The sequence below is a fragment of the Pseudomonas sp. SWRI77 genome (genome assembly GCF_014269105.1).
GTDB classification, from domain to species: Bacteria; Pseudomonadota; Gammaproteobacteria; order Pseudomonadales; family Pseudomonadaceae; genus Aquipseudomonas; species Aquipseudomonas capeferrum.
On the sequence record NZ_JABWRV010000010.1, the window covers coordinates 112067 to 168962 of the forward strand.

Annotated in this window: 51 protein-coding genes (2 of these 51 cut by a window edge); 21 read left to right on the top strand and 30 right to left on the bottom strand. The window is 62.8% G+C overall.

What is annotated here, in order from left to right:
* The 4 genes from HU766_RS12435 to HU766_RS12450 all read left to right on the top strand — a co-directional run.
* Positions 1–88: the final stretch of a FadR/GntR family transcriptional regulator gene (locus tag HU766_RS12435; protein ID WP_186657081.1), read on the top strand. Its footprint begins 563 nt before the window's first position; the window shows 88 of its 651 coding nt (coding positions 564–651); its start codon lies beyond the left edge, outside the window; it ends in the stop codon at positions 86–88.
* Between the two features lie 13 nt (positions 89–101).
* Positions 102–1382 carry a CynX/NimT family MFS transporter gene (locus HU766_RS12440; RefSeq protein ID WP_186657084.1) on the top strand — a complete coding sequence of 427 codons (1281 nt, stop codon included), beginning with the start codon at positions 102–104 and terminating at the stop codon, positions 1380–1382.
* A 103-nt stretch (positions 1383–1485) separates the two neighbouring features.
* A complete protein-coding gene (locus HU766_RS12445; RefSeq protein ID WP_186657087.1) occupies positions 1486–1974 on the top strand; it encodes a nuclear transport factor 2 family protein in 489 nt (162 codons plus the stop codon).
* A 17-nt stretch (positions 1975–1991) separates the two neighbouring features.
* Positions 1992–2273 (top strand): GIY-YIG nuclease family protein, encoded by a 282-nt coding sequence (locus HU766_RS12450; protein ID WP_095064052.1) that lies wholly within the window; start codon positions 1992–1994, stop codon positions 2271–2273.
* An 18-nt stretch (positions 2274–2291) separates the two neighbouring features.
* On the opposite strand, the gene yejK is transcribed toward HU766_RS12450, so the two are convergent.
* The gene (yejK, locus tag HU766_RS12455) at positions 2292–3299 is read right to left on the bottom strand and encodes a nucleoid-associated protein YejK (RefSeq protein ID WP_033701074.1); all 1008 of its coding nucleotides are present in this window, start codon (positions 3297–3299) and stop codon (positions 2292–2294) included.
* A 394-nt stretch (positions 3300–3693) separates the two neighbouring features.
* On the opposite strand from yejK, the gene HU766_RS12460 reads away from it, so the two are divergent.
* A complete protein-coding gene (locus tag HU766_RS12460; protein WP_003255106.1) occupies positions 3694–3975 on the top strand; it encodes an HU family DNA-binding protein in 282 nt (93 codons plus the stop codon).
* A gap of 52 nt (positions 3976–4027) precedes the next feature.
* On the opposite strand, the gene rlmF is transcribed toward HU766_RS12460, so the two are convergent.
* The 5 genes from rlmF to HU766_RS12485 all read right to left on the bottom strand — a co-directional run bounded on the left by rlmF (position 4028) and on the right by HU766_RS12485 (position 10477).
* Positions 4028–4978, bottom strand: a complete 951-nt coding sequence (rlmF, locus tag HU766_RS12465) for a 23S rRNA (adenine(1618)-N(6))-methyltransferase RlmF (protein WP_186657089.1) — start codon at positions 4976–4978, stop codon at positions 4028–4030.
* 163 nt (positions 4979–5141) lie between these two features.
* Positions 5142–7988: a valine--tRNA ligase gene (locus tag HU766_RS12470; protein WP_033701070.1), complete on the bottom strand. Its 2847-nt coding sequence runs from the start codon at positions 7986–7988 to the stop codon at positions 5142–5144.
* Positions 7989–8133: 145 nt separating this feature from the next.
* The gene (locus HU766_RS12475) at positions 8134–8499 is read right to left on the bottom strand and encodes a hypothetical protein (RefSeq protein ID WP_033701069.1); all 366 of its coding nucleotides are present in this window, start codon (positions 8497–8499) and stop codon (positions 8134–8136) included.
* A gap of 5 nt (positions 8500–8504) precedes the next feature.
* Positions 8505–8933 carry a DNA polymerase III subunit chi gene (locus HU766_RS12480; RefSeq protein WP_186657091.1) on the bottom strand — a complete coding sequence of 143 codons (429 nt, stop codon included), beginning with the start codon at positions 8931–8933 and terminating at the stop codon, positions 8505–8507.
* Positions 8934–8983: 50 nt separating this feature from the next.
* Positions 8984–10477: a leucyl aminopeptidase gene (locus HU766_RS12485; protein ID WP_186657094.1), complete on the bottom strand. Its 1494-nt coding sequence runs from the start codon at positions 10475–10477 to the stop codon at positions 8984–8986.
* 301 nt (positions 10478–10778) lie between these two features.
* Here HU766_RS12485 and lptF point away from each other — a divergent pair, with 301 nt between their 5' ends.
* Positions 10779–11894, top strand: coding sequence for an LPS export ABC transporter permease LptF (gene lptF, locus HU766_RS12490; protein WP_033701066.1), 1116 nt, complete (start codon positions 10779–10781; stop codon positions 11892–11894).
* Entirely contained in the window at positions 11887–12948 is a 1062-nt protein-coding gene (lptG, locus tag HU766_RS12495) for an LPS export ABC transporter permease LptG (protein ID WP_033701064.1), read from the top strand. Before lptF ends, lptG begins: the two co-directional genes overlap by 8 nt.
* Positions 12949–12991: 43 nt before the next feature.
* On the opposite strand, the gene HU766_RS12500 is transcribed toward lptG, so the two are convergent.
* The 12 genes from HU766_RS12500 to HU766_RS12555 all read right to left on the bottom strand — a co-directional run bounded on the left by HU766_RS12500 (position 12992) and on the right by HU766_RS12555 (position 26140).
* Positions 12992–13480: an RDD family protein gene (locus HU766_RS12500; RefSeq protein WP_033701063.1), complete on the bottom strand. Its 489-nt coding sequence runs from the start codon at positions 13478–13480 to the stop codon at positions 12992–12994.
* 96 nt (positions 13481–13576) lie between these two features.
* Complete coding sequence (locus tag HU766_RS12505) at positions 13577–13789, bottom strand: cold-shock protein (RefSeq protein ID WP_186657096.1); 213 nt, start codon at positions 13787–13789, stop codon at positions 13577–13579.
* 357 nt (positions 13790–14146) lie between these two features.
* Positions 14147–15268: a glycine cleavage system aminomethyltransferase GcvT gene (gcvT, locus tag HU766_RS12510; RefSeq protein ID WP_186657099.1), complete on the bottom strand. Its 1122-nt coding sequence runs from the start codon at positions 15266–15268 to the stop codon at positions 14147–14149.
* A gap of 27 nt (positions 15269–15295) precedes the next feature.
* On the bottom strand, positions 15296–16672 hold the full coding sequence (locus tag HU766_RS12515) for an L-serine ammonia-lyase (RefSeq protein WP_033701059.1): 1377 nt from the start codon (positions 16670–16672) through the stop codon (positions 15296–15298).
* Positions 16673–16734: 62 nt separating this feature from the next.
* On the bottom strand, positions 16735–19590 hold the full coding sequence (gene gcvP / locus HU766_RS12520) for an aminomethyl-transferring glycine dehydrogenase (RefSeq protein WP_186657102.1): 2856 nt from the start codon (positions 19588–19590) through the stop codon (positions 16735–16737).
* 11 nt (positions 19591–19601) lie between these two features.
* Positions 19602–19985, bottom strand: coding sequence for a glycine cleavage system protein GcvH (gcvH, locus tag HU766_RS12525; RefSeq protein ID WP_186657105.1), 384 nt, complete (start codon positions 19983–19985; stop codon positions 19602–19604).
* Between the two features lie 294 nt (positions 19986–20279).
* On the bottom strand, positions 20280–21473 hold the full coding sequence (locus HU766_RS12530; RefSeq protein WP_186657108.1) for a multidrug effflux MFS transporter: 1194 nt from the start codon (positions 21471–21473) through the stop codon (positions 20280–20282).
* A gap of 48 nt (positions 21474–21521) precedes the next feature.
* Positions 21522–22121 carry a thermostable hemolysin gene (locus HU766_RS12535; RefSeq protein WP_186657111.1) on the bottom strand — a complete coding sequence of 200 codons (600 nt, stop codon included), beginning with the start codon at positions 22119–22121 and terminating at the stop codon, positions 21522–21524.
* Positions 22122–22131: 10 nt separating this feature from the next.
* On the bottom strand, positions 22132–23613 hold the full coding sequence (locus HU766_RS12540; protein WP_095064055.1) for an AMP-binding protein: 1482 nt from the start codon (positions 23611–23613) through the stop codon (positions 22132–22134).
* Complete coding sequence (locus HU766_RS12545; RefSeq protein ID WP_186657114.1) at positions 23610–24542, bottom strand: TauD/TfdA family dioxygenase; 933 nt, start codon at positions 24540–24542, stop codon at positions 23610–23612. Before HU766_RS12545 ends, HU766_RS12540 begins: the two co-directional genes overlap by 4 nt.
* Before the next feature lie 127 nt (positions 24543–24669).
* The gene (locus tag HU766_RS12550) at positions 24670–25608 is read right to left on the bottom strand and encodes a LysR family transcriptional regulator (RefSeq protein ID WP_033701053.1); all 939 of its coding nucleotides are present in this window, start codon (positions 25606–25608) and stop codon (positions 24670–24672) included.
* Positions 25609–25633: 25 nt separating this feature from the next.
* On the bottom strand, positions 25634–26140 hold the full coding sequence (locus HU766_RS12555; RefSeq protein WP_186657118.1) for a MarR family transcriptional regulator: 507 nt from the start codon (positions 26138–26140) through the stop codon (positions 25634–25636).
* A gap of 122 nt (positions 26141–26262) precedes the next feature.
* On the opposite strand from HU766_RS12555, the gene HU766_RS12560 reads away from it, so the two are divergent.
* Positions 26263–27075 (top strand): alpha/beta hydrolase, encoded by an 813-nt coding sequence (locus HU766_RS12560; protein WP_186657121.1) that lies wholly within the window; start codon positions 26263–26265, stop codon positions 27073–27075.
* The gene (locus HU766_RS12565) at positions 27068–28240 is read left to right on the top strand and encodes an MFS transporter (RefSeq protein ID WP_186657125.1); all 1173 of its coding nucleotides are present in this window, start codon (positions 27068–27070) and stop codon (positions 28238–28240) included. The genes HU766_RS12560 and HU766_RS12565 overlap by 8 nt, the downstream gene beginning before the upstream one ends.
* An 85-nt stretch (positions 28241–28325) precedes the next feature.
* Here HU766_RS12565 and HU766_RS12570 read toward each other — a convergent pair whose 3' ends face one another.
* From HU766_RS12570 to arcD (HU766_RS12595), 6 genes are all read right to left on the bottom strand, one after another.
* Positions 28326–29834: a sigma-54-dependent transcriptional regulator gene (locus tag HU766_RS12570; RefSeq protein ID WP_186657176.1), complete on the bottom strand. Its 1509-nt coding sequence runs from the start codon at positions 29832–29834 to the stop codon at positions 28326–28328.
* A 99-nt stretch (positions 29835–29933) separates the two neighbouring features.
* Positions 29934–30302 carry a DUF5064 family protein gene (locus tag HU766_RS12575; protein ID WP_033701048.1) on the bottom strand — a complete coding sequence of 123 codons (369 nt, stop codon included), beginning with the start codon at positions 30300–30302 and terminating at the stop codon, positions 29934–29936.
* Between the two features lie 56 nt (positions 30303–30358).
* The gene (arcC, locus tag HU766_RS12580) at positions 30359–31288 is read right to left on the bottom strand and encodes a carbamate kinase (RefSeq protein WP_033701047.1); all 930 of its coding nucleotides are present in this window, start codon (positions 31286–31288) and stop codon (positions 30359–30361) included.
* A gap of 90 nt (positions 31289–31378) precedes the next feature.
* The gene (locus HU766_RS12585; RefSeq protein WP_016485079.1) at positions 31379–32389 is read right to left on the bottom strand and encodes an ornithine carbamoyltransferase; all 1011 of its coding nucleotides are present in this window, start codon (positions 32387–32389) and stop codon (positions 31379–31381) included.
* Positions 32390–32459: 70 nt separating this feature from the next.
* Positions 32460–33713, bottom strand: a complete 1254-nt coding sequence (arcA, locus tag HU766_RS12590) for an arginine deiminase (protein ID WP_033701046.1) — start codon at positions 33711–33713, stop codon at positions 32460–32462.
* A 32-nt stretch (positions 33714–33745) separates the two neighbouring features.
* Positions 33746–35173 (bottom strand): arginine-ornithine antiporter, encoded by a 1428-nt coding sequence (gene arcD / locus HU766_RS12595; protein WP_186657128.1) that lies wholly within the window; start codon positions 35171–35173, stop codon positions 33746–33748.
* A gap of 435 nt (positions 35174–35608) precedes the next feature.
* Between arcD (HU766_RS12595) and arcD (HU766_RS12600) the strand changes: the two genes are divergently transcribed.
* Positions 35609–37036, top strand: a complete 1428-nt coding sequence (gene arcD / locus HU766_RS12600) for an arginine-ornithine antiporter (protein ID WP_033701042.1) — start codon at positions 35609–35611, stop codon at positions 37034–37036.
* On the opposite strand, the gene HU766_RS12605 is transcribed toward arcD (HU766_RS12600), so the two are convergent.
* The 6 genes from HU766_RS12605 to gap form a co-directional block, all read right to left on the bottom strand.
* On the bottom strand, positions 37016–37429 hold the full coding sequence (locus HU766_RS12605; protein WP_186657130.1) for a YbaN family protein: 414 nt from the start codon (positions 37427–37429) through the stop codon (positions 37016–37018). The genes arcD (HU766_RS12600) and HU766_RS12605 overlap by 21 nt on opposite strands.
* A 54-nt stretch (positions 37430–37483) precedes the next feature.
* Positions 37484–38077, bottom strand: a complete 594-nt coding sequence (locus HU766_RS12610) for a biliverdin-producing heme oxygenase (protein WP_186657132.1) — start codon at positions 38075–38077, stop codon at positions 37484–37486.
* A 150-nt stretch (positions 38078–38227) separates the two neighbouring features.
* Positions 38228–40816: a TonB-dependent receptor gene (locus HU766_RS12615; protein WP_186657135.1), complete on the bottom strand. Its 2589-nt coding sequence runs from the start codon at positions 40814–40816 to the stop codon at positions 38228–38230.
* Positions 40817–40966: 150 nt separating this feature from the next.
* Complete coding sequence (locus HU766_RS12620; protein WP_186657137.1) at positions 40967–41941, bottom strand: FecR domain-containing protein; 975 nt, start codon at positions 41939–41941, stop codon at positions 40967–40969.
* A gap of 91 nt (positions 41942–42032) precedes the next feature.
* Complete coding sequence (locus HU766_RS12625) at positions 42033–42545, bottom strand: sigma-70 family RNA polymerase sigma factor (RefSeq protein ID WP_186657139.1); 513 nt, start codon at positions 42543–42545, stop codon at positions 42033–42035.
* A gap of 136 nt (positions 42546–42681) precedes the next feature.
* Positions 42682–43683, bottom strand: a complete 1002-nt coding sequence (gene gap, locus HU766_RS12630; protein WP_186657145.1) for a type I glyceraldehyde-3-phosphate dehydrogenase — start codon at positions 43681–43683, stop codon at positions 42682–42684.
* Between the two features lie 263 nt (positions 43684–43946).
* On the opposite strand from gap, the gene edd reads away from it, so the two are divergent.
* From edd to HU766_RS12685, 11 genes are all read left to right on the top strand, one after another.
* Positions 43947–45773: a phosphogluconate dehydratase gene (gene edd / locus HU766_RS12635; protein ID WP_186657149.1), complete on the top strand. Its 1827-nt coding sequence runs from the start codon at positions 43947–43949 to the stop codon at positions 45771–45773.
* A complete protein-coding gene (locus HU766_RS12640) occupies positions 45770–46729 on the top strand; it encodes a glucokinase (RefSeq protein WP_186657151.1) in 960 nt (319 codons plus the stop codon). The genes edd and HU766_RS12640 overlap by 4 nt, the downstream gene beginning before the upstream one ends.
* Before the next feature lie 64 nt (positions 46730–46793).
* Entirely contained in the window at positions 46794–47519 is a 726-nt protein-coding gene (gene gltR, locus HU766_RS12645; protein ID WP_186657153.1) for a two-component system response regulator GltR, read from the top strand.
* Positions 47500–48954, top strand: coding sequence for an ATP-binding protein (locus HU766_RS12650; RefSeq protein ID WP_186657155.1), 1455 nt, complete (start codon positions 47500–47502; stop codon positions 48952–48954). Before gltR ends, HU766_RS12650 begins: the two co-directional genes overlap by 20 nt.
* A gap of 103 nt (positions 48955–49057) precedes the next feature.
* Complete coding sequence (locus tag HU766_RS12655; protein ID WP_186657157.1) at positions 49058–50284, top strand: AGE family epimerase/isomerase; 1227 nt, start codon at positions 49058–49060, stop codon at positions 50282–50284.
* A gap of 104 nt (positions 50285–50388) precedes the next feature.
* A complete protein-coding gene (locus HU766_RS12660; RefSeq protein ID WP_186657160.1) occupies positions 50389–51675 on the top strand; it encodes an ABC transporter substrate-binding protein in 1287 nt (428 codons plus the stop codon).
* 71 nt (positions 51676–51746) lie between these two features.
* Positions 51747–52655 carry a sugar ABC transporter permease gene (locus tag HU766_RS12665; protein WP_033701027.1) on the top strand — a complete coding sequence of 303 codons (909 nt, stop codon included), beginning with the start codon at positions 51747–51749 and terminating at the stop codon, positions 52653–52655.
* On the top strand, positions 52648–53493 hold the full coding sequence (locus tag HU766_RS12670; protein WP_033701025.1) for a carbohydrate ABC transporter permease: 846 nt from the start codon (positions 52648–52650) through the stop codon (positions 53491–53493). Before HU766_RS12665 ends, HU766_RS12670 begins: the two co-directional genes overlap by 8 nt.
* Before the next feature lie 3 nt (positions 53494–53496).
* Positions 53497–54651 carry a sn-glycerol-3-phosphate ABC transporter ATP-binding protein UgpC gene (gene ugpC, locus HU766_RS12675; protein WP_033701023.1) on the top strand — a complete coding sequence of 385 codons (1155 nt, stop codon included), beginning with the start codon at positions 53497–53499 and terminating at the stop codon, positions 54649–54651.
* 92 nt (positions 54652–54743) lie between these two features.
* A complete protein-coding gene (locus HU766_RS12680; RefSeq protein ID WP_238338609.1) occupies positions 54744–56036 on the top strand; it encodes a carbohydrate porin in 1293 nt (430 codons plus the stop codon).
* A 117-nt stretch (positions 56037–56153) separates the two neighbouring features.
* Positions 56154–56896: the 5' portion of a D-hexose-6-phosphate mutarotase gene (locus HU766_RS12685; RefSeq protein ID WP_186657165.1), read on the top strand. Its footprint extends 112 nt past the window's final position; 743 of the gene's 855 nt are visible here — the first part of the coding sequence; its start codon is at positions 56154–56156; the stop codon falls past the right edge of the window.

Here is a 56896-nt window from a genome sequence, read left to right on the forward strand (position 1 = left end):
CGATCTGCACGGGGAAATCCTCAATGCCATCGAGCAACGTGATGCGGAGCGGGCCAAGCGCCTGAGCCGCACCCTCATCGAATCTTGACCCAGAGAAGGCCATGGCTGAATCCATCACCCGTAGCACCCCCACCGGCGAGCGGGAACTCGACGAACTGTTGATCGACGCCGAAGCCGATGACGAGCAGGTTCAGCAGCAGCCTGTGCTACTGCGCAGGCCCTGGCTGTTGTTGCTGGGCCTGGTGCTGGTGGCGCTGAACCTGCGCCCGGCGTTGTCGAGCATGGCCCCGGTACTCGGCCTGGTTTCCGAGGGCTTGGGCCTGAGCGCGTCGCAGGCGGGCCTGCTGACCACCTTGCCGGTGCTGTGTCTGGGCTTGTTTGCGCCGCTGGCGCCGGTCCTGGCGCGGCGTTTTGGCAGTGAGCGGGTGATTTTCGGCATTCTCCTCACCTTGGCCTTGGGCATTGTGGTGCGCAGCGCGTTTGGGACGGCCGGGGTATTCCTGGGCAGCCTCATGGCCGGCGCCAGTATTGGCATCATCGGCGTGCTGTTGCCGGGCATCGTCAAGCGCGATTTCCCGCAGCACGCCGGGACGTTGACCGGCGTGTACACCATGGCCCTGTGCCTGGGCGCAGCCATGGCAGCCGGCGCCACGGTGCCCCTGGCTCAACGCTACGAGGGCAGTTGGGCGCTGGGGCTAGGCTTCTGGGCGGTGCCGGCACTGCTGGCCATGCTCGTCTGGATACCGCAGGCGCGCCAGGGGCACGGCCTGCACAAGGTTGCTTATCGGGTGCGTGGCCTTTGGCGCGACCCCTTGGCCTGGCAGGTGACTTTGTACATGGGCCTTCAGTCATCGCTGGCCTATATCGTCTTCGGCTGGTTGCCGTCGATTCTGATTGGCCGCGGCCTGAGCCCGACCGAGGCGGGGCTGGTGTTGTCGGGGTCGGTAATCGTGCAATTGGTCAGCTCGCTCAGTGCGCCTTGGCTGGCAACGCGCGGCAAGGATCAGCGCCTGGCTATCGTGATCGTCATGCTGGTTACCTTGGCCGGCCTGTTCGGTTGCCTGTATGCGCCTATTTCAGGGCTTTGGGGCTGGGCTGTACTGCTGGGCCTGGGGCAGGGCGGCACCTTTGCCCTGGCGCTGACGTTGATCGTGCTGCGTTCGAAGGATGCGCATGTGGCGGCGAACCTGTCGAGCATGGCCCAGGGGGTAGGGTACACCTTGGCGTCGATGGGGCCGTTTGCAGTGGGCCTGGTGCACGATATGACCGGTGGCTGGGCGGCAGTGGGGTGGATTTTTGCCGTGCTGGGCATAGGTGCTATTGGTTTCGGGCTTGGCGCAGGGCGCGCGTTGCATGTGCAGGTGACCAGCGAAAAAGTCTGATGCTGATTCTGTCCATGCTTGCCCCGCGAAAGGGCCAGCACTGGCGCAAGCGCAGCGGGCAGATTATCTTGCATCCTTCTATTCCCAGGATGGACCTGCCCTCATGAGCGATGCCAACCGCGACCTGATCACCCGCTTCTACCAGGCCTTCCAGCGCCTGGACGCCGAGGCTATGGTGGCCTGCTACAGCGACGACATCGTGTTCAGCGACCCGGTCTTCGGCACCCTGCGCGGTCAGGATGCCGGCGACATGTGGCGGATGCTGACCACGCGCGCCAAGGGCTTCAGCCTGAAGTTCGACAACGTTCGCGCGGATGCGCACAGTGGTAGCGCGCACTGGGTCGCGAGCTACCTGTTCAGCCAGACCGGCCGCAGCGTGGTCAACGATATCCAGGCGCGGTTTGTCATCCGTGACGGGTTGATCTGTCAGCATGACGACAGTTTCGACCTCTGGCGCTGGTCGCGTCAGGCACTGGGCGCGCCAGGTGTGCTGCTCGGCTGGACGCCGCTGTTGCAGAACAAGGTACGCCAGCAGGCGTTCAAGGGGCTGCGGGCCTACCAGCACCAGCAGGGCAACGTACCCACTCCGTGACGCAAAGAGCAGCTGTCGTGAGCGAAGAAGTACCGAATCAGGCCGTCAAACCCTGGTATGTCTACCTGGTGCGTGCGGCCAATGGGTCGCTGTACTGCGGGATCAGTGACGACCCGCAGCGGCGCTTTCTGGCGCATCAGAAGGGGCAGGGCGCGCGTTACTTCAAGACCAGCCCGGCGCAGGCGCTGGTGTATGTCGAGCAGTGGCCGGACAAAGGCGAAGCGTTGCGCCAGGAGCGCCTGGTGAAGCGGCTGCGCAAGTCGGCCAAGGAGGCGCTGGTGGCGTCTTATCAGGTTTAGAGTGCGCCCCCGGCGATATCAATCTTTACGCCGCTTCAACTGGTCCACCAACTGCGTCGGCAGCCCCTTGATGATCAAGGTGCCCGCCACTTCGTCATACTCCACCTTGTCCCCCAGCAAATGCGCCTCGAAGCTGATCGACAGCCCTTCGGCACGCCCGGTGAAGCGGCGGAACTGGTTAAGGGTGCGTTTATCCGCAGGGATTTCCGGCGACAGGCCGTAGTCCTTGTTGCGAATGTGATCGTAGAACGCCTTGGGGCGGTCCTCATCGATCAGGCTGGACAGCTCGTCCAGGGCAACCGGCTCGCCCAGCTTGGTCTGGCTGGTGGCGTAGTCGACCAGGGTCTGGGTCTTCTCGCGGGCCGACGCTTCGGGCAGGTCCTCGCTCTCGACAAAGTCGCTGAACGCCTTGAGCAGGGTGCGGGTTTCGCCGGGGCCGTCGACGCCTTCCTGGCAGCCGATGAAGTCACGGAAGTAGTCGGAGACTTTCTTGCCGTTCTTGCCCTTGATGAACGAGATGTACTGCTTGGAATTCTGGTTGTTCTTCCACTCGGACAGGTTGATGCGCGCTGCCAGGTGCAACTGGCCGAGGTCCAGGTGGCGCGAGGGCGTCACATCGAGTTCGGCGTTCACTGCCACGCCTTCGCTGTGATGCAGCAGGGCGATGGCCAGGTAGTCGGTCATGCCTTGCTGATAATGGGCAAACAGGATGTGCCCACCGGTGGAGAGGTTGGACTCTTCCATCAGCTTTTGCAGGTGTTCGACGGCAACACGGCTGAACGCGGCGAAGTCTTTTTCCGCATCCAGGTACTGCTTCAGCCAGCCACTGAGTGGGTAGGCGCCCGACTCACTGTGGAAGAAGCCCCACGCTTTGCCTTGCTTGGCGTTGTAACTGTCGTTGAGGTCGGCCAGCAGGTTTTCGATGGCATCGGAGGCGCCAAGCTCGGTGTCGCGTGCATGCAGCACGGCGGGGCTGCCATCGGGCTTCTTGTCGATCAGGTGAACGATGCAATGACGAATTGGCATGAAGTCCTCGGCGAGTCTGGGGCGGTGCACGGCCGCGCTGCAAAAGTCGTCCAGTTTACCCCAGAGACAAGGCGATGCAGTGGCCGGATGTTGGCAGAAATGCCGGTTGTTCGTTTTTTGTTCAGTTTTTTGCGTTTTAAGCCAAAACCCCTGAAAAACCTGCATTAAATCGATGTGCGCAGCGGATATTTATCTATTCCTGTGGTAGCTTTGCGCGGTCTTGCGCCCCTCGTGTGGCGCATTGCTGGCAGCACGCTAGCGTCGTGTCGAACCAAACGCCGATTTACGTATCTACATACCCGAATTGGCGCGGCCCTCCAGAATTCAGGGGCTGGCCCGATCACGTCGTAGCTCGCTGCATAACTACTGAATTTGATAGGGAAGGAACATCACCATGGCATTGACCAAAGACCAACTGATTGCCGACATCGCCGAGTCGATCGCCGCGCCAAAAGCCACCGCCAAGAACGCACTGGAGCAACTGGGCCAGATCGTTGCTGACCAACTGGAAAACGGCGCTGAAATCACCCTGCCAGGCATCGGCAAGCTGAAAGTCTCCGAGCGTCCTGCCCGTACCGGCCGCAACCCTTCGACTGGCGCTGCCATCGAAATCGCTGCCAAGAAAGTCGTCAAGTTCGTCCCAGCCAAAGTGCTGACCGATGCCATCAACAAGTAATTGTTGAAGCGTTGACCAAACCGCGTCCGGCTTGCCCGAACGCGGTTTTTTTTCACCCTTGCGTTTTGCGTCGCGCGTGCCAGGCCTGGCGAGCGTTGTCGTCCTGGAAGCTCCAGGCGACCATGCGGCTCTGCTTTTGCCCTTGGCCCATATCGACAATGCGCACAGCCTTGGCGCCGGCCTTTTTCAGCGCCGCTTCGATGCCTGGCAGGTTGCTGGCCTTGGACACCAGGCTGGTGAACCACAGCACGCTTGCGCCGTACTGCGCGCTTTCCCCGACCAATTGGGTCACGAAGCGGATCTCGCCGCCCTCGCACCACAGTTCGTTGTTCTGGCCGCCGAAATTGAGCACGGGCAGTTTGCGCTTGGGGTCCTGCTTGCCCAGGTTCTTCCACTTGCGCTGGCTGCCGCGGGTGGCCTCCTCGCGTGAAGCATGGAAGGGCGGGTTGCACAGGGTCAGGTCGAAGCGCTCGTCGTCCTGCAGCAAGCCGCTGAGGATGTGCGTGCGGTTGGCCTGTTGGCGCAAGCTGATGGCTTTGTTCAGGCCGTTGGCCTGGACGATGGCCTTGGCCGAAGCCAATGCCACGGGGTCGATGTCCGAGCCCAGGAAGCGCCAGCGGTAGTCGCTGTGGCCGATCAGCGGGTAGATGCAGTTGGCCCCCACGCCGATATCCAATACGCGTATCTGGGCGCCTTTGGGGATCTCGCCGGCGTTGTCATCGCCCAGCAGGTCGGCGAGCACGTGGATGTAGTCGGCGCGCCCGGGGATGGGTGGGCACAGGTAGTCGGCGGGGATGTCCCAGTGCTGGATGCCGTATTGGGCCTTGAGCAGAGCGCGGTTGAACACCCGTACCGCTTCGGGGTTGGCAAAGTCGATGCTGGGCTTGCCGTGCGGGTTGGTGATGGTGAAGCGGGCCAGGTCGGGGTGGGCCTTGATCAGGCTGGGGAAGTCGTAGCGACCCTGGTGGCGGTTGCGCGGGTGCAGGGTGGGTTTTTCGGTCATGGTCGGATCCGGTGTTGCAGGCCGTGGGGCTGCTTTACAGCCCTTTCGCGACACAAGGCCGCTCCTACAGGATAGCGGCGCCCTTCAAACCGGCGCCGTCCCTGTAGGAGCGGCCTTGTGTCGCGAAAGGGCCGCAAAGCGGCCCCAGCGGTCTATCAGATTGTTACAGCGCAGCAATACGCGCATGCTGCTCGGTGAAGTTGGCCAGGGCCTGTTCGGACTCGGCCAGCTTGGCGCGTTCCTTTTCGATCACCGCAGGCGGTGCCTTGTCGACGAACGCCGCGTTGGACAGCTTGCCGCCGACGCGCTGGACTTCACCCTGCAGACGCTGGATCTCCTTGTTCAGGCGAGCCAGTTCGGCGTCCTTGTCGATCAGGCCGGCCATGGGCACCAGCACCTGCAGATCGCCCACCAGCGCGGTGGCCGACAGTGGCGCTTCGTCGGCATCGCCGAGCACGGTGAACGACTCGACCTTGGCCAGTTTCTTCAGCAGGGCTTCGTTTTCCTGCAGACGACGCTGGTCATCGGCATTGGCGTTCTTCAGGAACAGTGGCAGCGGCTTGCCCGGGCCGATGTTCATTTCGGCGCGGATGTTGCGCAGGCCGACCATCAGTTCCTTGAGCCACTCGATGTCGCCTTCGGCGGCAGCATCGATGCGGCTTTCGTTGGCCACCGGCCACGGCTGCAGCATGATGGTCTTGCCCTGGACGCCGGCCAGCGGCGCGATGCGCTGCCAGATTTCTTCGGTGATGAACGGCATGAACGGGTGTGCCAGGCGCAGTGCCACTTCCAGCACACGCACCAGGGTGCGACGGGTGCCGCGGGCGCGCTCGACGGGGGCGTTCTCGTCCCACAGCACCGGCTTGGACAGCTCCAGGTACCAGTCGCAGTACTGGTTCCAGATGAATTCGTACAGGGCCTGGCTGGCCAGGTCGAAGCGGAACTGCTCGAGCTGGCGGGTCACTTCGGCTTCGGTACGCTGCAACTGCGAGATGATCCAGCGGTCGGCCAGCGAAAGCTCGCAGGCTTCGCCGTTCTGGCCGCAGTCCTCGCCCTTGTCCAGCACGTAGCGGGCGGCGTTCCAGATCTTGTTGCAGAAGTTGCGGTAGCCTTCGACGCGGCCCATGTCGAACTTGATGTCACGGCCGGTGGAGGCCAGCGAGCAGAAGGTGAAGCGCAGGGCGTCGGTACCGTAGCTGGCGATGCCTTCAGGGAACTCGGCCTTGGTCTGCTTGGCGATCTTCTCGGCAAGCTTGGGCTGCATCATGCCGCTGGTGCGTTTTTCCAGCAGGGCGTCGAGGGTGATACCGTCGACGATGTCCAGCGGGTCAAGGACGTTGCCCTTGGACTTGGACATCTTCTGGCCCTGGCCGTCCCGCACCAGGCCGTGTACGTACACGGTCTTGAACGGAACCTGCGGGGTGCCGTCCTCGTTCTTGATCAGGTGCATGGTCAGCATGATCATGCGCGCAACCCAGAAGAAGATGATGTCGAAGCCGGTCACCAGCACATCGGTGGAGTGGAACTTCTTGAGGAACTCGGTCTGTTCCGGCCAGCCCAGCGTGGAGAAGGTCCACAGGCCCGAGCTGAACCAGGTGTCCAGCACGTCATCGTCCTGACGCAGGGCAACGTCGGCGCCCAGGTTGTGCTTGGCACGTACTTCAGCCTCGTCGCGGCCGACATAGACCTGGCCGGCCTCGTCGTACCAGGCAGGGATGCGGTGGCCCCACCACAGCTGGCGGCTGATGCACCAGTCCTGGATGTCGCGCATCCAGGAGAAGTACATGTTTTCGTACTGTTTGGGTACGAACTGGATGCGGCCATCTTCCACGGCAGCGATGGCAGGCTCTGCCAGCGGCTTGGTGGAGACGTACCACTGGTCGGTCAGCCACGGTTCGATGACGGTGCCCGAACGGTCGCCTTTCGGCACTTTCAGGGCGTGGTCGTCGATGCTGACCAACAGGCCCTGGGCGTCCAGGTCGGCGACGATCTGCTTGCGCGCGACAAAGCGGTCGAGGGTGGCGTACTGGGCGGGCAGGGTGGTGTCGACCTGCTCGTTGACGCTGCCGTCGAGGTTGAAGGCCTGGGCACTGGCCAGGACCATCGCGTTCTTGTCGAAGATATTCAGCAGCGGCAGGTTGTGGCGCTTGCCGACTTCGTAGTCGTTGAAGTCGTGAGCCGGGGTGATTTTCACACAGCCGGTGCCGAATTCAGGGTCGCAATAATCGTCGGCGATGATCGGGATGCGGCGGCCGACCAGCGGCAGCTCGACGAACTTGCCGATCAGGGCCTGGTAGCGTTCGTCGGTCGGGTTGACCGCGACAGCCGCATCACCCAGCAGGGTTTCCGGACGCGTGGTGGCAACCACCAGGTAGTCCTTGCCCTCGGCGGTCTTGGCGCCGTCGGCCAGCGGGTAGCGCAGGTTCCACAGGTGGCCCTTCTCGTCGTGGTTTTCCACTTCGAGGTCGGAGATTGCCGTGTGCAGCTTGGTGTCCCAGTTGACCAGGCGCTTGCCGCGGTAGATCAGGCCGTCTTCGTGCAGGCGCACGAAGGCTTCCTTGACCGCTTCGGACAGGCCATCGTCCATGGTGAAGCGCTCACGGCTCCAATCGACCGACGAGCCCAGGCGGCGGATCTGACGGCTGATGTTGCCGCCGGACTGATCCTTCCATTCCCAGACTTTTTCCAGGAACTGTTCGCGGCCCAGGTCATGACGGCTCTGGCCTTTGGCTTCGAGCTGACGCTCGACCAGCATCTGCGTGGCGATACCGGCGTGGTCGGTACCCGGCTGCCACAGGGTGTCGCGACCCTGCATGCGGCGGAATCGGATCAGGGCGTCCATGATCGCGTTGTTGAACCCATGGCCCATGTGCAGGCTGCCGGTCACGTTCGGCGGTGGGATCATGATGGTGTAGGACTCGCCTGCACCTTGTGGAGCGAAATAGTTCTCGGACTCCCAGGTGTTGTACCAGGAAGTTTCGATGGCGTGCGGCTGGTAGGTCTTATCCATGCGCGGCGGGACCCTGTGCATTTATTCGGGAAAGCCGGGAAGTATAACCAAGGTGGGGGCCGCAGGCGACACGCGGCTGTCATCTGCAGGCGGGCGGTGGTTACTTCGCGGTAAAACCGCGAAGAGGGGCGTGCGCGGGGCCGGTTTACTCGGAGCGCTTGATCAATCGTTCGATGCGCGCATCCAGCCGACGCTTGATCTCGTTCTCGATGTGCGGGGTGAAGTCATTGATCACGTCTTGCATGATCGCCTGCGCTGCCGCGCGCAACTCGCTTTCCAGGTGCAACAGGGTATCCTGGCGGCGGGTTTGCGAATCTTCCTCAGGTTCAGCGACGGCAGGCGCGACGGCAGGTGCGGCATTGCCGCCAGGCTCGTCGAGCAACAACGGGATTTGTTCTACCGTCTCGGTCAGCAGCGGCGGTTGCAGGTCAGCGTCGCCCAGCAGTTGGCGGATCGACTCGAGGTCATCGAGCAGGTGGGCGGAGTCGGGCAAAGGGGAGGGCTTGTCCATCGTCGTCAAAGTCGCTGTAAGCGGTGGTCTTGCAGAGCATAGCCCTGTTCACGGTAGAAACGGAACCGCTCACGGGCCGATTGGCGGATGCTCGGTTCCTCGACGACGATTTCGGCAACCCGTTCGAACTGCCCTACGAACGCGGGTACGCCATCACCCAGGTTGATCAGCAGGTCGCGGTGTTGCCCGGCATCCTCGCCAAGCCCTAAGGCCACGGTGGCATCAGCGTGCAGCTCCGCCAGGTCGTGGGGCACGAAAGCCTCACCTTTGAAGTGCCATAGACGTTGGTCCAGTTCGCTGCGCTGCTCGGCGTCCTGGCAACGCAAGTAGACCCGGTGGCCGAGGCGCCAGGCTTTGTCGCACAACTTGCAGGCGAAATCGAGCCGCGCCGACAAGGAATCGGTGGGCAGGATGTAGAAATCGACTTTGCTCATGGTGGGGGCTGCCGGCCGGTGGCGCGCATGGCGCCACCGGTCTCACGGCATCAGGCGCCAGCGCGATCGAGCAGGTACTGGGTCAGCAGCGGGACCGGGCGGCCAGTGGCGCCCTTGTCCTTGCCACCGCTGATCCAGGCGGTGCCGGCGATGTCCATGTGCGCCCAGTTGTAGGCCTTGGCGAAGCGCGACAGGAAGCAGCCCGCCGTGATGGTGCCGGCCTTCGGCCCACCGATGTTGCCCATGTCGGCGAACGGGCTGTCCAGTTGCTCCTGGTACTCGTCGAACAGCGGCAGTTGCCAGGCGCGGTCGTCGGCGCGCTTGCCGGCATCGAGCAACTGGCCGACCAGGTCGTCGTTGTTGCCCATCAGGCCCGAGGTGTGGCTGCCCAGGGCAACGATGCAGGCGCCGGTCAGGGTGGCGATGTCGATCACCGCCTGGGGCTTGAAGCGTTCGGCGTAGGTCAGGGTATCGCACAGCACCAGACGGCCTTCGGCATCGGTGTTGAGGATTTCGACGGTCTGGCCGCTCATGGTGGTGACGATGTCACCTGGGCGGGTAGCACCGCCGCTCGGCATGTTTTCGGCGCAGGCCAGCAGGCACACCAGGTTGATCGGCAGTTGCAGTTCGAGTACCGCACGCAGGGTGCCGAACACACTGGCGGCGCCGCACATGTCGTACTTCATCTCGTCCATGCCGGCGCCTGGCTTGAGGCTGATGCCGCCGGTGTCGAAGGTGATGCCCTTGCCCACCAGCACGAACGGCTTGTCAGCCTTCTTGGCGCCCTGGTAGTTGAGCACGATCAGGCGTGGCGGCTGGTCGCTGCCCTGGCCCACGGCGTAGAACGCGCCCATGCCCAGGTCCTTGATCTTCTTCTCGTCGAGCACTTCGACCTTGAGGCCTTTGTGCGCCTTGCCCAGTTCCTTGGCCTGCTCGGCGAGGAAGCTTGGGTGGCACAGGTTGGGCGGCAGGTTGCCCAGGTCGCGGGTGAAGGCCATGCCGGTGGCGATGGCAGTGGCGTGCTTGACGGCGCGCTCGACCTCGGCCAGGCCCGCCTTGTCGGCTAGCAGGGTGACCTTTTTCAGGGCACGTGGCTCGGCCTTCTGGCTTTTGAAACGGTCGAACACGTACTCGCCGTCGAGCAGGGTCTCGGCCAGCAGGCGGTATTTGCCGTAGTGGGCGTCGCGGTTGCTGACGGCGACATCGTCCAGGGCAAGTACGGCGTCACCACCGTTCAGGCCTTTGAGCACGCCGGCGACACTGCCGACCAGCTTGCGCCAGGCGCGATCGCCCATGGCTTCGTCCTTGCCGCTGCCAACCAGCAGCACACGCTCGGCCTTCAGGCCCGGCAGGCTCTGCAGCAGCAGGGTCTGGCCCGGCTTGCCGGCCAGGTCGCCACGCTTGAGCACGGCGCTGATGGCACCTTCGCAGGCTTGGTCGACGGCCTTGGCAACAGCGCCGAGCTTGCGGCCTTCACCAACCGGTACGACCAGAGTGGCGGTTTTTACCGATGCAGCAGCTACGCTTTTTACAACCAGTTCCATGTCAGGGTCCCCGAATGATCGATACAGTTGGCGCTTTGTGTTCCAGCGCTCTGGGCGGGCCAGGCCGCGTGGTCGCGTACCCGTGGAAAAGCTGCCAGTTTGAGCCTGCGGCAAGGCTGCTGACAACCCTGTTTTGCGGCTTCATGCGCGGCCAAGTGACAGGGGCGGTCAATCACAGGATAATGCGCGCACTTTACATGGAGGTTCGCCTATGGCGAACCGGCATTGGTCTTGGCTGTACTAAGTCATTGTTTGGCGCCATTGTTTGGCAGTCCGCCCTGACAACCCAGGAGTGTCTGGTTTGATCGTCTTTCGTTATCTCTCCCGCGAGGTCCTGGTGACCTTGAGCGCCGTCAGCGCAGTGCTGCTGGTGATCATCATGAGCGGGCGCTTCATCAAGTACCTGGCCCAGGCCGCCCAGGGCGTGCTCGACCCGAGCGTGCTGTTCCTGATCATGGGCTTCCGCCTGCCGGGCTTCTTGCAGCTGATCCTGCCGTTGGGGCTGTTTCTCGGCATCCTCCTGGCGTATGGCCGCTTGTACCTGGAAAGCGAAATGACCGTGCTTTCGGCCACGGGCATGAGCCAGCAGCGCCTGCTTGGCATGACCATGGCGCCGGCTGCCCTGGTCGCCTTGCTGGTCGCCTGGCTGAGCCTGAGCCTGGCGCCGCTGGGCGTTGCCCAGGTGCAGCAGATCATCAGCCAGCAGGATGCCCTGACCGAGTTCGATACCCTGGTGCCGGGGCGCTTCCAGACCCTGCGCGATGGCTCGCGGGTGACCTACACCGAAGAGCTGTCGGACGATCGCGTCAACCTGGCCGGGGTGTTCATCTCCGAAAAGCGCTTCAACCAGGACAAGACCAAGGACCGGGCGCCGTCCGTGCTGGTTGCCGAAAAAGGCCACCAGGAAATCCAGGCCGACGGCAACCGCTACCTGATTCTCGAAAACGGCTACCGCTACGACGGCAACCCGGGCCAGGCCGATTACCGTGCGATCAAGTACGACACCTACGGTGTACTGCTGCCCAAGCCTGAAGTCAGCGAAGAAGTGACCGAGCGTGAGGCCATCCCCACTTCGCAGCTGATCGGCCAGAAGGGCTTGCGCGAACGTGCCGAGCTGCAATGGCGGCTGTCGTTGCCGATTCTGGTCTTCGTCGTGACCCTGCTGGCGGTGCCGCTGTCGCGGGTCAACCCGCGCCAGGGCCGCTTCCTCAAATTGCTGCCGGCGATTCTTCTGTACATGGCCTACCTGACAATGCTGATTTCCGTACGCGGCGCCCTCGAGAAGGGCAAACTGCCGATCGCCCTTGGCATGTGGTGGGTGCACGGGCTGTTCCTGCTGATCGGCCTTGGGCTGATGTACTGGGAGCCGCTGCGCCTGAAGCGCGCCGCACGTCGTGCGGAGGTGGCCCATGGGTAAGCTGGATCGTTACATCGGCCAAAGCGTGCTGATGGCCATTCTGGCCGTGCTGGGGATCATCCTCGGCCTGGCCTCGCTGTTCGCCTTCATCGATGAGATGAGCGACCTGAGCGACACCTACACGGTCATGGAAGCGGGCAATTTCGTGCTGCTGACCGCACCCCGGCGCTTGTATGAAATGCTGCCGATGGCGGCGCTGATCGGTTGCCTGATCGGCCTGGGCAGCCTGGCCAGCAGCAGCGAACTGACCATCATGCGTGCGGCGGGGGTTTCCATCGGCCGCATCGTCTGGGCGGTGATGAAGCCGATGCTGGTGCTGATGCTGGTGGGTGTGCTGATTGGCGAGTACGTGGCGCCGGTTACCGAAAACAAGGCCCAGGCAGACCGTTCGCTGGCTCAGGGCGGTGGTGAAGCGCAGAGCTCCAAGCGGGGTATGTGGCACCGCCAGGGCGAGGAGTTCGTGCACATCAACGCCGTGCAACCCAATGGCCTGTTGCTGGGCGTGACCCGCTACCGCTTCGACGACGAGCGCAAGATCGTCACTTCCAGCTTTGCCCGTCGGGCGCAGTACAACGACGACCACTGGCTGCTCAGCGATGTGCGCACCACGTATTTCCGTGGCGACCACACCGAAGTGGTGACGACGCCGCAAGAGCGCTGGGACGTTTCGGTCACGCCACAATTGCTCAACACCGTGATCCTGGCCCCGGAGTCGCTGTCGATCACCGGGCTTTGGGATTACATCCACTACCTGTCGGACCAGGGCTTGAACAACGCCCGCTACTGGCTGGCGTTCTGGACCAAGGTGCTGCAGCCTGCGGTAACCGCAGCGCTGGTGTTGATGGCGATTTCCTTCATCTTCGGCCCACTGCGTTCTGTAACCTTGGGCCAGCGGGTGTTCACCGGCGTGCTGGTGGGCTTCGTGTTCCGCATCGCCCAGGACTTGCTTGGCCCTTCAAGCCAGGTGTTCGGCTTCCCGCCGCTGCTGGCAGTGGTGATACCGGCCGCGGTGTGTGCACTGGCAGGGGTGTGGTTACTACGCCGAGCGGGTTGATGACCTGAACGATGCACAAAAGCCGACCTCAGGGTCGGCTTTTTCATTTCTTCTGCTTGGGTACCCGCACCAGCTGGGTCTCGGAATAGATGTCATGCCAGCCGCGTTTGCGCTTGTCGATCAACGCCCAGAAAAACCCCAGGCCCAGGCACAGCCACGAAGCGATCGAGACCACGAAGCGCAACAGCGCCTGCCACAGGCTGATGGCACTGCCATCGGCGTTCTGCACGCGCACGCCCCATACCTGCATGCCCAGTGTCTGCCCGCCATGGGTCCAGAACTTGGCAAAGAAACCGAATAGCGCGAACAGCAGGATCGTCGACAACAGCGGGTCGCCATCCAGCGCACCGGCGTCGGTCAGCGCACGCATGCGGGCCTCACCGATGATTGCCATCTGGATCATCTTGTACGCGCCCGCCGTCACGATCAGCAGGGCAGTGCACAGCAGGAAGTCATAGAACATCGCCGCCAGGCGGCGGCCTAGCCCGGCAGGTGGAAAGTTACCCTGAGGCATGAGGGGGGGCTTGGACATTGCGCAGCAGCTCCAGAAGGCAAAGGCTCATTCTAGGGAACTGCAGGCAAAAAAAAGCCCCTGCGCGTCAACGCAAGGGCTCTTTTTTATGGATTATCAGGCTTCTGGCTGGACTTCGTCAGCCTGCATGCCTTTTTGGCCTTGAACGGCTACGAAGGTAACCTTCTGGCCTTCTTTCAGGCTTTTGAAGCCGTTGCCCTGAATGGCACGGAAGTGCACGAACAGATCCGGACCGCTCTCTGGGGTGATGAAACCGTAACCTTTCTCGTCATTGAACCACTTGACGGTACCGCTCTGACGCTGTGCCATTTTCTTATTTCCTATGAATCTATTAATTTTATAACAGTGACTTTCATGTCGTATTGGCATGAAAGCTTACTGGGCTGGGTTGCTGGAAAGTAAGAGACGTCGAACGGGTTGTAGCAGATCGCGGCTACTGGCCCAGGTCACGAACTGTTGCGACCCATGCAAACACAGTGCAGTGACTCTACGCCAACTCCCGAGAAAAAAACAAGCCCTTGCTCGTCTGCAAAAACGGGCGTTCGCCGATAGCCGAACGATTTGTCGGAAACGGCATGGCGCCTGGGCTGGCGCCATGTTCATTCGTTATTGAACAGGTTCGCAATCGAATATGACAAACCTGTTCAAACACTTCACGTCTTGCTTTCAGCCGCGGTAGTAACGTTGTGCCACGAAAGGCATTTTGCTGACTTTCAAGGCCACCTTCTTGCCGCGTACAAGTGCAAACAGTGGTGTGTCTAGTGCGGTATGTTCGCTGTCGATATAGCCCATTGCGACAGGGGCGCCGAGTGTTGGGCCAAAGCCACCGCTGCATACTTCGCCCACTGGCTGGTCGGCTGCATCGACGATCGGTGCACCTTCACGTACCGGCGTGCGTTCCTGCGGCAGCAGGCCGACGCGCTTGCGTGCCACGCCCTGTTGCTGTTGCGCGAAGATCGCCTCGGCACCCGGGAAACCACCGGCGCGGGCACCGTCGGCGCGGCGCACTTTCGAGATGGCCCACAGCAGGCTGGCCTCGATCGGCGTGGTTGCGGTGTTCATGTCGTGGCCGTACAGGCACAGGCCGGCTTCCAGGCGCAGCGAGTCACGCGCCCCCAGGCCGATCGGTTGCACCTCTGGCTCGGCCAGCAGGCGTCTGGCCAGCGCATCGGCGGCATTGGCCGGCACCGAGATCTCGTAACCGTCCTCACCGGTATAGCCCGAGCGGCTGACGTAGCAGGCTTCACCCAGCAAGGTCACCGGGCGGAACTGCATGAAAGTCATGCCGGCCACTTCCGGGGCCAGGCGCTCCAGCACCTTGACCGCAGCCGGCCCTTGCAGGGCCAGCAGGGCGCGGGCCTCGAACAGCGGCTCAATCTCGCAGCGACTGCCGATGTGTTTTTGCAGGTGGGCCAGGTCCTGGTCCTTGCAGGCGGCATTGACCACCAGGAACAGCACGTCGTCACCGAGGTTGGCGACCATCAGGTCGTCGAGGATGCCGCCTTGCTCGTTGATGAACATGGCATAGCGCTGCGTGCCCACTGGCAGGTCGACGATATCCACCGGCACCAGGCTTTCCAGTGCCTGGGCCGCATCGCTGCCACGCAGGATGATCTGGCCCATGTGCGAGACGTCGAACAGGCCGGCCTGCTCACGGGTGTGCAGGTGCTCTTTGAGCACGCCCAGCGGGTACTGCACCGGCATGTCATAGCCGGCAAACGGCACCATGCGCGCACCCAGCTCCAGGTGCAGGGCGTGCAGCGGGGTCTTGAGCAGTGTTTCGGACATCGGTGACTCCTTGGTGTTGTTATCGGGTCAACATTCGATGATGTTGACGGCCAGACCGCCGCGGGCGGTCTCCTTGTATTTGCTTTTCATGTCGGCGCCGGTCTGGCGCATGGTGCGGATGACCTTGTCGAGCGACACGAAGTGCTGCCCGTCGCCGCGCAAGGCCATGCGCACGGCGTTGATCGCCTTCACCGAGCCCATCGCGTTGCGCTCGATGCAGGGCACCTGGACCAGCCCGCCGATTGGGTCGCAGGTCAGGCCCAGGTTGTGTTCCATGCCGATCTCGGCGGCGTTCTCCACCTGTTGCACGGTACCGCCCATGACTTCGCACAGGGCCCCGGCAGCCATCGAGCAGGCCACGCCGACCTCGCCCTGGCAGCCGACTTCGGCACCCGAGATGGAGGCGTTTTCCTTGTAGAGGATGCCGATTGCCGCCGCCGTGAGCAGAAAGCGCACCACGCCGTCTTCGCTGGCGCCTGGGACGAAGCGCATGTAGTAGTGCAGTACCGCCGGGACGATGCCCGCTGCACCGTTGGTGGGCGCAGTGACCACGCGCCCGCCGTAGGCATTTTCCTCGTTGACCGCCAGGGCATAGAGGTTCACCCAGTCCAGCACCGACAGGGCATCGCGCAGGCTGGCTTCCGGGTGTTGGCTGAGCTGGCGGTACAACGCCGGGGCCCGGCGCTTGACCTTGAGCCCGCCTGGCAGAATGCCCTCATGCCGGTAACCGGCCTCGACGCAATCCTGCATCACCTGCCAGATCCGCAGCAGGCCGGCGCGGGTTTCGGCCTCGGGGCGCCAGGCCGCCTCATTGGCCAGCATCACCTGGCTCACCGACAGATGGTGTGCAGTGCAGTGCCCGAGCAATTGCTTGGCGGTTGTGAACGGGTAGGTGAGTACCGTGCTGTCCTCGACGATGCGGTCGTGCCCCGCAGCCTCTTCGTCGACCACGAAACCGCCGCCCACCGAGTAGTACTCGCGGCTGCGAATTTGCAAACCGGCACTGTCCAAGGCGCGGAAGATCATGCCGTTGGGGTGATAGGCCAGTGGCTTGCGGATCATCGCCAGGTGCTGTTTTTCGATGAAGTCGATTTCGTGCTCGCCGAGCAGGCGCAGGCGGCCGCTGTCACGGATCGCCTGCAGGCGGGCGGGGATGGATTCGGTGTCGACGGTATCGGGGTGCTCGCCTTCCAGGCCAAGCAATACCGCCTTGTCGCTGCCGTGGCCCTTGCCGGTGGCGCCGAGTGAGCCATACAGCTCGGCCTTGACGCTGACCGTGTCGGCCAGCAGGCCGTCGCGGCGCAGGCCTTCGGCGAAGCGTGCAGCGGCGCGCATGGGGCCGACCGTGTGGGAGCTGGAGGGGCCGATGCCGATCTTGAACAGGTCGAAGACGCTCAGTGACATGGTGGTGCCTCCTTTTGAACTTTTTGGGGCCGCGCGGCGGCCCCAAAGTTCTACAGACCGCCTCAGGCGTCCTGATAGCTCTCGATCGACGGGCAGGCGCAGACCAGGTTACGGTCGCCGAACACGTTGTCGACCCGGCCGACCGGTGGCCAGTACTTGCTTTGCACCAGGCTCGGCAGCGGGTACACAGCCTGCTCGCGGCTGTAGCCATGGGCCCAATCGCCAACCAGTTCCGCTGCGGTGTGCGGGGCGTTTTTCAGCGGGTTGTCGTCCTTGTCCAGGCTGCCGTTTTCCACGGCGCGAATTTCTTCGCGGATCTGGATCATCGCGTCGCAGAAGCGGTCCAGCTCTTCCTTGGCCTCGCTTTCGGTCGGCTCGATCATCAGCGTGCCGGCTACCGGGAAGGACATGGTCGGGGCGTGGAAGCCAAAGTCGATCAGGCGCTTGGCCACGTCGTCGACGCTGATGCCGCTGGTGTCCTTGAGCGGGCGCAGGTCGAGGATGCATTCGTGGGCGACCAAGCCATTACCACCGGTGTACAGCACAGGATAGTGCTCTTCCAGGCGGCGGGCGATGTAATTGGCGTTGAGGATCGCCATTTGCGAGGCGCGCTTGAGGCCGGCACCGCCCATCATGCGGATGTACATCCAGGTGATCGGCAGGATGCTGGCGCTGCCGAACGGCGCGGCGCACACCGCGCCCTGCGGGTTCTCCAGCTGCGCATGGCCCGGCAGGAAGGGCGCCAGGTGCGACTTGACGCCGATCGGGCCGACGCCCGGGCCGCCACCGCCGTGGGGGATGCAGAAGGTCTTGTGCAGGTTCAGGTGCGAAACGTCGCCGCCGAACTTGCCCGGGGCGCACAGGCCGACCATGGCGTTCATGTTGGCGCCGTCGATGTAAACCTGGCCGCCGTTGTCGTGGATGATCGCGCAGATTTCGCCAATCGCTTCCTCGAACACGCCGTGGGTCGACGGGTAGGTGATCATGATAGCGGCCAGGCGCTCGCGGTGTTCGATGGCCTTGGCCCGCAGGTCCTCGACATCGACGTTGCCACGGGCATCACAGGCGGTGACTACCACACGCATGCCCGCCATGTTGGCGGTCGCCGGGTTGGTGCCGTGGGCCGAGGACGGGATCAGGCAGATGTCGCGATGGGCCTCGCCGCGGCTGCGGTGGTAGGCGCGGATGGCCAGCAGGCCTGCGTACTCGCCCTGGGAGCCGGCGTTGGGTTGCAGCGACACCGCGTCGTAGCCGGTGGCGGCGCACAGCATGGCTTCCAGCTCGGTGGTCATCTGCAGGTAACCCTGGCTCTGTTCGGCCGGGGCGAACGGGTGCAGGTTGCCGAACTCGGCCCAGGTGACCGGGATCATTTCACTGGCAGCGTTGAGCTTCATGGTGCACGAGCCCAGGGGGATCATGCTGCGGTCCAGCGCCAGGTCCTTGTCGGCCAGGCGGCGCAGGTAACGCATCAGCTCGGTTTCGCTGTGGTAGCGGTTGAACACCGGGTGTTCGAGGATCGCCGACTGGCGCAGCAGGCCGGCAGGCAGCAGCGAGCCGGTGCTGGCGGCGAGGGTGGCGAAATCGGGTTGCGGCTGGTCGCCGGCCAGCAGTTGCCACAGCGCTTCAACGTCCGCCTGGGCGGTGGTTTCGTCGAGCGACAGGCCGACATGGCCCGCATCGACCTGGCGCAGGTTGATGCGCTGGGCACGGGCCTTCGCGTGCAGGCTGGCGGTGGCTTCGCCGGTTGCCAGGGTCAGGGTATCGAACGCGCTCTGGCCGACGACCTGGATGCCCATGGCCTTGAGGCCGGCGGCGAGGATGGCGGTCAGTGCGTGGGTGCGTTGGGCGATGCGCTTGAGGCCGTCCGGGCCGTGGTACACGGCGAACATGCTGGCGATGTTGGCCAGCAGCACCTGGGCGGTGCAGATGTTGCTGGTGGCCTTTTCGCGGCGGATGTGCTGCTCGCGGGTTTGCATGGCCAGGCGCAGGGCGGTCTTGCCGAAGCGGTCGATCGACACGCCTACCAGGCGGCCCGGCATGTCGCGCTTGAAGGCATCACGGGTGGCGAAGTAGGCCGCGTGCGGGCCACCGAAGCCCAGGGGCACGCCGAAGCGCTGGGCGCTGCCGATGGCCACGTCGGCCTCGAACTCGCCCGGCGGGGTCAGCAGGGTCAGGGCTAGCAGGTCGGCCGCCACGGCCACCAGGGCGTTGGCCGCGTGCAGGCGCTGGACCAGTTCGCGGTAGTCGAACACTTCACCGTTGCTGGCCGGGTACTGCAGCAGTGCGCCGAAGAAGGCGCTGACATCGGTCAGCTCGCGTTCGTCGCCGACCACCACGTCGATGCCCAGCGGCTCGGCACGGGTGCGCAGCACGTCAAGGGTTTGCGGGTGGCAGTGCACCGACGCAAAGAAGGCATGGCTGCCCTTGTTCTTCGACAGGCGTTTGCAGAAGGTCATGGCCTCGGCAGCGGCGGTGGCTTCGTCGAGCAGCGAGGCGTTGGCGATCGGCAGGCCGGTCAGGTCGCTGATCAGGGTCTGGAAGTTCAGCAGCGCTTCCAGGCGGCCTTGGGAAATCTCGGGCTGGTAAGGGGTGTATGCGGTGTACCAGGCGGGGTTTTCCAGCAGGTTGCGCAGGATCGGTGCCGGGGTGTGGGTGTTGTAGTAACCCTGGCCGATGTAGCTCTTGAACAGCTGGTTGGTGCCGGCGATGGCTTTCAGCGCCGCGAGGGCGTCGGCTTCGCTCTGGCCATCTTCTGCGCCGAGTACGCTGGTGCCCTTGATGCTGTCGGGGATGACCGCAGCGGTCATGGCGTCCAGCGAGTCGAAGCCCAGGGTGGCGAGCATGGCCTGTTCGTCAGCGGCGCGTGGGCCGATGTGGCGGGCGATGAATTCGTTGGCGGTGCCGAGGTTGATGGTCATGGTGTGGTTCCTCAGGCGTCGTCGTTGGCTTTGATCAGGCGGTCGTAGGCGTCCTGGTCGAGCAGGGCGGTCACTTCGCTCATGTCGGCCGGGATGAAGCGGAAGAACCAGCCTTCGCCCATCGGGTCTTCGTTGACCTGCTCAGGGCTGTCCTCGAGCCCTTGGTTGACGGCGACTACTTCACCGGTCAGTGGCATGTACACGCCGCTGGCGGCCTTGACCGATTCGACGGTGGAGGCTTCGGTAGCTTTTTCGTAATGCTGCAGCTCCGGCAGTTGCACGAAAACCACATCGCCGAGGGCGTTCTGGGCGAAGGCGGTGATGCCCACGGTGACGCTGCCGTCGGCTTCAACGCGCAGCCATTCGTGATCTTCGGTGAAACGCAACTCGCTCATGGGAAATCCTCGAAAGCAGGGCGGTAGGCGTGGTTAGCCACGCACTTGTTGGATTTCCTGTAGCAAAAATGTGGCCAATAAAATAAAACGCTTATAAATCAATGGCTTGATAAATATTCGAAAGCCTGTTGAAAAAAAAGGTGGAATGAAATCGATACAGAACATCCACGGCCCAAATCGCTAGTCGTGGCAAACCCTTGCAGATACACAACGGAGTAGGGGTGTATTGATTTCAATACGATGTATTGAAATCAATACGGTCACATCATCCAAGCCTGTCGGGCTACACCAGGCTCAGGCTGGCGACGCTTGACGCTGTTGCAGGCGCACCGTCAGCATCCCCGACAGCGAGATCAGCCAGAGCACCGCGAACACGCCCGCGATCGCCAGGTTCGACGCCAAGGGCAGTGCACTGACGATGCCCGAAGCCAGCGACCCGAATACCAGCATCAGGCAGCCCTGCAGGCTGGCCGCCACCCCTGCGCGGTCGGGGAAGAGGGACATGGAGCGGGCCATGGCGTTGGAGAAGATAAAGCCCTGGCCGAACGCGACAAGCATGATGCCACCCAGGATGCTGACCAGGTTCAACCCAGCAGGCATGGCGGCGATGCTCAACACGCCGAGCAGGAACAGCAGCATGCCCGTCCACATCAACGTGGCCGCCTGGACCCTGCGGATCAACGCGCGATTGACCAGCGTCCCAACCAGATAGCAACTGCCCACCGCCAGTGCCGTAGTGCCGAAGTATTGTGCGTCGTGGCCCAGCCGCTCCTGGACGATATGCGGGCCGATCACGTTCCACAGCAAAAACGCCGAGAAACTCGCGCCCAGTACAATTACCGACGAGCGAAAGCGCCCGTCAGCCAGGATGCACCGGTAGCCAACCAGGGTTTGCATGGCACTGCGACGGGCAGTGGCGGGCAGCGATTCCTTGAGCCCGGCCAAAACGAACGCCATCACGATCACGGCATAGACCGCATACAGGACGAAATTGTAGCGCCAGCCCAGGTAGACCTCGATCATGCCGCCCACATACGGTGCGATGACGGGCCCGAGGCCGAACGCCAGGCTCAGATAGATAATGGCCACATAGAAGCGCGGGCCCTTGACGATATCGACCAGCAAGGCACGGGCAACCACTTGGCATGCACCAATCGCAAAACCTTGCAGTGCGCGGGCCACCAAGAGCATTTCGATGGAGGTCGAGAAGGTGGCCAGCAGGCTGCCGCTGAGGAACAGCGCCAGGCCCAGGATTACCGCCGGCCGGCGCCCGCGTGCATCGGTCATGATGCCGAAAAACAGCTGGCCGATGGCGTAGAACAGCAAGGTGATGGTGATGGTGTTCTGCATGAGCGACGGGCTGGCGCCCAGCTCATGGCCGATTGACGGCATGCTGGGCGCATACAGATCGATGGCGATCCCCCCGACGCTATTGATCAGGGGAGCAAGGAACACGATGAAATTCTCGTAACGCTTGTTTGCGTTCATGGTTACCTCCAGTGCTCCGGGCACGGCCATGCCCGGAGCCAGATGTGGTCAGGCGGATGCCTGGCAGGTGAAATGCGGCTGGCTCAGCGCCAGGGCGGGGGCATTGCCCCAGGTACTCGGCGCAGACAGGCGCGAAGCCACCACCCGTGGTCCGTGTTCGTAGTAGTTGCCCCAATTGACGCCAGGGTCCCTGAGCCTGTTGCGGTCGGCACCGCCCAGGTCCTCGAGGGTGTCTACGAGGGGGATCAGCAACTGCCGCACCTGCTCGGTGGCGGTCAGCACCACCAAGCCGAAATTTCGCAGGGCCAGTGTCTTGATCACGTTGTTGAGCAGGTACTTCCCGGCCCCGCTACCGCTATGAAACGAGGCGAACGCGCCAACTTCGGCAATGCGTGCCCGATCGATGTGGTAGCGCTCATCCAGGCTCTGGTCCAGGTAGTACTCGCTGAACAGCTTGCCGGAATCGCCGTAGCTGATCCCCGCACAGGCATAACCTGGGGCCCCACCGTTGGCGCCGGTCAGGCAGACGAACAGATCGGGCTGTGGCTCTGGCGTCGCGCCATAGTGCTTGAGGTAGTGGGCACGTACCGCTTCCTGCAGGCATCGGTAGCCAGGTCGGCCTTTGTAGAAATTACGCACGATGTACATGGTGGCTTCCTCAGGCGTACATCTGGTCGATGAACCGGGCTTCGATCTCGGCCCTGCGTGGCCGCCCCGTGACCGTGTAGAACTGATCACGGAAGGTGGCGATGTCAGCGATGACGCGAATCTGCCTGACCCTGGCAAAGTCGGCGAGCCGGTGCTCCAGGCGCGCCATTTCCTGGCGGACCGAGTCTGCGCAGGCGCTGCTCAAGACAATGGCGCAGGGCTCGTCCTTGCCTTCACCCATGACGATCATGTCGTCTACCAGGGCGCTCTCCTTGTAGACGTTCTCGACCCACTCGGGCGAGATGTTGCGTGCGGTAGACAGGATGATCACGTGCTTCTTGCGGCCGGTGATGTACAGAAAGCCGTCGCGAAATTCGGCGATATCGCCGGTATGCAGATAACCGTCGGACAGGTCGCAGGCTGTATCGTCGGCGTTGTAGTAACCGGCACAGAGGGTCGGCGTGCGGACCAGCAGTTCACCGTCGACCAGCTTGGGTTCGATACCATCGAGCAAGGTGCCTGCCGACCCGATACGCCGTTGCGCCGGTGAGTTGAGCGAAATGATCGAGGAGTTCTCGCTCAGGCCATAGGCTTCGAACACCTGTACGCCGTGCGCCTCCAGGGCTTCCAGGACCGTGACCGGAATTTTCGCGCCGCCGGTGATGATGTGCGGGCGTTGTGGCCCGAACAGTTCCTCGACCGAGCAGTGCTCGAGCAGCAGGTTGGCCTCTTCCAGCAGCTTGGGCGGCAGGTACAGGAAGTTCGGCTGGTTGGGCGCAATCAGCTGCAGGTACTGCCGTGCGTTGCCGCTGGCTGCGCCGTATTCGGTCATGCCTTCGGGCATGAGGGTCAACGTGCCGCCCGAAAGAATCGGGATGAACACCCCCAGCACCTGCTCGATCAGCAAACTCATGGGGACGATCGAGAAGTAGTGCAGCGGCTGTTGCGGCAGACGCTTCATCACGTTATCGACCAGCAGCCCGACTGCCTCGTCGCGGATCATCACCCCTTTGGGTTTGGAGGTGGTGCCCGACGTGTGGATGATCGAAACAATCCCGTCCGGGATGAGCTCGTCCTCCTGGCGCCACTCGTCACCGATGGTGTCGTGCATGAGTTGCGCGGGGATGAAGCACGCCTTGTCCGGCAGAATAGCGTGCAGGCGGCCGGCGGTTTGCTCATCGCTGACGAACACTGCCGCCGCTTTGCCCAGTAGGCTGCCGATCTGGTCGTCGGAAAACTCGATGGGCACCGGCAGCAACACACCGCCTACTTTTTGGATCGCCAACAAGGTGTACACCCACTCGTAGCAAGAGCGCATGGCGATGCCAAACACTTTGCGTTCGCAGCGGCCAACCCGCCCCTCCAGTGCACTGGCCAGTCGCATCACGTCACGGCGCAACTCGTGCAAGGTGTAGGCGCGACCGTTCATTTCCTTGATCACTACGCGGTCTGGGGTGGCGGCCAGGTAGTCCTGCATTTTTTGGCTGATCATTGGCCGATACCTCCAATGCGATAGCTTTGCGCGCCGAATATGCGCCGAGAGGGGTCATCCAGGCGCCGGCGCCCGTGCATCACGCGCGTGTTGTCGATTACCACCAGGTCGCCCTTCTGCCAGAAGTGGCTATACGTATTGCGGGCGGTCACTTCTTTGATCTCGTCCCATATATCCAGGGCGATATCCTCGCCATCGGCCCAGGTGATAAGCGGCGGTTCATAGTTGACGCTGGGGCCGAGCATTGAATTGCAAAACGCTTGCTTGCCGCTGAAGCAACTGGTCTCAACCGCCGAGATAATCAGTTCGGACGCAATCAGGTTCTGATCGATGCGGCGATAGGTTTGGCCACTGACCTGTTGATTGACTTGGTGCAAGTGCTCGTCGGTGATGTCATCGATGGGCAGTTGCAGTTCAATGCTCAGAAAACGTTTTACATTGTTCCAGGGGATGCGCCGGCTGTAACGAATCTCGCGGTTCTCAAAACACTTTCGGGTTTTCGCAGACAAGTCGAACAGTACGCGTTGGCCGTCGCACAAGGTCGTTTCAGAGCCCACTGCTGCAGGCTCCAGGCAGTAGAACCACTGCAGGTCGGGGTTGAATGGCAAGTTACCGTTCTCACGGTGCAGCCCCATTTCATTCACACCGGCCTCGATTTCTGCCGTGTTGGCCGTAGCGGCTTTGCGGGCAGGGTCGAATGTCACGCGAGCGGAATGCGCGCTGACGAAATCGTTGAAGTCCGGCAGTGTATCGGCAAAGTCGCGGTAGATAATGGCGCCACTGTGGGCGAGGTCTTCGTAGAGTGTCGCACTGTTGATCGAATCGCCTACCCGCAGGGCGCGGTCGACGGCATAGATACATTCGAAACCGTAGCACGGTGTCGGTTGTCGATAGAACGGAAACACCGTGGATTGTACGTGCGCCAGCATGACTTATTCCTCCTTGAACTGTGGGTCAGGTAGAACATCGCTACCCGATAACCTCACAGTAAGTGAAAAGAACAAGCTGCTGGTTTTAAGAAATTTAAACGCCCTGGGAAAATTTAATAAAGCGGGGTCATCGTTCCGTCAACAGCGTTTGCGCCACCGCTTCGACCAGTGCGCGCAGGCTGGAAATATCCTTGCTGTCGCTGCGATCGCGCGACCAGATCATGTCGAGGGTGAAACTGGGGAAGCCCAGCGGCGGTGTGCAGACCTTCAGCCCAGGTGCGATGCGCAGGTGCGGCAACAGGCGTGCGGGCAGTGCCACCGTGGCTGGCACGGCGGCCACAATATTCACGCAGGCCTGGTAACCATTGGCGCGCACCAGCACGTTGCGTGATCGGCCAACCTTGTCCAGCCAGCTGTCGACCATGTTCTTTTCCGATATCCACGGTGTCGGGAACACATGGGGCGAAGCACAGAACTCGTCCAGGCTCATGGCCTCTTCACTGGCCAGCATGCCTTGGCTGGTCACGCACACGAAATCATCACTGAGCACCGGTTGCCATTGCAGCTCGGGGTGCATCTGGTGATAGCCCGGGCCGAAGCCGATGGCAATGTCGATGTCGCCTGAAATCAGCCGGTCCACCGGCAGGTCACGGCTTAAGCGATCGAGGTGCAGCGAGGTATTGCCGTGTGTACGTGACAGTACTGCCAGCGCCTGCGGCAAGAAGGAAAGTTCGAAATACTCGGGCGCGCAGATGCGCCAGATCTTGCGCTGTGCTTGTGGCGAGGCGCTGCTGTCGTCCTCGGCGCAGCGGTTTACGGACTCGACCACCACGCGAAGGTACGGCGCAATCTTTTCCGCTTTGGTGGTGGGTTTCAGCACCCCTTGCGAAGACGAGAACAGGGTGTCGTCGAAGCACCCGCGCAGGCGCTTCAGGCAATAACTGACGGTGGGCTGGCTGATATTCATCAATTCGGCAGTCCGCTTGGCGCTGCGCAGTTCGAGCAGGTTGATGAACACCACGATGTCCTGCAGATCCAATTGCTTCAGGTAATTGCTGTGAAGCATGAAAATTCCTCCTGAATTTTCCAGTTCATTGCCTGGGCGCACCCTCACCTGGCAGATGAGCGAGCATTTGCTTCAACACCTGCGCGAATAGTTCACGCTGCTCGGCGCTCAGGGGGGCCAGTACCAGCTCCTGGATCTCAGTATGGGTAAGGACTGCCTTATCAATCAATGCCTTGCCCTGTGCTGTGAGGGCCACTTGGGAGCTGCGCTTGTCTTGATTGTCGGCAATGCGCTCGACCATCCCGGCGCTTTCCAGTCTCGTCAAGCGGTTGGTCATCGCGCCGGACGTTATCAGCAACGAGCGATACAGTTCGGTTGGCGTCAGGCGGTAGGGTGCCCCTGCACGGCGCAAGGTTGCCAGGACGTCGAATTCGCCCTCTTTGAAGCCATACTGCGCCAGGGCTTCTGCACGCATGCGCTCCAGGTGCTTGCTGATACGCGCCATTCGGCCAAAAATTTCCATGGAGGAAACATCCACGGAAGGCATCGCCTGCGCCCACTGCGCGACGACGAAATCGACATGATCGTTCATTGCTGCACTCATCGTTGAACCTGGAAATGTTTAACCAACGCACCTTCTGAACCCCCGCGCCTTTTAACAATCTTAACGTTAAGTTATCTTGGCGCGATGAAGCTCAAGGATCAGGAGGCAGCATGGCTTTTTTCATACATGGACAGCACCGTCACTATTATCATGACACCGGCTCCGGCAGCCCTGTACTCCTGCTGCATGGCTTTGCCAACAGCGGCAGGGCGTGGATGCCGCAGCTCAGCGCGCTGCTTGGCCTCGGGCACCGTGTCATCGTACCCGACCTGCTAGGGCACGGTGCATCCAGTGATGCCCCCGAAGGCATCACCGCCCATGCCCAAGCCTTGGAAATACTGGCGCTGCTGGACCACCTCGGGCTCGACAGCGTCCAGCTGGTCGGCTTGTCCCTGGGGGGCATGGTGGCCCTTGAGATGGCCTGTCATGCCCCGCACGCAGTAGAGAAACTGATCGTTGCCGGCACGTTCGCCAGCATGAACACTGCACATCGCAAGGGACTGCTCAGCGAGTGGGCGGCCGCCTTGGGCAAGCAGGATGGTTGCCTTAAACACTTCAAGTCGAGCTGGCCCGCATTGGTCGGTGCGGACTTCGCCGCCTCGCCCCGTGGTCAGCGGCTTTACCAGGCGTGGCACGCCCAGGCCGCGCAGTTAAGGGCGCACAACCAGATCCGCTGGTGCGAGGGCATGAAGCAGTACGACCTGACTGGCGATTTGCAACGCATTCAGGCCGCCACACTGGTACTCGCCGCAGAATTTGACCCGATCAGCCCGAGCGCCGAAGCCGAAGCCATCTGCAACAACATCGGTCACGCTCGCCTGGCCACCCTCGCGGGCGAGGGGCACGTATTCAACGTACCGCTCGCACAGGCATTCAACCAGGCAACCGCTGCGTTCCTGCAGGAGCCCCTCCATCATGACTGATACCCCCAACAAAGCCTGCGTCGGGTTGCTGGCGATACTGATCGGCTTGAACCTGCGCCCGGTCATGGCTGCCATCGGCCCGCTGCTGCAATTGCTGCAGCACGACCTGGGGCTGAGCAACACCCAAGCCGGCCTGCTGACGACCTTGCCGGTGATGATGATGGGCGTGTTCGCGTTGTCCGGCCCCTGGCTGCTGCGTCTGGTCGGTGAGACCAAGGGCGTGGCTGCAGGCATTGTGCTGATTGCGCTGAGCTGCGCTGCACGCGCCTACGTCAGCACTGCCGAAGCGCTCATCGCCACAGCGGCACTGGGTGGTATCGGCATTGCGATCATTCAGGCGCTGATGCCGGCGTTCCTCAAGGGCAGCCATCCGCAAAGTGCTGGCATGCTGATGGGCTTGTTCACCACCGGTATCATGGCGGGCGCCGCGTTGGCCGCCGCCACGGCAGCACCTGGCGCCGGCCTTTTCGGCTGGCAACTGTCGTTGGGCTACGCTGCCGTCCCGGCATTGGTCGCCCTGATCGTCTGGCTGCTGCTAGCGCGTGGGACCCCTGGCAGACAGGTGTCGGCCACATTGCCCTACCGTAGCCCGCGGGCCTGGTTGCTGTTGCTGTTCTTCGGCATTGGCACAGGTGCCTACACCTTGGTGCTGGCCTGGTTGCCGCCGTTCTACATCGAGTTGGGGTGGACAGCAGCCGAGGCGGGTTACCTGCTGGGGGCATTGACCGTCACCGAAGTGCTCGCCGGCTTGCTCGTGTCATCCTTGATCCAGCGCTTTGCGGATCGCAGATACCCCTTGGTGTGGGTCATTTTGCTATTGATAGCAGGGTTGGCCTGCCTGATGGTCGCGCCGGTAGCGTTGGCGGCCGTGGCCACCGTGTGTCTGGGCCTGGGCATTGGGGCGCTTTTCCCACTCTCGTTGATCGTTGCCATGGACCACGCGGATTCACCGGCCAAGGCTGGCGCGCTGTTGGCGTTCGTGCAAGGTGGTGGGTACCTGATCGCCGCCAGCATGCCACTGCTCGCCGGTATCGTGCGTGACCAGCTCAGCTCATTGCACTGGGCTTGGGCGGTGATGATGATCGGCGCCTTCGTGCTGCTGGGGTTGAGCACACTGTTGCGTCCGCCGTTGCGGCACAAAGAAGCCATGGTTCGTCAGGCTTGAATCGGCAAGGCTGACGCGCCTATTCCGGTTACCGAGCGTGCGTGCCAGTTCGGCCGCACGCATGCCGCTGATTTTTCAACAAATCTTATGATTTTCCCGGTATGCCGTACTTGCGCAGCCGCTGTGCAATGGCGGTGTGTGAAGTTTGCAGCCTGCCGGCCAGCTGCCGTGTCGACGGATAGCTGGCATACAAGCGCTGCAACAGCTCCCGTTCGAAGTTCGCCACGGCCTGCTCCAGGCTCGCCACTTCGCCATCCTGGCCACGGGCCACCGAGGTGCCAGCGATGTCCAGGTCGCCAATGTCCACCAGGTTGCTTTCGCAAATGGCCGCCGCGCGGAAAATCACGTTCTGCAATTGCCGCACGTTACCTGGCCAAGGGTTGGCCAGCAGCGCCGAATGGGTGGCCGGGGTCAGGCGGCAAGCGGGGCGCTGAATCTGCGTACAGGCCTGCTGCATGAAGAAATGCGCCAGCATCAGGATGTCCTGGCCACGGTCACGCAAGGGCGGCACTTGCAGGTTGAGCACGTTGAGGCGGTAGAACAAATCTTCACGGAAGGTGCCTTCGGCCACCATGTGCTCCAGGTCGCGGTGGGTAGCGCTGATGATCCGCACATCCACCTTCACCTCACGGTCACCCCCCACGCGGCGGAAGCTGCCGTCGCTGAGAAAACGCAACAATTTGGCCTGCAGGTACGGCGACATTTCGCCGATTTCGTCGAGAAATACCGTGCCTTGGTTGGCCAGTTCCATCAACCCGGGTTTGCCACCCCGTTGCGCGCCGGTAAAGGCGCCTGGGGCATAGCCGAACAGCTCGCTCTCGGCCAGGCTCTCGGGCAGCGCGGCGCAGTTCAGGGCCAGAAACGGCGCAGCGTGGCGGCTGCTGATGGCATGGCAGGCACGGGCCACCAGCTCTTTGCCCGTGCCGGTCTCGCCGTGTACCAGCAAGGGCGCATCCAGGGCCGCCACACGCAATGCGCGGGCCTTGAGGGTACGGATGGCCGGTGATTCGCCGAGCAGCGCGTCGAACCCTTCAGCATGGTCATGGTGCAACGCCGAAAGGCGTTCCCCCATGCGCGTCGGTGGGTACAGGGTCAGCAGGCCGCCGGCGTTGGTGATGGGCGTGGCGTCGAGCAACAGGCTCTGGCCGTTGAGCTGCATTTCGCGCATCGGCAGGTGGAAGTTGTTGTCCTGCAGGGCCTGCAGCAGGCCGTTGTCGCCGAACAGTTCGCCCACCGAGCGCCCGGCCGATTCGCGCCCGCACAGGGCAATCAGCGCCGGGTTGGCCAGCAACACCAGGCCTGCGCTGTCCACGGCCAGTACCGGGTCGCTCATGGCCGCGAGCAGAGCATCGAGCTGCAGGTGGCGGCGTTGGCCCGGGAGGATGTCGACCACATCCACCGACTGCACGCCTTGCACGTCGAACAAAGCGTCGTGCAGCTCTTCGAGCACGGCGGGGCTGAGGGTTGGGGCGTCGATGTAGACGTTCGGCGGGACCATCTCCACGGCGTCCAGGTTGAGGTGGCGGGCACCGAGCAGGGCGAGGACTTCCTGGGTGATGCCGACGCGGTCGATGAAGCTGACGTGGATGCGCATGGGGAGGCGGTTGGTCATGGCCGGGGAGGGCCGTAGTATGCCTTGATAGGCGGGCTTGGCCCAACACTGCCGGGGCTGCACAGCAGCCCCAGTTCATTGTTACTCCAGATGTTCAGGCTTGATCGGGTCGCCCGACTTCACCTCGAGTTTTTCGCGAATATCGCTGAACATGAAGTCATAGATCTTGTGCGGCGACCCCAGGTTCTCGAATTTCTTCGGCGGGGCCAGGTAGGACTGGGCCTTGCGGGTCAACAGCATGAGGAAACTGGGCAGCACTTGGTCCTTGGCCAGGAAGAACTTTTCGTCCACCGTCTTGCCTTCGATGCTGCCATGCATGTGGAACTGAATGCCTCTGCCTTCCTTGGGATCCGACGCTGCCTCGTATTCGATGTTCAGGTCATAGCTGTGGTCATTGGTGTTCAGCGCGCTGCGCTCGATGTGTACATGACCAGGGTGGTACTGGGCCATGGCAAGCTCCTTTGGAAGGTCGAAAATGGCGGACGCCAGGCGCCCGCCCACTGCATTCAACGGTAGCTGATCCCAGGCGTGGCGGTGGAAACCCGGGTGCCCGCGGTGCCTTTGACGATGTCCTCGATGTTTTCCAGCGAGCTGATCACCGCCACTTTGCCGGTGTTACGGGCAAAGTCACTGGCCGCTTGCACCTTTGGCCCCATGGAGCCGGCGGCGAAGCCTAGGCGTTCGAGTTCGTCGGGGTGGGCCTGGGCAATGGCTTTTTGCGTGGGCTTGCCCCAGTCAATGTAGGCCGCATCGACGTCGGTGGCGATGATCAGAAGGTCGGCTTCCAATTGCTCGGCCAGCAGGGCAGAGCACAGGTCTTTGTCGATGACCGCTTCGATGCCTTTGAGCTTGCGGTTTTCATCGTACATGGTGGGGATGCCACCGCCGCCGGCGCAAATCACGATGCTGCTCTTTTCCAGCAGCCACTTGATCGGGCGGATCTCGAAGATGCGCTTGGGTTTGGGGCTGGCCACCACGCGGCGGTACTTGTCGCCGTCGGGCTTGACCACCCAGCCTTTTTCCTTGGCCAGGCGCTCGGCCTCTTCCTTGCTGTAGACCGGGCCGATGAACTTGGTCGGGTCTTTGAAAGCGGGGTCGTTGGCGTCCACTTCAACCTGGGTGAGCAGTGTGGCGAACGGTACTTCGAACGCCAGCAGGTTGCCCAGCTCCTGTTCGATCATGTAGCCGATCATGCCTTCTGTCTCGGCACCGAGCACGTCCAGCGGGTAGGCTTCGTCGGGCTTGTAAGACAGCGCCTGCAGTGACAGCAGGCCTACCTGCGGGCCGTTGCCGTGGGCGATGACCAGCTCGTTGCCGGGGTGGATCTTGGCGATCTGCTCGGTGGCGGTGCGGATATTGGCGCGCTGGTTGTCAGCGGTCATGGGCTCGCCGCGACGCAGCAGGGCGTTGCCGCCCAATGCAACAACGATACGCATGGGGAATGTCCTTTATCGGGAATTTTGACGGTCGACGCAGCCCCGATCGGGCACGGGCAAGCCCGCGCGCCATCGGGGCCGGTGTGGCCTTTAGAGGTCAGCCAGGGTCGACACCAGGATCGCCTTGATCGTGTGCATGCGGTTTTCCGCTTGCTCGAAGGCGATGCAGGCCGGTGACTCGAACACGTCATCGGTCACTTCGATACCGTTGGCCAGGTCCGGGTACTGTTCGGCAATCTGCTTGCCGACCTTGGTGTCGGAGTTGTGGAAGGCCGGCAGGCAGTGCATGAACTTGGTGCGCGGGTTGCCGGTAGACTTCATCAGCTCGGCATTCACCTGGTAAGGCTTGAGCTGCTTGATGCGTTCGCCCCAGGCTTCGATGGGCTCGCCCATCGATACCCACACGTCGGTGTGCACGAAGTCTACGCCCTTGACCGCAGCTTTCGGGTCTTCGGTCAGGGTGATGCGGGCGCCACTTTCTTCAGCGTACTTTTTGCAGCGTTCGACCAGGTCGTCATGCGGCCACAGCGCCTTCGGCGCGGCAATGCGCACGTCCATGCCAAGCTTGGCACCGATCAGCAGCAGCGAGTTGCCCATGTTGTTGCGGGCATCGCCCAGGTAGGCGTAGCTGATGTCGTGAAGTGGCTTGTCGCTGTGCTCGCGCATGGTCAGCACGTCGGCGATCATCTGGGTCGGGTGGTATTCGTCGGTCAACCCGTTGAACACCGGCACGCCGGCGAACTTCGCCAGTTCTTCGACGATTTCCTGCTTGAAGCCACGGTACTCGATGGCATCGTACATGCGCCCGAGCACGCGGGCGGTGTCCTTCATGCTTTCCTTGTGGCCGATCTGCGAGGAGTTGGGGTCGATGTAGGTGACGTTGGCGCCCTGGTCATAGGCCGCGACTTCGAAGGCGCAGCGGGTGCGGGTCGAGGTCTTCTCGAAGATCAAGGCAATGTTGTTGCCCTTCAGGTGCTGCTGTTCGGTACCGGTGTACTTGGCGCGCTTGAGGTCGCGGGACAGGTCCAGCAGGTAGCGCAGCTCGCGCGTGGTGTGATGTTCGAGGCTGAGCAGGTTGCGGTTGTGAATATTGAACGCCATGACGGTTTCTCCTTGAATTCGGTGAGGTGCCCGGCCGCAGTCTTGTGGAGGCGGCCGGGTGTGATGGTCGTTAGTAGTCGAGCGGGTCGCGGACGATCGGGCAGGTCATGCAATGGCCGCCGCCACGGCCCCGGCCAAGTTCGCCGGCGCTGATGGTGATGACCTCGATACCGGCCTTGCGCAGCAGGGTGTTGGTGTAGGTGTTGCGGTCGTAGCCGATGACCACGCCGGGCTCTACCGCCACCACGTTGTTGCCGTCATCCCACTGCTCGCGTTCGGCGGCGAAGCTGTTGCCACCGGTTTCGACCACGCGCAGCTTGACGCCCAGTTGTTCGCCGACCACGTCGAGGAACGACTTGTTCTCGCGGCGCACGTCCATGCCATAAGGCTTGCTTTCGTCGGGGCGGATGATGAACGGCACGATCTCTTTCACCACTTCCGGGAAGACCGTGACCAGGTCGCGGTCGCAGAAGCTGAACACGGTGTCCAGGTGCATCGCGGCGCGCGATTTCGGTAGGCCGGCGACGATGACTTTTTCCACCGCGCCTTTGGCGAACAGGTTCTGCGCCAATTGGCCGATGGCCTGGCGCGAGGTGCGCTCGCCCATACCGATCAGCACGATGCCCTTGCCGATCGGCATCACGTCACCGCCTTCGAGGGTGGCGTTGCCGTGCTGTTTGTCCGGGTCGCCGTACCAGACCTGGAAGTCGGCACCGGTGAACTCCTTGTGGAACTTGTAGATGGCGGTGGTCAGCAGGGTTTCCTGGCGTCGCGCCGGCCAGTACATCGGGTTGAGCGTAACGCCGCCGTAGATCCAGCAGGTGGTGTCACGGGTGAACTGGGTGTTGGGCAGCGGTGGCAGGATGAAGCTGGAGTGGCCCAGGTAGTCGTTGTACATCTTGACCACATCGGCGCCTTCGCTCTGCGGCAGGTCCTGACCTGCCACGCCGCCGATCAGGAACTCGGCCAGATGGCGTGGCTCAAGGCCTTCGAGCCAGCTGCGCACTTCGTTGGTCAGGCCTACGCCGACAGTGTCAGGGGTGATCTTGCGGTCGAGGATCCACTTCAGGGCCTCTTTGTCTTGCACGATGTCGGTCAGCAGGTTGTGCATTTCCAGTACATCGACGCCGCGCTCGCGCATCTTGGTGACGAAGTCGAAATGGTCGCGCTTGGCCTGGTCGACCCAGATTACATCGTCGAAAAGCAGTTCATCGCAGTTGCTCGGGGTCAGGCGCTTGTGTGCCAGGCCTGGGGAGCAGACCATCACTTTGCGCAGTTTGCCGGCTTCGGAGTGGACACCGTACTTCTGTTTTTCAGCGGACATTGTTCATTCCTCCATGTGTGCGAAGACGTGGGTCAAAGGGTCAGGAAGCCGTCGTACAGGCCATAGGCAGCCACCAGGGCGCCGACGACCACGGCCGCGAAGATCAGTTTTTCCACGTTGGTGAAGATAGGTTGGCCAACCTCGCGCTTGGCCTTGGCGAACAGGATGGCCCCCGGGGCATACAGCAAGGCCGAGAGCAGCAGGTATTTCACGCCGCCGGCGTACAGCAGCCAGATGGCGTACAGCAGAGCGATGGCGCCGATGAACAGGTCCTTCTTGCGTTCGGCCAAGGCTTGCTCGTAGGTTTCGTTGCGCAGTGCCAACAGGAATGCATACGCCGCCGACCACAGGTAAGGCACCAGGATCATCGAGGTGGCGAGGTAGATCAGCGACAGGTAGGTACTGCTGGAGAACAGTGTGATGACCAGGAAGATCTGCACCATGGCGTTGGTCAGCCACAGGGCGTTGGCTGGCACCTGATTGGCGTTTTCGCGGCGCAGGAACTCCGGCATGGTGTGGTCTTTGGCGGCGGCGAACATGATCTCGGCGCACAGCAGCACCCATGACAGCAGGGCCCCGAGCAGCGAGATGATCAAGCCGACGCTGATCAGCACCGCACCCCAGTGGCCGACCACATGTTCAAGCACGGCGGCCATCGACGGGTTCTGCAGTTTGGCCAGTTCCGGTTGGGTCATGATGCCCAGCGACAGCACGTTGACCAGCACCAGGAACAGCAGCACGGTGACGAAGCCGATGACGGTGGCCTTGCCCACGTCAGCGCGTTTTTCCGCCCGTGACGAGAAGATGCTCGCGCCCTCGATGCCGATGAACACCCAGACGGTGACTAGCATCATGTTGCGCACCTGATTCATCACGCTGCCCAGCTCCGGTGTGCCCAGGCCCCAGATGTCGGCGGTGAACACGTCGAGTTTGAAGGCGAACAGGCAGATCAGGGTGAACAGCACCAGCGGCACGATCTTGGCCACGGTGGTTACCAGGTTGATGAACGCCGCTTCCTTGATGCCGCGCAGCACCAGGAAGTGTACGGCCCAGAGCAGGATCGAAGCGCCGATGATCGCGGCGGGCGTGTTGCCCTCACCGAAGATCGGGAAGAAGTAACCGAGGGTGCTGAACAGCAGCACGAAGTAACCGACGTTGCCCAACCAGGCACTGATCCAGTAACCCCAGGCTGAAGAGAAGCCCATGTAGTCACCAAAACCGGCCTTGGCGTAGGCGTAAACCCCGCCGTCCAGGTCAGGTTTGCGGTTGGCCAGGGTCTGGAACACGAACGCCAGGGTCAGCATGCCGACCGCGGTGATGGCCCAACCGATAAGCACCGCGCCAACCCCCGCGCTGGCCGCCATGTTTTGGGGCAGCGAGAAGATCCCGCCACCGATCATTGAACCCACTACAAGTGCAACTAGCGCACCGAGTTTTAATTTTCCGGATGAATCAGACATTTAACAACTCCTGCCAGGAGAAAGTTGACGACAGAATAAATCCGACGCCGGGGCCATTCGCTGACGTGGGTCAGTTCATGGTCATGTGAAGTAGGAAAAATCCTTCACATGGCTCCTGGAGAGTGCCGACAGCTTTGCCGCAGGCCTTGTGGGCTGGCACCTCCATGTCCTACTAGAGCAAACGCTCTGTTCGGCCTGCGCTGCTTGAAGCTAGCCGTTTTTGAGGCTTTCGCAAATTTTTCACAAGAATTTCGAGTTTTAACAGCGCCTTCCCTAGTTGCTGGGCAGCTGCTAATTTTTACAGAGGGTTGGCATAGACAAAGCAGTTATGAGTGCTATAGCTTTTATGGCGTTAACCCATATAAGCCACCGCGCTTAATATGGCCGGCATGGCTGTTTCAAACGAATGACAGCGGGTGAAAAAAAGGGAGGCACATGAGCGAACCGGGACAGAAGCTGCGCCTGGGCGCGCTGATCGCACTGGTGGTGGGTTCGATGATCGGTGGCGGGATCTTCTCGCTGCCGCAGAACATGGCGGCGCGTGCCGATGTCGGCGCGGTACTGATCGGTTGGGGCATCACGGCGGTTGGCATGCTGGCCCTGGCGTTCGTGTTCCAGACCCTGGCCAACCGCAAGCCTGAACTGGACTCGGGCGTGTATGCCTACGCCAAGGCGGGCTTTGGCGACTACATGGGCTTCTCCTCGGCCTGGGGCTACTGGATCAGCGCCTGGCTCGGCAACGTCGGCTATTTCGTGCTGCTGTTCAGTACGCTGGGGTTCTATTTTCCGGTGTTTGGCGAGGGCAACACGCCTATCGCCATCGGCTGCGCCTCGCTGCTGCTGTGGGCTGTGCACTTTCTGGTGTTGCGCGGCATCAAGGAAGCGGCGTTCATCAACCAGGTGACCACCGTGGCCAAGGTGGTGCCGTTGCTGATTTTCATCGTCATCGCGGCGTTTGCCTTTCGCGCCGACATCTTCACCCGTGATATCTGGGGCTTGAGCAACCCGCAGTTCGGCAATGTGCTGGACCAGGTGCGCAACATGATGCTGGTCACCGTGTTCGTGTTCATCGGCATCGAAGGCGCCAGCGTGTATTCCGGGCGTGCACAGCGCCGGTCGGATGTGGGCAAGGCCACGGTGATCGGCTTTCTGGGCGTGCTGGCGCTGCTGGTGCTGGTCAACGTGCTGTCGCTGGGGGTGATGACCCAACCGGAGCTGGCCGGGCTGCAGAACCCGTCATTGGCATCGGTGCTCGAACACATCGTTGGCCCGTGGGGCGCATTGTTGATCAGTATCGGCCTGGCCGTTTCACTGCTCGGCGCCTTGCTTTCATGGGCATTGCTGTGCGCCGAGATCCTGTACGCCACCGCGCGTGACAAGACCATGCCGCGCTTTCTGGCCAAGGAAAACGCCAACCATGTGCCGGCTAATGCCCTGTGGCTGACCAACTGCATGATCCAGGGCTTCTTGCTGATCACCCTGGTTTCGGCCGGGACCTACACCAGCCTCATCTACCTGGCTTCGTCGATGATTCTGGTGCCTTACCTGTGGTCGGCGGCGTATGCGGTGTTGCTGGCGCTGCGTGGAGACTCCTACGCCGGGCAAGCGGGCCTGCGGCGCAAGGACCTGCTGGTGGCGATGGTTGCCCTGCTGTATGCGGTGTGGTTGCTGTACGCCGGTGGGCTCAAGTACCTGCTGCTGTCGGCGCTGCTGTATGCCCCCGGTGTGATTCTGTTCGCCAGGGCCAAGCACGAGCAGGGGCAGACCCTGTTCACCACGTGGGAGAAGCTGATTTTCGCTGCGGTGCTGGCGGGCGCTGCGCTGGCGGCGTATGCCCTGTATTCAGGGTTGCTGAGCTTGTGACCCGGCTACGCAAGCTTGTTCTGGGCGCGACCAGATCCACAGGTTGCCCAGGGTCATGCCGCTGATTGCCAGAAACACCGGCCAGTGGTGTTCGAGGAAGGCCAGCATCAGGCCTGCGCACAGCAGCATGCTGATGGTGGCGCTGACCTTGGCCCGGCGCTGGATCACCTTGCCATTGCGCCAGTTGAACAGAATCGGCCCGAACAACCGGTGATTCTCCAGCCAGGCAGAAAGGCGCGGTGAACTGCGGGTGGCTGCCCAGGCGGCCAGCAGGATGAACTCGGTGGTCGGCAGGCCGGGAATGACGATCGCGACCAGGCCAACCCCCAGGCTTACGTAAGCCAGGATTCCATACAGCAAACGAGCGAGTTTCGAGCGGGCAGGTTGGGTCATGGTCTCACTGCGAAAAACGGTTCGGCCACCGGTGGGGTGGCCGGGTACAGCGTGTCAAACCAGCGCGGCATCTGCCGCATAGGCGTGCTTGAGCAGCTCGGTGAAGCGCTCGAAGGCTGCGACCGCGCCCCGTTCGGCGGCGGCCTCTTCTTCGGCCGACAGCGCCAGGCCATCGAGGATGCGGGTGAACTGTTTCCAGCCTTCGGCACGGCCGCCGGCCGGTTCGCCCAAGTGGCGGGCGCCGAAGCTGTCGGACAGCTCAAGGGCCACGGCACGCTTGATCAGAAACGCAGCGCCCAGTTTGGAGCCTTCGGAGACGAAGATCCAGCCCATGGCCTCGCCCAGGCTCGGATTTTGTACCGCGCCAGGGACTGCGCTGGGCACTTCGGTGTCGAGGTCGGCGAGGTCCAGGCGGGCCTGTTCGGCGCGGCAACGCTCGGCCAGGTCGGGGACGATGGCGATCAGTTGCGGGTCGTTGTACAAGGCCTTGAGTTCGGACTGGAACAGGTACTGGGCGACCACGAAGCGGGCGAAGTTTTCACGGCTGTCGAAGGGGGCGTGGGCCTTGACCAGGGCATCCAGCTCGGTGTGCGGGGCGTGGGTGATCTGGTTGAGGCGCTGGGAGCGCAGGGCTGGGCGTTCGGTCATGGGGGCAGTCCTTGGAAAAAGGGGCGTCTAGATACAAGACGAAATAGCGGGGGCGGGACAGTAAAAAAAACTGGGTTTTTTGGGTGGTGGCCTTGAGGGTTGCAGCGCTCGATCTGGCAGACGCTGCAACGCTCAAGGCCTACCAAGGGATCAGATATCCCACACCACATTGATGCCAAAGTTGCGCCCCGGCATGGTCAGGCGGTCCATGTTGGCTGGCTGGGTTACCGCAGCCTCACCCTGGCCGTCGTAGCTGCGTACCGAGTCCCACTGCCAGTACTTCTTGTCGGTGAGGTTGTACAGGCCGGCGTTGATGGTGACGTCGTCGGTCACCTTGTAGAAACCGGTCAGGTCCAGCACGCCATAGCCCGGGGTGCGGAACTTGGCGCTGGCGCCATCGGGTGCGTAGAAGTGGGTGTCGTCTACGCGGGTCTTGCGCTTGACCAGCGTCCAGCTCAGCAGGCCACCGTAGTTTTGCTGCTCGTAACCCAGGCCGAACACACCCTTGAGCGGGTTGACGGTGTTCAGCGGCTGGCCGGTGTCATCGTTGCGACCGTAGGCGTAGGCAATCGAGCCCTGGGTGTACAGGCCTTGCGGCGCGCCGAAGTGATCCAGGTTCAGGCGGCCCTTGACCTCGGCGCCTTTGATGGTGGCGTGCTTGATGTTGTTGGCCTGGAAGGTTTGCTCCAGGTTGGCGCTTTGCACGGCATCTTCATCGATGAAGTCGCGGTACTTGTTGTAGAACACCGCCACATCGAAGTTACCCGCGTCGAAGTTGCCACGCAGGCCGGTTTCGTAGCTTTTGCTCTTTTCAGGTTCGAGGCCCGGGTTGCCCTCTACGCGGTAGCCTAGCTCCAGGTTCTGGAAGCGGCCGTACATGGACTTGGCCGTGGGCGTGCGGAACCCTTCGGCATACTGGCCGTACCAGGTGTAGTTGTCGTTGAACGCGTAGGTCAGGCCAAACTTGGGCGAGACCCGGTGCCACTTCTTGTCCGAGTCGTCCTGCGAGGTGGGTGCCGTGCCGGTGGACTCCAGGCCACGCAAGAAGGCATCGGTAAACTTGGGCTCCATGTGCGTGTAGTCATAGCGTGCGCCTGGCATGAAGGTCCAGTTGTTCCAGCGGATCTCGTCCTGGACGAACAGGCTGTAGGTGTTGATGGTCGGGTCCGGGAAGTCGCTGACCAGCACCTGGCCGTCGCGAGCGCTGTCCTGCCCGATGGCGGTGCAGCTGCCGCCAACGTTCAGGCAAGTGCCCGAACCGCTACGGGAACCGGTGACCTTTTCATGCTTGAGCGTGGTGCCGTAGGTCAGCAAATGATCGGTTGCACCGATGCTGAAGGCTTTGTCCAGCTGGGCATCAAAGACCCATTGGCGATCCTTGTAGGTGGTCTGACGTTCACGAAGTACCTGCCGACCCGAGGCGACATACAGCTCATCGGTGGTTTGATCGGTTTTGGCAATCTGGTAGTTGAGGCTCCATTTGACATGGTCGGCGACCAAGCTATCGAGACCGAACTCATGGTTGATGCCGAAGCGTTCGCGGGTCACCGTATCGTTGCCCTGGCGCATACGATAGGAATTCATGCCACCGAAGCCTGGAATGAACGGCCCACCCACCGCACTGAGGATATTCTGGTCGCGGTCGTCCTTGTAGCGCTCGTAGGTGAACCCCAGGCGCGCATCGTCAGCGTAGTTCCAGCCCAGTTTGGCCAGCACGTTGGTGCTGCGCACGTCTTGCGGGTTGGCTTCGGTGCGGGCCAGGCCGTCACCGCTGTGGCCACCGTAGGACTCGGTCTCGTGGCCGTTACGCTGGCTCAGGTGGAGCAAGCCGTCGAAGTCGCCCTGGCGGCCGGCGACGGTGGCGGAGGTCAGCCAGCTTTCGTCGGCCGAGCTGTAACCGGTCTTGAGGCGTGCACCCACGTCCTTGCCGGGCTTGATGATGTCGTCCGGGTCGAGGGTGAAATAGCTGACCGCGCCGCCGATGGCATTGCTGCCATATAGCACTGACGCGGGGCCGCGCAGTATCTCCACGCGCTTGACGATCTCGGGGTCGACGTAATTGCGCTGGGTCTGGGCGTAAGGGCCGTAGAAGAAGCTGTCGGGGATCGACACACCGTCGATCTGGGTGAGGATCCGCTCACCGTCGATGCCGCGGATGTTGTAGCCGTTCAGGCCGCTGCGCTGGCCGGTACCGGCCACCGAAACACCTGGCTCGTAGCGCACCAGGTCCTGGATGTTGTTGACGTTCTGCCGGTCTAATTGCTCGCGGGTCTGCACGCTGACGGTGCTCGGCACCTGGCTGACGTCCTGGGCGCTGCGGGTGGCGCTGACGGTCACCTGCTGCAGGGCGATGACATTGCTCGTGGTCTGGCGCTCGAGCACCACGTTGCCGTTACCGATCTTGCGATAGCCAAGGCCGGTGCCCTTGAGCAGGCGCTTGAGCGCGGCCTCCGGTGGCAGCGAGCCCTGCACCCCTTGCGAGGCGACGCCATCGGCCAGTTCGGCACTGAAGCCGACCTGCCAGCCGGTGACCTGGCTGAAGGCATTGATGGCCGAAACCAGTGGCTGCTGGCCGATGCTGAAGCGATAGTCACCCATGCGCGGGCTGCTGGCCTGGGCAGGTTCGGCGGCCAGGGCCGGCAGGCTGCAGGCGCCGCAGGCGAGCAGGGCCAGGCTCAGCAGGGACAATTGCCCTGTGCGGCGGGAAAGTGTGGACGGGCGAGTTGGACCTGTGGACATCGAAAGCGCTCCCAGACGCGCGAACTGTTATAGGTGATGACCGTTCTTGTTATCAAACAAGAATCAGTTGCATTGGCTATAACGAGACGGGCGGGGTAGCGCGATTGCGTAAAAATAATTTATGGCAGCCGCAGCACCTGCAGTGGCAACTCAGTTGAGAATCACCACAGCAGGGTATTCGTGCAACTGGGCAGAGGTGATGTGAGCCAGGGCGCGCAGGGTTTCCAGCGGTTGGTCGAGGCGATAGTTGCCCGTGACCGCGACGTCTTCCAGGCCGGCATTGCGGTTGATGATCCAGCCCGGGTAGTAGCGCCTGACCTCGGCCAGCACCTGGCTCAACGGGCAGTTCTCGAACACCAGGCGGCCGTCGATCCAGGCCAGGTCCTTTTGCATGTCCGCGCGCTGGCGCTGGCCAAAGCCCTGGGGGCCGACGCTGATGCTGTCGCCGGCGCTGAGGCGGATGCGCTGGTCGCTGGCGGCCTGCAAGTCGACATCACCGCGCTGCACCCGCACCTGGGCTTCGCCGTCGAGGTAACGCACGGCGAAGTCGGTGTCACGCACCTGGGCCCGTAGCGGGCCGGCCTGGACTTCGAGCGGCCCTTGCGCGCCCTCGGGCACCTGGAAGTAGGCCTCGCCCTGCAGCAGGCGCGCGACCTGGCGCCCTTCTCGCAGGTCACTGGCGAACGCCGAGTTGGTGTTGAGCAACACTTTGGCGCCGTCGTCCAGTTGCAGGCGCTGCCGTTCGCCCACCACGGTCAGGTGATCGGCCTGCAGGCGCATGGGCAGGTTGCCGAGGGTGAACAGGCCGATCAACAACACCGCGGCGGTGGCCAAGGGCTTCCAGTGGCTGCGCAGGCGCCCGCGCAGGGATCGACGTTGGCCCTGATGCAGCTGCGCGGCCGCCTGGTGCAATGGCGTGCCATTCCACAGCGCTTCTGCTTCAACATAGGCTTCGGCGTTTTCCGGTGCGGCGCTGAGCCAGGCTTCGAAGGCCTGGGCGTCGTGCGCATCGGCGCATTGCAGGCGTACCAGCCAGTCCAGTGCCTCGTCCATGGCACGGGCACGGGCACGGGCACGGGCGTTGGGCCCGGCAGGTGTCGGGCGAGCGACAGGGCGGTCGGTCACGGTGAATCCTTGCAAGGGTTGTTCACGAATCATCAAGGCTAAGGCCGGGTGTGGCAAGTGCTTTGCGTTGCCCGGCTGGCCGACGGTCGCATCACTTGAGGCGGTCGGCGACGCCCATGCAGATGGCCATGATCAGTTTCAACTCCTTCTGCACCGTGCTGGCCGAGACGTTCAGTTGCTCGGCAATTTCCAGGTAGGTGGCGCCATGCAGGCGGCTGAGGATGAAGATGCGCTGCTGGCGCTCGCTCAGTTGATTGAGGCTGACGCTCAGGTGCTTGAGCAACTGCTCGGCGTGGGCGGCGTCCTCGCTGCTGCTGGCGGGCGCAGCGACACTGTGCAGCACCTCGTCGGGCACGTCGTCAACCAGCATGCGGGACTGCACCCGGCGTGCGCGCAAATGGTCGAGGGCCAGGTTGCGCGCGGTCTGGAACACGAACGGTTCGATATGTTCGATGGGCCGTTCGCTCAGCGCACGGGAAACCCGCAGGTAGGTTTCCTGCAGCAGGTCCTCGGCCGTGCTGGGGTTGCCCACCATGCGTTGCAGGGTACGCAGCAGGGTGAGGCGCTGGACGAGGAAAACGGAGTTGAACCGGGACTGACTCACAGGGGGACCTGGCCGACGAAAGGTTAATGATAATGCTTATCATCTGTACCAAAGGTCAAGCCTGGATGTGTTTAGTAAAGGTAAAGATTGCCGTTCGGCCCTGTCGCCGGCACGCCGGCGACAGGGCCAAGTGGGCTCAGCGTGCGTTGCACAACGCCAGGCAGTTATCCAGCATCCGGTTGGAGAAGCCCCATTCGTTGTCGTACCAGGCCAGCACCTTCAGCATGCGCCCGTTGGCCCGGGTATGGTTGGCATCGAAGATCGCCGACAGCGGGTTGTGGTTGAAATCGCACGAAACCAATGGCAAGGCGTTGTAGCCCAATACCTTGGAGTGCCGGCTGGCCTCCTGGAACAGCTGGTTGACCTCGTCGGCGCTGGCGTCACGCTTGAGGTTGACGGTGAGGTCCACCAGCGACACGTTGATCACCGGCACCCTTACCGCCATGCCGGTCAGCTTGCCGGCCAGTTCCGGCAGCACCAGGCCCACGGCTTCGGCGGCGCCGGTCTTGCTCGGGATCATCGACTGGGTGGCCGAGCGCGCACGGTAGGGGTCGCTGTGGTAGACGTCGGTCAGCACCTGGTCGTTGGTGTAGGCATGGATGGTCGTCATCAGGCCTTGTTCGATGCCGAACTCGCGGTGCAGCACCTGGGCGATCGGCGCCAGGCAGTTGGTGGTACAGGAGGCATTGGAAATGATCTGGTGCGACGCGCGCAGCACGTCATGGTTGACCCCGTACACCACGGTGGCGTCAGCCCCCTTGGCCGGTGCCGAGACGATCACCTTGCCAGCCCCTGCAGCCAGGTGCGCGGCAGCCTTGGCCCGGTCGGTGAACAGCCCGGTGCATTCGAATACCACGTCGATCGCTTCGGCCTTCCAGGGCAGCTCGGCCGGGTTGCGGATGGCACTGACCGCGATACGGTCACCATTGACCGTAAGGCTTTCATGATCGGCTTCGACGCTGGCGTCGAAGGTGCCGTGCACGCTGTCGTACTTGAGCAGGTGGGCGTTCATGGCGCTGTCACCCAGGTCGTTGATGGCGACGACCTGCAGGTCCTGGCGGTAGCCTTGGGTATACAGTGCGCGAAGGACATTGCGCCCTATGCGGCCGAATCCATTGATGGCGATGCGAAGGGTCATGGCGTTACCTCTGGCGGTCCGAGTGAGGCCTGTGGCACAAAGGGGCTTCACTGAAACGGTTTTGTTGTTGGAATTACAAGATTATTCACTATCAGATAGAAAACAAGCCTTTTTAGTGGCAGTATTTTGTTTAAACATACAACGAGTGGTCGGGCAGGCCTCTCAGCGATGCCTCCAAGGCCCTTTTCTAGAGCCTAGGTCGCAATCGTTTGGAGGGGAAATGCCCGGTAAGCCGCCCATACAGTTAGCCTGGAGTCCAGTACATGCACCCGCGCATCCTTGAGGTCACCCAACGGCTGGTCGAACGCAGCCGTGCCACCCGTGAACGCTACCTGCAGCTGATTCGCGGCGCGGCCAGTGACGGACCCATGCGTGCCAGCCTGCAGTGCGCCAACTTTGCCCACGGCGTGGCCGGTTGCGGCGCCCAGGACAAGCAGAGCCTGCGGCTGATGAATGCGGCCAACGTCGCCATCGTCTCGGCCTACAACGACATGCTCTCGGCGCACCAGCCGTACCAGCACTTCCCCGAGCAGATCAAACAGGCCCTGCGAGAAGTCGGCTCGGTCGGCCAGTTCGCCGGCGGCGTGCCGGCCATGTGCGATGGCGTGACCCAGGGCGAGCCGGGCATGGAGCTGGCCATCGCCAGCCGTGAAGTGATCGCCATGTCCACCGCCGTGGCCCTGTCGCACAACATGTTCGACGCCGCGCTGATGCTCGGCATCTGCGACAAGATCGTCCCCGGCCTGATGATGGGCGCGCTGCGTTTCGGGCACTTGCCGACCATTTTCGTGCCAGGTGGCCCGATGCTCTCGGGCATCTCCAACAAGCAGAAGGCCGACGTGCGCCAGCGCTATGCCGAGGGCAAGGCCAGCCGCGAGGAGCTGCTGGAGTCGGAGATGAACTCCTACCACAGCCCCGGCACCTGCACCTTCTACGGCACCGCCAACACCAACCAGCTGGTGATGGAAGTGATGGGGTTGCACCTGCCAGGCGCCTCGTTCGTGAACCCCTATACGCCGTTGCGCGATGCGCTCACTGCCGAGGCCGCGCAGCAGGTCACGCGCCTGACCAAGGCCAGCGGCAGCTTCATGCCACTGGGCGAGGTCGTCGACGAGAAGTCGCTGGTCAACTCGATCGTCGCCCTGCATGCCACAGGCGGCTCGACCAACCACACCCTGCACATGCCGGCGATCGCCCAGGCGGCGGGCATTCAGCTCACCTGGCAGGACATGGCCGACCTGTCCGAGGTGGTGCCGACCCTGTCCCATGTCTACCCCAATGGCAAAGCCGACATCAACCACTTCCAGGCCGCTGGCGGCATGGCCTTCCTGATCCGCGAGCTGCTCGATGCCGGGTTGCTGCACGAAGACGTCAACACTGTCGCGGGCCACGGCTTGCGCCGCTACACCCAGGAGCCATTCCTCGACAACGGCAAGCTGGTCTGGCGCGAAGGCCCGCTGCACAGCCTGGACGAGACCATCCTGCGCCCGGTGGCGCGGCCATTCTCGGCCGAAGGCGGCCTGCGGGTGATGGAAGGCAACCTTGGGCGTGGGGTGATGAAGGTTTCCGCAGTCGCTCGCGAGCATCAGGTGGTTGAAGCCCCGGCGCGGGTATTCCACGACCAGCAGTCGCTGGCCGACGCCTTCAAGGCCGGCGAGCTGGAGTGCGATTTCGTGGCCGTGGTGCGCTTCCAGGGGCCGCGTTGCAACGGCATGCCGGAGCTGCACAAACTGACGCCGTTCCTCGGTGTGCTGCAAGACCGCGGCTACAAGGTTGCGCTGGTCACCGATGGGCGCATGTCGGGCGCGTCGGGCAAGATCCCGGCTGCCATCCACGTTTGCCCCGAAGCCTTTGACGGTGGGCCGCTGGCACGGGTGCGCGATGGTGATATCGTGCGGGTCGATGGTGTCGAAGGCACGCTGCAGCTCAAGGTGTCGGCCGAGGAACTGGCCAGCCGCGACCTGCCGCCAGCACCTCAGGGCAACGACCTGGGTTGCGGGCGCGAGCTGTTCGGCTTCATGCGCATGGCGTTCAGCTCGGCCGAGCAAGGCGCCAGCGCCTTTACCTCGGCCCTGGAGAACCTCAAATGAAGGACCTGCTGGTTGGCGACATCGGTGGCACCAATGCCCGCTTTGCGTTGTGGCGTGACAACCAGCTGTACCAGGTGAAGGTCTTCGCCACCGCTGACTACACAAGCCCCGAGCAGGCGATTGAAGCCTACCTGCACGATCAGGGCATTGCCCGTGGCGGCCTGTCGGCGGTGTGCCTGGCCGTCGCCGGGCCGGTCGATGGCGATGAGTTTCGCTTCACCAACAACCATTGGCGGCTCAGCCGGCGTGCGTTCTGCAAGACCTTGCAGGTCGAGCAGCTGTTGCTGATCAACGATTTCACGGCCATGGCCTTGGGCATGACGCGCCTGCAAGCGGGCGAATTCCGCGAAGTCTGCCCTGGCCAGGCGGACCCGCTGCGGCCTGCTTTGGTGATCGGGCCGGGTACCGGCCTTGGTGTCGGCAGCCTGCTGCGCCTGGGTGAACAGCATTGGCAGGCATTGCCGGGTGAGGGTGGGCATGTCGACCTGCCGGTGGGCAATGCCCGTGAGGCGGCGATCCACCAGCAGATTCATGGCCAGATTGGCCATGTCAGTGCCGAGACGGTGCTCAGTGGCGGTGGCCTGGTGCGCTTGTATCAAGCCATCTGCGCACTGGACGGCGACATACCGCGACACAAGACCCCAGCCGATATTACCGATGCCGCCCTGGGCGGCGAACCGCGGGCGTTGGCGGTGGTCGAGCAGTTCTGCCGCTTCCTGGGGCGGGTGGTGGGCAACAATGTTCTGACCCTGGGCGCCCGGGGTGGGGTTTACATTGTCGGCGGTGTGATCCCGCGGTTTGCCGAGCTGTTTTTGCGTAGCGGGTTTGCCGCGAGCTTGGCCGACAAGGGCTGCATGAGCGGGTATTTTGCCGGGGTGCCAGTGTGGCTGGTGACGGCGGAGTTTTCCGGGTTGCTGGGGGCGGGGGTGGCTTTGCAGCAGGTGCTGGATCAATAGAGCGAAGCAGCCCAATATCGAAACAGCAGGCGAAAGACCTGTGACAACAAGAGGGCGGGACACCTTGAGCACTGCCGGTAAATCCATCCTGATGGTCGACGACGATCAGGAAATCCGTGAGCTGTTGCAAACCTACCTGAGCCGTTCCGGCTTCCAGGTTCACGCCGAGGCCGACGGGCAGGGCTTTCGTCAGGCCCTGGAAAGTACCGCTTGCGACCTGGTCATCCTCGATGTGATGCTGCCCGATGAAGACGGCTTCAGCCTGTGCCGCTGGGTGCGCCAGCACCCGCGCCAGGCGCGGGTGCCCATCATCATGCTCACCGCCAGCTCCGACGAAGCCGACCGGGTCATCGGCCTGGAACTGGGCGCCGACGACTACCTGGGTAAACCCTTCAGCCCGCGTGAGCTGCAGGCACGGATCAAGGCCTTGTTGCGCCGTGCCGAGTTCGGCCAGGTGGCGCCGAGCAGTGCCGTGCTGGCCTTCGACGACTGGCGCCTGGACACGGTCAGCCACCGCCTGTTCCACCGCGATGGCGAAGAGGTGATCTTGTCTGGCGCCGACTTCGCTTTGCTCAAGCTTTTTCTCGATCACCCCCAGCAGATCCTCGACCGTGACACCATCGGCAATGCCACCCGTGGCCGTGAGCCGATGCCGCTGGACCGTATCGTCGACATGGCGGTCAGCCGCCTACGCCAGCGCTTGCGCGACACCGACAAGCCGCCGCGGCTGATCCGCACTGTGCGTGGCAGTGGTTACCTGCTGGCTGCCCATGTCTGCTGTGCTTGCTGAGCGGCGTTGGCGCCTGCTGCCACGCTCGCTGCTGGGGCGCATGCTGCTGCTGACCTTGCTGGTGGTACTGCTGGCGCAGGGCTTGTCCAGCGTCATCTGGGTCGCCCAGCTACGTGCCAGCCAGTTGCAAGGCTTGCGCGCCAGTGCCGGCAGCCTGGCCCATTCGATGAGTGCCAGCGTCAGTTATTTCCGTTCTTTGCCAGTGGCCTATCGGCCGATGGTGCTGGACCAGTTGCGCAGCATGGGCGGTACGCGTTTTTTCGTGTCGCTCAACGACAAGCCGCTGGACATGCCGGTATTGCCCATAACACCGCGCAAGCAGGCGGTCATCAATGTGTTCCAGCAGGTGCTGCACGAGCGGCTGGGCGCGCAGATGGAGATTTCCGTGGAGTTCGTCGCCCCCGATGACCTGCGCATCTTCAACAGCGGCCTTAAGCTCGATGAGCTGCCGCGCTCCTGGGCCCATTATTCGCTGACCCTGGAGCCACTCAACCCCCCGGTGCTGGTCACGCAGATTCGCCTGGGCGAAGGCGAGTGGCTGTACATCGCCTCGCTGCTGCCCGAGCCGTATACCAGCCTCGAAGCCGAACGCCTGCCGCGTCAGCAAATCGGCTTCATCGTGATGACGACGGCCTTGCTGCTGCTGTTCATCGGCCTGCTGGTGCACTGGCAAAGCTGGCCGCTCAAGCGCTTGGCGCGCGCCGCGCGGGACCTGTCGCTGGGTGCCGATGTGGCGCCAGTGCCCGAGGGCGGTGGTAGCGAGGTGGTCGAGGTGGGGCGGGCGTTCAACAGCATGCGTGAGCGCATCAGCCGCTACCTGACCGAGCGCAGCCAGTTGTTCAGCGCCATTTCCCACGACCTGCGCACGCCGATCACCCGCCTGCGGCTGCGTGTCGAACTGTTGGAAGATGAGCGCCTGCAAGCCAAGTTCAGCCAAGACCTGGATGAACTGGAGCTGTTGGTCAAAGGCGCCTTGCAGTGCGTAAAAGACACCGACATTCACGAGAACATCGAGCCGGTCGACCTCAACCAGGTACTGGAGATTCTCGCCGAGCCCTACCTGGGCGATGGCCGCATCACCGTCGAAGGCCAGGCGCTGGCGCCGTACCCGGGCAAGCCGCTGGCCTTGCGCCGCTGCATCGGCAACCTGATCGACAATGCCATCAAGTATGGCGAGCGGGCACGCCTGCGCATCATCGACAGCAACGAGGGCTTTGTCCTGCAGGTGGATGACCAGGGGCCGGGGGTGCCGCAGCAACAGCAGGAGCAGGTGTTCGTGCCGCACTTCAGGCTGGCCGGGCAGCAGCAGGGGTACGGGTTGGGGTTGGGGATTGCGCGCAACATCGCCCATAGCCATGGCGGGGAGGTCAGCCTGCTGAACTTGCGCGAGGGCGGGTTGCGCGTGACCCTTCATCTACCCCGCAGCCTGGACTGATGGCCATGTCACTGACCGGTGACACAACGGCAGGCCTTCGTGACATTCCAGCCAGGACGGCTGGCTAGACTCTGCACACCTCTGGCATGGAAGACGTGGCTGCATGGACTCTATCGATTCGCTGGAACATACCGCCTGGCTCACCCACGAAGGGTGGCGGCTGCTGGCGTTCGCGATGGCCTCGCAAGTGCCTGAAGGCTTCGCCAATCTTGACGCCCGTGGCCAGTTGCCGCCCTCGGCCCTTGCCGAAACCCTGACAACTGCGCGCATGACCCACAGCTTCGCCCTGGCGCACCTCCAAGGTGTACCAGGCTGCCTGGCATTGGTGGAGCATGGCGTACAGGCCTTGCGCGGGCCGTTGCATGACGCCACGCACGGCGGTTGGTTCGATCGCCCGCAAGGGCAGGGTGGCAACGGCAAGGCGGCCTACCTGCATGCCTTCGTCGCGCTGGCCGCAAGCTCGGCAGTGGTAGCCGGTGCCAGCGGTGCGCAGGGTGTGCTGGAGGAGGCGATCCGGGTCATCGAGGAACGCTTCTGGAGCGAGGAAGAGGGGGCGTTGTGCGAGTCCTTTGCCAGCGACTGGCAGCAGCCGGAAGCCTACCGTGGTGCCAACAGCAACATGCACGCCACCGAGGCCTTTCTCGCCCTGGCGGATGTGACCGGCGATGCGCTCTGGCTGCAGCGCGCCCTGCGCATCGTCGAGCGCATCATTCAAGGCCATGCGGCTGCCAGCGACTACCGCGTGGTCGAACATTTCGATGCGCACTGGCAACCGCTGCCTGAATACAATCAGGCCAACCCCACCGATCACTTCCGGCCTTATGGCACGACGCCTGGCCACGCGTTCGAATGGTCACGCCTGCTTCTGCACCTGGAGGCCGCACGGCACTTGGCCGGGTTGTCTACGCCGGCGTGGCTGCTGGCCAGTGCGCGAGCGCTGTTCGCCAACGCCTGCCGGCATGCCTGGAACGTCGATGGCGCCGAGGGCATCGTCTACACCCTGGGCTGGGACAACCAGCCCAGGGTGCGCGAGCGCCTGCACTGGGTGCATGCCGAAGCGTGCGCCAGTGCGGCAGCCTTGCTGCGGCGCACCGGTGAGCAGCAGTACGCGGATTGGTATGGCTGTTTCTGGGCATTCATCGACAGCCACTTCATCGACCGCGTCGGTGGAAGCTGGCACCACGAACTCGACCCTGGCAACCAGCCTGCAGCGGCTATCTGGGCAGGCAAGCCAGACCTCTATCACGCCTATCAGGCTGTGCTGTTGCCCACCTTGCCGTTGGCGCCGAGCCTGGCGAGCGCACTGGCGCGCAATGTAACCAAACGATGACATTCACGCATCGCTTCGTTACCTGGCGCAGCGACCGCTCTGATTAGACTCCATGCAATGCAAGCGATCGACTTGCCCGGCATAACAACAAGAAAGGTATTCCGATGAATTCGACTCTCCGCCTCGCTGCCGCGATCTCCCTCGCCTCGTTGTTCCCGCTCAGTGCCCTCGCCGCCGACGCCAAAGGCAGTGTCGAAGTGGTGCACTGGTGGACCTCGGGGGGTGAAAAAGCGGCTGTCGATGTGCTCAAGGCCCAGGTCGAGAAGGATGGCTTCACCTGGAAGGATGGTGCAGTCGCCGGCGGTGGCGGCGCCACCGCCATGACCGTGCTCAAGAGCCGCGCCGTGGCCGGCAACCCGCCCGGCGTTGCCCAGATCAAGGGCCCCGACATTCAGGAGTGGGCCGCCACCGGCCTGCTTGACACGGATGTGCTCAAGGATGTCGCCAAAGAAGAGAAGTGGGACTCGCTGCTCGACAAGAAAGTCGCCGACACCGTGAAGTACGACGGTGACTACGTGGCCGTACCGGTGAACATCCACCGCATCAACTGGCTATGGATCAACCCCGACGTCTTCAAGAAAGCCGGCATCGACAAGGCGCCGACCACCCTCGACGAATTCTACGCCGCCGCCGACAAGCTCAAGGCCGCCGGCTTCATTGCGCTCGCCCATGGTGGCCAGCCCTGGCAGGACAGCACGGTGTTCGAAAGCGTGGTGCTGTCGGTAATGGGCGCGGACGGCTACAAGAAAGCCCTGGTCGACCTCGACGAAGCGACGCTGACCGGGCCGCAAATGGTCAAGTCGCTGACCGAGCTGAAGAAGGTCGCCACCTACATGGACCCAGACGGCAAAGGCCAGGACTGGAACCTGGAAGCGGCCAAGGTCATCAATGGCAAGGCCGGCATGCAGATCATGGGCGACTGGGCCAAGAGCGAGTGGACCCTGGCGCACAAGACCGCCGGCAAGGATTACCAGTGCGTCGCGTTCCCCGGTACCGACAAAGCGTTCCTGTACAACATCGATTCGCTGGTGGTGTTCAAGCAGAAGGACGCAGGCACGGCTGCCGGCCAGCAGGACATCGCCCGCAAAGTGTTGGGCGAGGACTTCCAGAAGGTCTTCAGTACCAACAAAGGGTCGATCCCGGTGCGTAACGACATGCTTGCCGATATGGGCAAGTATGGCTTCGACGCCTGCGCGCAGACGTCTGCCAAGGACTTCCTGGCCGACGCCAAAAGCGGTGGCCTGCAACCAAGCATGGCGCACAACATGGCCACCACACTGGCGGTGCAGGGCGCCTTCTTCGATGTGGTGACCAACTACATCAACGACCCCAAGGCCGACCCGGCCGATGCGGCGAAGAAGCTGGCGGCGGCGATCAAGTCGGCCCGGTAACCGATCCCAAAGGTGTAAACCAGGCCCGCCCCCATGGGGGGCGGAGCTCTCAATCGTTTGGGAAGCAGATCATGACCACAACTACCGCCCAACTGCGGGCCTCACCCCTGGACGCTCTGCAGCGCTGGCTACCCAAGCTGGTGCTGGCGCCGAGCATGTTCATCGTCCTGGTGGGCTTCTATGGCTACATCCTCTGGACCTTCGTGCTGTCCTTCACCACCTCGACCTTTCTGCCAACCTACAAATGGGCGGGCCTGGCGCAATACGCCCGGTTGTTCGACAACGACCGCTGGTGGGTGGCCAGCAAGAACCTGTTGGTGTTCGGGGGGCTGTTCATTGGTATCAGCCTGGCCATCGGTGTACTGCTGGCGGTGTTGCTCGACCAGCGCATCCGCCGCGAGGGCTTCATCCGCACGATCTATCTCTACCCCATGGCGCTGTCGATGATTGTCACCGGCACCGCCTGGAAGTGGCTGCTCAACCCCGGCATGGGCCTGGACAAACTGCTGCGCGACTGGGGCTGGGAAGGTTTTCGCCTGGACTGGCTGATCGACCCCGACCGGGTGGTGTACTGCCTGGTGATCGCCGCCGTGTGGCAAGCCTCGGGCTTCATCATGGCAATGTTCCTCGCCGGCCTGCGCGGCGTCGACCAGTCGATCATCCGCGCCGCACAGATGGACGGCGCCAGCCTGCCGCGTATCTACTGGACCGTGGTATTGCCAAGCCTGCGACCGGTGTTCTTCAGCGCCGTGATGATCCTCTCGCACATCGCCATCAAGAGCTTCGACCTGGTGGCCGCGATGACCGCCGGTGGCCCGGGATACTCGTCCGACCTGCCGGCGATGTTCATGTACTCGTTCACCTTCAGCCGCGGCCAGATGGGCATGGGCTCGGCCAGCGCCATCCTCATGCTCGGGGCGATCCTGGCGATCCTCGTGCCTTACCTGTATTCGGAGCTGCGGAGCAAACGCCATGCATAGCCCTGCCGAAAAACCGGCGTTGAGCATCAGCCGCATCGCCATCCACGCGGTACTGCTGATTGCCGTGCTGCTGTACCTGGTGCCGCTGGTGGTCATGCTGCTGACCAGCTTCAAGACCCCCGAAGACATCAGCAGCGGCAACCTGTTGAGCTGGCCGACCGTGGTCAGTGGCGTCGGCTGGGTCAAGGCGTGGGGCACGGTCAACGGGTACTTCTGGAACTCGATCATGATCACCGTGCCCGCCGTGCTGATCTCCACGGCCATCGGTGCGCTCAACGGCTATGTGCTGTCGATGTGGCGCTTCCGGGGCTCGCAACTGTTCTTCGGCCTGCTGCTGTTTGGCTGCTTCCTGCCGTTCCAGACGGTGCTGCTGCCGGCTTCGTTCACCCTTGGCAAACTGGGCCTGGCCAGTACCACCAGCGGCCTGGTGCTAGTGCATGTGGTCTACGGCCTGGCCTTTACCACGCTGTTCTTTCGCAACTTCTACGTGAGCATCCCCGATGCGCTGGTCAAGGCTGCGCGCCTGGACGGTGCCGGGTTCTTCACCATCTTCCGCTGCATCATCCTGCCGATGTCGACACCGATCATCATGGTCTGCCTGATCTGGCAATTCACCCAGATCTGGAACGACTTCCTGTTCGGTGTGGTGTTCGCCAGTGGTGACTCGCAACCGATCACCGTGGCCCTGAACAACCTGGTCAACACCAGCACCGGGGCCAAGGAATACAACGTCGATATGGCGGCGGCAATGATCGCCGGCCTGCCAACCCTGCTGGTCTACGTGGTGGCAGGCAAGTATTTCGTCCGCGGCCTCACGGCCGGCGCCGTCAAGGGGTAAGTCATGGCAACGCTTGAACTTCGCAATGTGAACAAGACCTACGGCAGCGGCTTGCCGGACACCCTCAAGGACATCCAGCTGTCGATCAAGGACGGCGAGTTCCTGATCCTGGTCGGCCCCTCGGGCTGTGGCAAGTCGACCTTGATGAACTGCATCGCCGGCCTTGAGCAGATCACCGGCGGAGCCATCCTGATCGACGAGCAGGACGTCAGCGGCATGAGCCCCAAGGACCGTGACATCGCCATGGTGTTCCAGTCCTACGCGCTGTACCCGACCATGAGCGTGCGTGAGAACATCGAGTTCGGCCTGAAGATCCGCAAGATGCCCCAGGCCGCCATCGACGAGGAGGTGGCGCGGGTGGCCAAGCTACTGCAGATCGAGCACCTGCTTTCACGCAAGCCTGCCCAGCTCTCCGGCGGCCAGCAGCAGCGCGTGGCCATGGGCCGGGCGCTGGCGCGGCGGCCGAAGATCTACTTGTTCGACGAACCGTTGTCCAACCTCGACGCCAAGCTGCGGGTCGAGATGCGCACCGAAATGAAACTGATGCACCAGCGCCTGAAGACCACCACGGTGTACGTCACCCATGACCAGATCGAGGCCATGACCCTGGGCGACAAAGTGGCGGTGATGAAGGACGGCATCATCCAGCAGTTCGGTACCCCGCAGCAGATCTACAACGACCCGGCCAACCAGTTCGTCGCCAGTTTCATCGGTTCGCCACCGATGAACTTCATTCCGGTGCGCCTGGCTCGGCAGGACGGGCGCCTATTGGCCCTGCTCGACAGCGGCCAGGCGCGTTGCGAGCTGCCGTTGGGTGTGGCCGGCGCTGAACTGGACGGCCGCGAGATCATCCTCGGCATCCGCCCCGAGCAGATTGCCCTGGGCACGGGGGAGGGCAATGGCCTGCCCGGCATCCGCGCCGACGTGCAGGTTACCGAGCCCACCGGGCCGGACCTGCTGGTGTTCGTCACCCTCAACCAGACCAAGGTCTGCTGCCGCCTGGCGCCGGATGTGGCGTGCAAGGTCGGCGACAGCCTGAACCTGCAGTTCGACCCGGCACGGGTACTGCTGTTTGACGCCGCCAGCGGTGAACGCCTGAGCCTGGACACCGCCAACGCTTCAGTGAAGGACAACGTGACTCACTTCAAGAGCCGTTGAATCGTCTACACCATCAATAAGAAAAAAGAGGACGCAAAGGGATGGAACAGCGCAATCGCATCAGGACCTTGGGCTCACTGGCCTTGCTTGCCATGGTTGGCAGCAGCGGGGCGCAGGCCGCCGAGGCCTTCTCCAGCGAGTCGAAATGGATGACCGGCGACTGGGGCGGTACTCGCACCGAGCTACTGGAAAAAGGCTATGACTTCACCCTCGACTACGTGGGCGAGGTGGCGGGCAACCTCAACGGCGGCTACAACGACGACAAGACCGCACGCTACAGCGACCAGTTTGCCCTGGGTGCGCACCTGGACCTGGAAAAGATCTTTGGCTGGCATGACACCGAGTTCAAGCTGGCGATCACCGAGCGCAGCGGCCGCAACCTGTCCAACGACCGCATCAGCGACCCGCGTGCCGGCCAGTTCAGTTCGGTACAGGAAGTGTGGGGCCGCGGCCAGACCTGGCGGCTGACCCAGATGTGGATCAAGCAGAAGTACTTTGACGGTGCCCTGGATGTGAAATTCGGCCGCTTCGGCGAGGGCGAAGACTTCAACAGCTTCCCCTGCGACTTCCAGAACCTGGCCTTCTGCGGCTCGCAGGTGGGCAACTGGGTGGGCGGCATCTGGTACAACTGGCCGGTCAGCCAATGGGCGCTGCGGGTCAAGTACAACATCACGCCTGAGTTCTTCGTGCAGGTCGGCGCGTTCGAGCAGAACCCCTCGAACCTGGAAACCGGCAACGGCTTCAAGCTCAGCGGCAGCGGCACCAAGGGCGCGATCCTGCCGGTGGAGGCGGTCTGGTCACCCCAGGTCAACGGCCTGCCGGGCGAGTACCGCCTCGGCTACTACTACAGCACGGCGGATGCCGAAGACATCTACGAAGACGTCAATGGCAACCCGCAAGGCATCAGCGGCGCGGGCTTCAAGTCGCACTCCAGCAAACATGGCTGGTGGGTGGTTGCGCAGCAGCAGGTGACCGCCCAGGGCGGCGATGCCAGTCGTGGTCTCAGCCTGTTTGCCAACTTCACCGTGCACGACAAGGCCACCAACGTGGTCGACAACTACCAGCAGGTCGGGCTGGTGTACAAAGGCGCCTTCGATGCCCGGCCCAAGGACGATATCGGGTTTGGGATCGCCCGCATTCACGTCAACGACGATGTGAAGAAGCGTGCCGAGCAGCTCAATGCCCAGAGCGGCATCAATGATTACGACAACCCGGGCTTCGTGCCGCTACAGCGCACCGAGTACAACGCCGAGCTGTATTACGGCTTTCACGTCACCAACTGGCTGACCGTGCGCCCCAACCTGCAATACATCAAGAGCCCGGGCGGGGTGGATGAGGTGGACAACGCGCTGGTCGCTGGTTTGAAGATTCAGTCGTCATTCTGAGCACATTTGTTGTAAATTTACGCCAATCCAATTTCGGCTCCCGGCATCCACTGGCTTGCAGTGGTTGTCGGGGATAGGCCGAGACAGCGCTATCTCAAACAACAAGAGCTTGGAACCATGCCCGAACATCCGCTACATCGCTTCTTTTCCGCACAGCGGCCCAGGCCGACATTCGAGTGGGAGCGTCACCAGCAGCGCGATGTCCTGATCATCGACCACCCTCTCTGCCAGGCTGTGTTCAGCCGGCAGGGCGCGCAGCTGCTGCACTTTCAACCCGCTGGCGAAAAGCCCTGGTTGTGGTGCGCCGAGCAATGGCCGCAGGTGGGGGCGATTCGGGGTGGTGTGCCGGTGTGCTGGCCGTGGTACGGCCGCCACCCCAGCGAGGACCTGTGGCCGGCCCATGGCTGGGCGCGCCTGCTGGACTGGAAGCTGGTGGACAGCCGCGAGGACGAGGAGGGGGTGACACTGAAGTGGCGCCTGGACCTGTGCGACTGGCAGGTCGACCTGCATGCACGGCTTGGCAGCCGCATGGAACTGCGCCTGAGTACCGAGCACCAGGACAGCGAGCCGTGCCAGTTGAGCCATGCGCTGCTGGCTTACTGGCGTATCAGTGACGTGTCCGAGATAGCGCTGTCTGGGCTTGAGGATATCGAAGGCTACGACCGCCTGAGCCGGCAGGCCTGCCGCGAGGAAGGTGCGCTGAAGCTCAAGGGTGGCTGCCAGAAAGTCTATCCGGGTACCCCGCGGGTGCAGCTGCAGGACCCGGCCTGGCAGCGCGAACTGTGCATCGACACCGGTGACAGCGATGACACCGTGGTCTGGCACCCGGGCAACCGCCCGCTGATGGGCGTGACCGGTCG

Coding starts and splice junctions, on each gene's coding strand:
- HU766_RS12440 (WP_186657084.1), top strand. CDS start 102: ATGGCTGAATCCATCACCCGTAGCACCCCCACCGGCGAGCGGGAACTC.
- HU766_RS12445 (WP_186657087.1), top strand. CDS start 1,486: ATGAGCGATGCCAACCGCGACCTGATCACCCGCTTCTACCAGGCCTTC.
- yejK (WP_033701074.1), bottom strand. CDS start 3,299: ATGCCAATTCGTCATTGCATCGTTCACCTGATCGACAAGAAGCCCGAT.
- HU766_RS12460 (WP_003255106.1), top strand. CDS start 3,694: ATGGCATTGACCAAAGACCAACTGATTGCCGACATCGCCGAGTCGATC.
- rlmF (WP_186657089.1), bottom strand. CDS start 4,978: ATGACCGAAAAACCCACCCTGCACCCGCGCAACCGCCACCAGGGTCGC.
- HU766_RS12470 (WP_033701070.1), bottom strand. CDS start 7,988: ATGGATAAGACCTACCAGCCGCACGCCATCGAAACTTCCTGGTACAAC.
- HU766_RS12475 (WP_033701069.1), bottom strand. CDS start 8,499: ATGGACAAGCCCTCCCCTTTGCCCGACTCCGCCCACCTGCTCGATGAC.
- HU766_RS12480 (WP_186657091.1), bottom strand. CDS start 8,933: ATGAGCAAAGTCGATTTCTACATCCTGCCCACCGATTCCTTGTCGGCG.
- HU766_RS12485 (WP_186657094.1), bottom strand. CDS start 10,477: ATGGAACTGGTTGTAAAAAGCGTAGCTGCTGCATCGGTAAAAACCGCC.
- lptG (WP_033701064.1), top strand. CDS start 11,887: ATGGGTAAGCTGGATCGTTACATCGGCCAAAGCGTGCTGATGGCCATT.
- HU766_RS12500 (WP_033701063.1), bottom strand. CDS start 13,480: ATGTCCAAGCCCCCCCTCATGCCTCAGGGTAACTTTCCACCTGCCGGG.
- HU766_RS12505 (WP_186657096.1), bottom strand. CDS start 13,789: ATGGCACAGCGTCAGAGCGGTACCGTCAAGTGGTTCAATGACGAGAAA.
- gcvT (WP_186657099.1), bottom strand. CDS start 15,268: ATGTCCGAAACACTGCTCAAGACCCCGCTGCACGCCCTGCACCTGGAG.
- HU766_RS12515 (WP_033701059.1), bottom strand. CDS start 16,672: ATGTCACTGAGCGTCTTCGACCTGTTCAAGATCGGCATCGGCCCCTCC.
- gcvP (WP_186657102.1), bottom strand. CDS start 19,590: ATGACCATCAACCTCGGCACCGCCAACGAATTCATCGCCCGCCACATC.
- gcvH (WP_186657105.1), bottom strand. CDS start 19,985: ATGAGCGAGTTGCGTTTCACCGAAGATCACGAATGGCTGCGCGTTGAA.
- HU766_RS12530 (WP_186657108.1), bottom strand. CDS start 21,473: ATGAACGCAAACAAGCGTTACGAGAATTTCATCGTGTTCCTTGCTCCC.
- HU766_RS12535 (WP_186657111.1), bottom strand. CDS start 22,121: ATGTACATCGTGCGTAATTTCTACAAAGGCCGACCTGGCTACCGATGC.
- HU766_RS12540 (WP_095064055.1), bottom strand. CDS start 23,613: ATGATCAGCCAAAAAATGCAGGACTACCTGGCCGCCACCCCAGACCGC.
- HU766_RS12545 (WP_186657114.1), bottom strand. CDS start 24,542: ATGCTGGCGCACGTACAATCCACGGTGTTTCCGTTCTATCGACAACCG.
- HU766_RS12550 (WP_033701053.1), bottom strand. CDS start 25,608: ATGCTTCACAGCAATTACCTGAAGCAATTGGATCTGCAGGACATCGTG.
- HU766_RS12555 (WP_186657118.1), bottom strand. CDS start 26,140: ATGAACGATCATGTCGATTTCGTCGTCGCGCAGTGGGCGCAGGCGATG.
- HU766_RS12560 (WP_186657121.1), top strand. CDS start 26,263: ATGGCTTTTTTCATACATGGACAGCACCGTCACTATTATCATGACACC.
- HU766_RS12565 (WP_186657125.1), top strand. CDS start 27,068: ATGACTGATACCCCCAACAAAGCCTGCGTCGGGTTGCTGGCGATACTG.
- HU766_RS12570 (WP_186657176.1), bottom strand. CDS start 29,834: ATGCGCATCCACGTCAGCTTCATCGACCGCGTCGGCATCACCCAGGAA.
- HU766_RS12575 (WP_033701048.1), bottom strand. CDS start 30,302: ATGGCCCAGTACCACCCTGGTCATGTACACATCGAGCGCAGCGCGCTG.
- arcC (WP_033701047.1), bottom strand. CDS start 31,288: ATGCGTATCGTTGTTGCATTGGGCGGCAACGCCCTGCTGCGTCGCGGC.
- HU766_RS12585 (WP_016485079.1), bottom strand. CDS start 32,389: ATGGCGTTCAATATTCACAACCGCAACCTGCTCAGCCTCGAACATCAC.
- arcA (WP_033701046.1), bottom strand. CDS start 33,713: ATGTCCGCTGAAAAACAGAAGTACGGTGTCCACTCCGAAGCCGGCAAA.
- arcD (WP_186657128.1), bottom strand. CDS start 35,173: ATGTCTGATTCATCCGGAAAATTAAAACTCGGTGCGCTAGTTGCACTT.
- arcD (WP_033701042.1), top strand. CDS start 35,609: ATGAGCGAACCGGGACAGAAGCTGCGCCTGGGCGCGCTGATCGCACTG.
- HU766_RS12605 (WP_186657130.1), bottom strand. CDS start 37,429: ATGACCCAACCTGCCCGCTCGAAACTCGCTCGTTTGCTGTATGGAATC.
- HU766_RS12610 (WP_186657132.1), bottom strand. CDS start 38,077: ATGACCGAACGCCCAGCCCTGCGCTCCCAGCGCCTCAACCAGATCACC.
- HU766_RS12615 (WP_186657135.1), bottom strand. CDS start 40,816: ATGTCCACAGGTCCAACTCGCCCGTCCACACTTTCCCGCCGCACAGGG.
- gap (WP_186657145.1), bottom strand. CDS start 43,683: ATGACCCTTCGCATCGCCATCAATGGATTCGGCCGCATAGGGCGCAAT.
- edd (WP_186657149.1), top strand. CDS start 43,947: ATGCACCCGCGCATCCTTGAGGTCACCCAACGGCTGGTCGAACGCAGC.
- HU766_RS12640 (WP_186657151.1), top strand. CDS start 45,770: ATGAAGGACCTGCTGGTTGGCGACATCGGTGGCACCAATGCCCGCTTT.
- HU766_RS12650 (WP_186657155.1), top strand. CDS start 47,500: ATGTCTGCTGTGCTTGCTGAGCGGCGTTGGCGCCTGCTGCCACGCTCG.
- HU766_RS12655 (WP_186657157.1), top strand. CDS start 49,058: ATGGACTCTATCGATTCGCTGGAACATACCGCCTGGCTCACCCACGAA.
- HU766_RS12660 (WP_186657160.1), top strand. CDS start 50,389: ATGAATTCGACTCTCCGCCTCGCTGCCGCGATCTCCCTCGCCTCGTTG.
- HU766_RS12665 (WP_033701027.1), top strand. CDS start 51,747: ATGACCACAACTACCGCCCAACTGCGGGCCTCACCCCTGGACGCTCTG.
- HU766_RS12670 (WP_033701025.1), top strand. CDS start 52,648: ATGCATAGCCCTGCCGAAAAACCGGCGTTGAGCATCAGCCGCATCGCC.
- ugpC (WP_033701023.1), top strand. CDS start 53,497: ATGGCAACGCTTGAACTTCGCAATGTGAACAAGACCTACGGCAGCGGC.
- HU766_RS12680 (WP_238338609.1), top strand. CDS start 54,744: ATGGTTGGCAGCAGCGGGGCGCAGGCCGCCGAGGCCTTCTCCAGCGAG.